Source organism: Verrucomicrobium spinosum DSM 4136 = JCM 18804, assembly GCF_000172155.1.
GTDB lineage: Bacteria > Verrucomicrobiota > Verrucomicrobiia > Verrucomicrobiales > Verrucomicrobiaceae > Verrucomicrobium > Verrucomicrobium spinosum.
In genome coordinates, this window is the sequence record NZ_ABIZ01000001.1 from 6,969,395 (window position 1) to 7,027,065 (window position 57,671).

Below are 57,671 nucleotides of genomic sequence, written 5' to 3' on the forward strand. Positions count from 1 at the left end.
GCGACATGCTCGCCTCATGCCCCATGGGATCGGTGGAGAGGAAGCGCCCGCTTGCAGGCTCATAGTACCGCGCCCCCATATGGTAGAAGCCCGTCACATCCTGCCTCTTCCCGCGCCAGCCAAACGCGCGCCACACGCTCAACCCATCTGGCAGGGATGGACTCCATGAACCCGAGAGCGGTCCGTACCCGCCAAAGCGCGCATCATTCCACTCGAACGCCAGAGTCCCACCAGCGGCCGCACTCAGCGTGGTCGCCCTGGCAAAGCCCACGATGTGGCCGTAGGCATCATCCACCGTCCCTACCGCCTGGGCATTGGCCTCATTGACCAGGGCCTCCAGGCCGCCCATGCCCACGAGCCCGCCGTAGCCGCCGCTCAGGTCCGGCCCATGCACCTTCCACCAGCGCTCCGTCACCGCCGCGCCCCCAGAGCCACGTGTTATCTCGATCCCCACTTCCAGGAACTCAACCAGCGGATCATACCAGGAGCGCTCGATCACCTGCTCCGCTGTCTGGTAGAGGTTGCCGCGCTTCGGCACGTACTTGGTCTGCAGCCTGCGTCCGAAGCCGTCATACACGGCCGTCCATTCGTAGCCAAAGCCACCGTACTCCTCCTGCACCACCTTCACCAGACGGCCAAACCCGTCCCAGGTCAGGCTCTGAGAACGGCCGTTCTGGGCAAATCCTCCCGCGATGTGTCGATGCGTCACATTGCCATCGTCATCAAAGAGGTTCTCCACGCCAAAATGCCGCACCCCCAGGTTAAACGTCGCATTCGCCTGGGCGCTAAACTGCCCGCTGGGGTGGTTCCCCTTGGCCAGCAGATTGTACCCGCCCGCCGGCATCCACAGCTGCCGGCTCCACGCTCCGCTGGTGAACCGGGTGGCCGCCGGATGCTGCACTTCGCTCAATTCACTCTTGGTGTTCACCACCAGTTCCACATTCTTCGCCCCCTTGGCCGTTCCCTGCGCGGTCAGCCCCAGGGTTTCGAAGCCGCTCACCTCACGCGTCACCCGCCCCAGGGCATTGATGCCCGCCCCGCCTTCCATGGCCGCATCATTGACCAGGAACAACTGGCTGCCCGTGCTGCCAGACGGAGCCGGCGTCTCACGCCCGGTGTAGATCCCCAGACCACCCGGCTGGCCGTAGTCATGCTCGTGCAGTTGCGTCCTCGCACTCTGGCCGTCACCAGGCACCCAGCTCTCGCTGATCAACTGGCGCCTCTGGGCACTGTATTGGTAGTTTCTCGCATCCTGCCAGGTGGCCGTGCCCGTGCCGTCGTTCGCTGTCAGACGCGTGGCGGCGTAGCTGGCCTGGCGGCTGTCAGAGGTCCACGAGATGGCCTCTGCCACCACGTCCACGCTGCGCCCCGTCAGTCGCGTCTGCGCCGCCAGCACCCGGCCGCGGTTGTCCCGACCGCCGCTGCCCGGCACTGTGTAGGTGCGGAAGGGGTTGCTGCGAGTCTTGAGCAGACCGCTGTCGCCATAGGTGTAGTTGAAGGTGCCTCCCCCCAGGCTCACCTGCGCCAGCAGGCCATCCGCACGGTAGCCAAAGCCCCAGCTGCCCCCGGCACCACTCCCCAGAGGCGAGACATCCCCTCCCCGTGCCAGACCGTTGCGACGTCCAGAGCCGTCATAAGTGTTGGCGAGGTGGGAGATCACCACTCCATCCAGCTTGGTCTTCTCGTACTCCAGGTGCCCCTGCCCGTCATAGGCGCGCAGGATCTCCGTGACCCCGGCCGCTGTTGTTTCCTTGACATGGGTCACCTGCCCCCGCACATCATAGGCCAGCATCTCCCGCTTCACATAGGCCGGGCTCCCCACCGTGCCCACCGTCGTGGCCAGGATCCTCTGCCAGTCATCATACGTGCTGGTGTGTACCAGGCCACGAGGATCGGTGAACAGCTGGAGCATCCCCTTCTCCTTGCCCGCCGTGTAGAACTGGTAGGTGTGGTAGCGTCGGCTCTGCACGCCCCCGCTGCCCTCCAGGTAGCTTTCCGTGGGGCGCCCTGCCGCATCCAGCGTCGCCACTTCCTTCAGCCCTTGAGGCATGAGCCGCTCCACCTTCTGCCCGCCCCCGCCCAGGTTCGTGTAAATATACTGCGTGGCAGCCCCGTCCGGCAGCAGCGTCAGAGCCACCCGGTTCATCCCGTCGTAGCTGGTCTTCGTGGTCTGGCCGGACTCGTCCGTGACCGCGGCGGCATTCCCCGCTGCATCATACTCCGTGCGGGCGTAGGTTCCGTCCGCATGCTTGACGAGGACCGTCCTTCCCGCCGTGTCTGTCCAGGTTGACTGGGTCAGCTGCTCCCCTCCTGAGCCCGTGGTGGCGGTCACCTGGTGGGAGTCCAGGCTGTAGGTCGAGGCAGACTGGGTGATGATCGCATTTGCCGCATTCCTCACGGTCACGCTCACCTTCCTCCCCAGAGCATCGCAGACCGTTTCCGTGCTCTCTCCCAGGCTGCTCACCGCCTTGTTCTTCAGACCGGCGGCATCATAGGACACGGTGGTGGATTGAGCGGCACTCGTGGCTCCAGAGGCTGGCAGCACGGTCGTCATGGCGCGATCCAGATTGTCGAACGTGCTCGTGGTCACATGTCCCACGAAGTTCGTCGAGCTTACTACATTTCCCCTGCGATCCGCCGTGGTCACCTCACTGCCCTGCGTTTGTCCGCTGGCATTTTTGAGCGTCTTCGTCGTGGTGCGGGTCGTGTCGTTGTAGGCATACTCGTGGTACTGGTGCTCACTCACGGGTTCCCGCTTGATCCTCCCGTCCAGGTAGTAGCGCCACTCCAGCACCGTCCCGTCCGGATTGATCTGCCGCCTCGGCTTCGCATCAGAAGTGAAAAATTTCTGCGTGACCCCTCCGCGGGAATCCGTCTGCGTCACCTTCAGCAAGGCATCATCATAGGCCGTCGTCTCCCTGGCCAGCAAGGTGCCGCCATTCTGCCAGTCACCCTGGTAAGCCTCCGTGAGCGTCTTGCGACCAATGCCGTCGTAGCCTGCCTTCCCCGTATGACCGCGGGGGTCCATGATCTTGATGAGATCGCCGAAGAGGTTGTAGAAGTACTTCGTGGTGGCGTACTGCTCCACACCTGGCACAGCCTCCACGCCCGTGCCGTCCGCCTTGGCCCGTGAGCGCCAGGCCACATGCTCCACCTTGCGCCCCGCGCCATCGTACCGGGTGTAGGTGTAGTCCTCCGGGTTGGTTCTTGAACCGTCCGTCCACTCCACCTCACCCGTCAGGTTGTAGTAGGTGTAGTTCCAGCCCAGCTGCGTGCCGGACTCGTTCAAATTCTCGATCCACAGGCGGCGGCCCATGTCATCATAGGCATAGCGGTTCACCTTCCTGGCCACCACACCCTCCATCACCCGCTCCTCCACCAGCTCGCCCCGGAGATTGTGGGAGTACTCGATGACCACATCAGGGTAGTTTGTCTGATCCACCTGGCCGCTGTAGCCCGTTCTCCTGGTGATGAACCCGCGCGCATCCTGCTGATAGACCGTCACCGCCTCCTCTGCCGTGCCCTCCGCCATCTTCGTGGTGGACACCATGCCCTTGCAGAACGGCACCTGGGCTTGATTGGAGGGGTTGCTGAAGGCATCCTGATAGCTCGTGGTGGATGCGTTCAACACCGTGCCAGAGGCATCCTGGTTCTCCACCCGGGTCACTGCATAGGGCCGCGCCGCATCCTGGTAGTAGTAGCGGGTGCGCCTGCCCGTGGCCAGCCCCGTGGTGGGATGCGGATGGGTGATCAGCTCCGGCAGGTGCAGGCTGTTATAGGTGGCAGTCGTCACTGCCACATCCGTAAAGACGCCATCACCGTCCAGGTCCCCTTTCACGCGGATCTCCGTCGCATCCCCGCCGCTGTTGTAGCTGAACTCCGTGCGCACCCCACCACGGTGTTGCAGCGATTTCAAGCCCCCCGCAAACGCCCCCGGCACCCCGTTGGTCACATCCAGCGCCGTGTACCACTCCTGCTCCATCTTCGGATTGGTGCCCGCGCCCGTCGCGGCATTCGTCACCGTGCTCACCGGGTCAAAGACCTTGGTCAGCCGGTTGTTGGTGTAATAGTAGATCGTCTTGCGGTTGTACGCGTCCAGGATCTCCGTCCGGCCGGTGGTCATCCCGTTCGCATCCTCGCTGTTGAAGTAACTGTAGGTGGCATTGCGCACCGGCTCATAGGACTCGGCCGCAGGCAGGGCCTCGTTGTTTCCTCCGCTGTGCTTGCCCACCGTGGCCCTCTGCTGCACCACACGCCGCAGGTGTGAGGTCTTGCCGATCTTGTCGCTTCCGGCACCGATGACGTTCCCCTCCAGGTCCAGGTCACCCTGCACATAGAGCTGGTAGTCGCTCTCCACCGTCCGCCCCCCGGGGCGGATCTCCTTCTTGATCAGGTGGGTGGATGACCACGCCGTGTTGCTGGTGCTCCCCACCTTGCCCTGCTCATGGAGGTAGTCGTATCGAACCCACGAGTTGTCCGGCAGCGTCACCTCCACCAGGTCGCCGGAGCCGTCATACCGGTAGGAGATGCGCCGCCCGTCTCCCGTATAGATCTCCACGATGTGACCATACACATCGTACTTGAACCCGTAGTAGTTGCCATTGCTCGCCTGCACCCGCGCCAGCTCGCCGTAGGACGAATTCGACGTCGCCACATACCACGGATCCCCCGAAACCCCGTCGCCAAAAAACTTGAAATCGAGGTAGTTCCCCGCCGAGTCCGTCCACCGCTTCAGATACGGCCGTTCGCGGCTGATGGCAGGGCTGGCACCAAAGACGGGATAGCTCCGTTTCTCATAGACCCGCGTGCTCCCATCTGCCCCGTACAACGTGTACGTGACCACACCACCCGGGCTGGTGCGCAGGATCCGGTTCCGGAAGAGATTGCGTACAGATCCCAGCTCCAGCCCGTCACCGTTGGTGAGATGGGGGTTGTCCTGGGCGCGCACCGTCCATTCCTCCTGCGCCAGGTTCGCCGTGTTTCTGGCATACACGATCACCGAGCCATCCAGCTCGGCCACCTGCAGCTTGTCCGTACCATCCACCGGCACCATGTAGGGGAAGTAGGACATCTTCCATCCGTAGCCAAAGTGACCGTACGCGCGGGACTGGCTGCTGTAGTTGCGCCGGATCTGGAGCGGGATCGGGCCCGGCAGCGTCAGATCCAGCTCATCCGCATACAGCTCCCCGGTGATGGAGTTTACCGGATCCCCCACAAAGCCCCCGTACCCAGACGAGCCGTAGTAGTCACCAAAGGTGAGCGTGCTGCTCGTGTTGCCCAGCAGCATGCCGGTGCTCACGTTGCTCAGAAACTGGCTGCCGAGCGAGCCCGATGGCGTGCTGTACACATCGTAATACCACGAACTGCTGCTGGAGAGGAAACCACCCGCCGAGCCCAGCAGGCTGGCCACACTGGATGTGGAGCTCATCGACCAGCTGTCTGAGAGAAACCCATAGCTCGGCGTGTAGGCAGGCTGTGGGGAAAAACTCAACGTGCCGCTGCTGGAGATGCTGATCGTGGAGCTGCCGAAACTCAGGCTGGACGATGAGTACGTGTTGGAGCCGCCGAACAGCCAGTTCGAAGCACCACCATTGATGCGCCCAATCAAGGCCCCCGCCTGGCTCTTGCCAATGATGAGTGCCCCCATGCCCTTCCACTGCCCGGCCGCTCCCGCCACCGGTCCGGGCGTGATGAAGACACGCGCCAGGTTCTTGTCCCAACCTGAAAAGGCCGCCTCCACGCTGGTCCACAGGCTGGGTGCCCAGTTCTGCAACGTCTTTGTCTGCGACTCGAAGGAGTAGGTCTTCGTCTTCTCCGTCACATAGTTGTCTGCTGTGAGCTCAACCACGTTGGTGTTCGCGTTCCCATCCTGCTGCACCCGGTGAATCAGATCCACCGTGGAGACAGCATCACTGTCCTCCACCTTGATGTATTCTTTGATCGTGTGGTGCTCCAGGGCAGAGATCTCTGCGATGAACAGGTTCGTCATGAAGTCCGCCCCCGTGATCATTCCTTGTCCGCCCGCATCTGGTCGCAGGTCCCCGTAGCCGGCCCATGCCGTGCGGCTGAAGTTCATATCCACCACCGGGTACACCAGATTGGGCCGCTTGGCCGCCTGGTTGGGCACTGTCACCATGATCGGGTCCCGTGTACCATTCAGCTCCGCCCCCAGCTGGGCAAACCCATGGGCGCGCATGGACACCGCATGCACCTTGAACGTGTCCTTCAGCGTTTCAAACGAGCGTGACACCCGTTGGTAGTAGGACATGCCCATCAAGTAGGCCATCGTGCCCTGGATCAGGTCATAGTCCGGATTGATGCTGGAGTTCGCAGCCCGTTCCTGCTCATGCTTCCAGAACGGCTCCAGATGCACCTTCAGCATCCGGTCCGTCACCCTGCCCGTGTTCAGGCAGAAGGCATTCAGATCGCCCAGATTGAAATAAGAGGTCGTCGCGCTGCCAGCTTGCGCTGCCTGGTTGGGGCCGAAATCCAGGTTCGTGATGCCCGCGAAGTGGCTCCACCCGCCCAGCAGATTCTGATCCGCCACACCCACCGGACCCCCATAGTTGCGCTGGCGGTGGTAGGTGACCTTGAAGCTGAACTGGTCATCCACCGTGCTGACATGCTGCGTCGTCACCTGTTTCTTGCGCAGGTGCGCATCTGCCCCGTAGGTGTAGTTGCCCGTGCCGGAGTCCGGATTCTCCAGGTCGAAGGGCTGCATGGTGAAGGTCATGTCGTAGTGCCCGGCCTCGGCCCGGGGAGCAATGCTCACCACCGCCCGGCGGTTGTGCATGTCCATGATCCGGACCCCATTGATGACCGCCTTGTTCGTGGGGAACTGCACGCTGGCGATCTCAATATCCACCGTGTCAAACCTCGAACCGTCCGCACTCACGCGGTCGCTCTGCGTGTACGTCCCCGTCGTCGTGTTGAACTGCGTCGGCTGGGGGAACTCCTTCCACTGCACACGGTTGAACTTCCGGTTGCGGAAGCGCACGCCCAGGCTGTCCTTCGCCAGCCCCGGCCAGTTCTGTTGCAGGGACTTGTCCAGATCCTTCAGAAAGATGTTCCCCGGCGTGCGGTCCTCTGCATCCAGCGTCCAGAGCGCATCACCGGCCCCCGCCTTCAGGTACTTGCGCACCCATTCACGGATGCTCTTCGTCCCGCTGGGCAGATACCCTTCCACAGCCAGGCCTTCCACCACCTCCGTGTCCTTCAGCCAGGGGAAGAGGTGCACCCACTTGTTCACCCCGTCCACATTCACATAGGCCGCCACCCACGGGTAGTTCACCCCGATGAGCTGCGGCACCGGCTGCGTCCCATCCGGCGTCTGCATGCCTTTGAGCCGCATGCGCAGCAGGTTGCTCAGGCGCTGGTCCAGCATCTTCACCGCATTGGGCGAGGAGCGCACATAAGACGCGTGCACCCCCGCCTTGCGCAGCAGATACACCAGCAGCGCACACTGCTCATCCGGCGAGCCCTGCCCCTCCTGGAAGGTGGCCAGCGCACTGCGGTTGATCCCCCCCGCATTCACCGCCGCCTCATCGATGTCCCCGTTCTCATTGTAGCCCAGCGCATCCGTCAGGCCGATCTCATTGTGCACATAGTTCACCAGCGCCATGGGGTTGTTTCCCATCTCCGTGACGAAGCGGTCCAGGATGGTGTGCCCCTGCAGCTCCGGCGCCTGGCTGAGCTGCGTGTACGTGCTGCCCGCGGGCGCGGCGAACTGGTGCTCGAACCGCGGCGTCAGCGCCTGGATCTCCTCCGCCGTCTTCCCGTGGTACGTGGGCGGCGCAGGCTCCCCCTGGAAGTGGGGCGTCTTCACCAGCGTGGTGCCCCAGGGCGGGGCGGACTCGAAGTTCAAGGCATAACCCACCACGAACGTCCCGCTCGTGCCCGGCTGGGCCGGATCACTCACCGCCAGCCAGTGGGCGTTGCTGCCCACCATCGTGTTCCCCACCGCCGCCACAGAGAAGTAGTACTCCTCCGCACCCGGCAGCGCCCGGTGCGTGATGATGAACGGCGCGGAGTAGCCCGCGCCAAACATGCCGTCCGGCCCCGCCTCCAGCGCCAGCTGCACCGTTGTTTCCAGAACCTGCACCCCGCCCACCGTGGTCACAAAGGTCTTCTGAAATCCGTTGTCACCAAACTGCTTCCACTCCGCCGCCGAGTTCGTGGCCGAGGCCCCCTTCCAGTGCGGGATGTCCAGCGCCTGCACCTGCACCGGCACCACGTTCCCCTGCTGGGCAAAGTCCGACCTCCGGTACACGCGGATGCTCATCTCATCCGGCACATCTGTCGCCGCAGACTGCCCCCCCGTGTGCAGGGCAAAGCGGCTGCTCTGGCCAATGTACAGCGGCGTCCCGCCCGACTCACTGCCGAAGCCCGCGATCGGGTTCTGCACCTCCAGCGGGTAGGTCACCGTGCCGCTGTTGTTCTGGATGAGGAAGCTGGACTGCCCCGCGATCTTGAAGAACCACGGGTAGGCACCGTAGTCCAGCCCGGAGGCCCACGGCGCAATGCCCGTGGGGGAGAGCTGCACCCCCTTCTGGAAATCCAGCGGAATCACAAACGCCTGGTACGTGGGGTCATCCCCCGCCCCGTAGGAAAACCTGCCCGTGCGCGGCTGGGGGCCGGACGGGGCCTGGGCGGAGGCCGGAGTCAACCATGAGCTCACAGCCATCACGGCCGTGGCCAGGCACAAAAAGACCCGGGGAGTGCTCTTCGTCATCATTGCAGCAGAGGGGTGAAGAAAGGTTCTATGAAACCTGAGTGAAAGGGTGTGTCAGCCTCGTCTTACCGGGCCGGGACGGGGTTGGCGGTTTCCGCGGCCTTGCGCACGCGCAGCATCTCCGCCATGGCCTGGTGCCGGGCCTCCAGCCGCATCGGCGCCGTCTGGGGCCCCTCCGCAGGCTGCGGCTGCCTCTGCAGCTTCTGGTCCGTGGCAGACTCCACCGTCAGCAGGCTGCCGTTTTCCCCCGGCGCCTTGGAGAGCGTCAGCCCGCCCTCCCCCGACACCGTAAGTGGCTGCGCTGGAGCCGGCATCGCTGCCGCAGCCGCAGCAGGATTGGCCGCAGGCTCCGGTGCCACCGCCAGCGGGCGCAGATCCTTCGTCTCCGGCAGGGCAGGGTGCTCGATGATCTCGATCCCGTCGGCGGACACCTTCTTCTTCACCGGCGCAGGCGCAGACACCTCGCTCGTGGCCGGCGGCGGCGCCCCCTCCCTGGAGCAGGAGCCCAGCCCCCAGACCGCGGCGCAGAGGAGGCTGAGGGTGAGGAGCGCGCCGGGAGTTCTAGTTGTGCACAACAGTTTCATAAAGGAGGTCCGGTTGGGAGAGTTTCAGGAAAGAATAGAAGCAAAGGTTCGCCACGGAAGGCGGCGGTCAGAGCGTCACCCCGCTGCCGGGAGAGGTGATCTGCACATTCATCTGGCCCACGCTGGGATCATGCGGGTTGCCGTCCAGCTTGTTGGCGATCGAGTCCCCGTCGATGTCGCCGTTCGGATCCAGGTCCCAGGATCCGGGGTTGATCGCGTAGCTCTGGCCGGAGAGCGCCCGTTGGTACTCCTCCAGTGCTGTGTAGCCGTCGCCATCCAGGTCAGAGAGTGAATCCAGCCCGTCCGCAGGGTTCAGCCCATGGGCCAGCTCCCACGTGTCATCGATGCCGTCCTGGTCCGCGTCATTGGAGGCCGTGGCCCCCGTCACATCCACCACCAGGCCCCGCGCCACGGATCCGCCCCGGTCATCGCTCACCGCCAGCGCCAGCACATAGAGCCCGTTGGTCACGCCAGAGAGCGTGTTCTTCGCCTTCAGCACCCCGTCGCCACCGATCTCAAAATGCGTGGCCAGAGGGTTGCTCGTGCCCGGGATGGAGAACGTCAGCGGATCATAGTCCTCATCCAGCCCCACCATGTCCCCCACACGGCGGGACACCGGCACCCCGCCGATCACCTGGCCCGGCCGCGCCGTGATGCCCAGGTAGGAGTAGTAGTGCCCCGGCAGGTTCGTGGTATTACGCAGCCCCGTGCGGACCGCCAGCTCATAGCCCTGCGCCTCCTCCACATACTCGCCAAAGCGGGCCCCCGCCGCGAGCGCACCGTCCGTGATGGTGTCGATCGCAAAGATGTAGTCCTGATCCAGCTCCCCGTTCCACTGCAGCAGCATCACATTGCCCCGGTCCCACGCGCTCATGTTGTCCCCCGCCGTCCAGGACGAGGCCGGCCGCCCCACCGCGATGCGCATCGCGCTGTCGATCGAGACCGAGTAGCCAAAGAGCGAGCTGCCCAGTCCCGCGATCTTCGCCTGCACCGCGGGATAGAGGGCAAACAAGTTCTGGAAGCCCAGGATCTGCCCCGGCTCATTCCACCGGCTCAGATAGACCGCCCCCGTATCCCCCAGCGCATAGAGCGTGCTGCCCACCTGGAAAAGCCCGTCCTCATACGGCGCGCCCACCACATAGTTCCGCCCGCGGAGGGAGACAGAGAAGCCATACTTGCCCCCGGTCTGCGCCCCCAGGCTGTACTCCGTGCGGTGCAGCGCCCACGCACTGCCGTTCCAGTTGTACAGGTGCGCCGCGCCCGCATCCGTGATCGAGCCGCCGCCGTTGGGCTTGTCCTTCCCCGGGGAGCCCACGATCAGGCGCGTGCCATCCACCGACAACGACGCGCCAAACTGGTCCCCCGCCGCCCCGCCACCCGGGGGCGCGATCACGCTGGAGCTGATGCTCAGCCCGTTGAAATCCAGCACATACACCAGCCCCGTGGCCCCGCTGCCCCCGTTCACCGCCCCCGGCGCCCCGATGAAGGCCTTGTTTCCTGAAGCCACAATGCTCGTGCCGAACCCGGACGTCGTGCCCGCCCCGCCCGGAGGCGACAGCGCCCCCTGGTACACCCAGCTGCTCCCGTTGTAGAGATACACCTCCACCTGGTTCAGCGGAGCCGCCCCCGTGGGCGAGGCCGGCGTGGTGCGCCAGAGAAAGACCGTGCCCACAGAGGTGGCGACGAATTCCCCGTCCTGGAACGCCTCCGTGAACTGCCCCGTGCCGATCGTGGTGAAGACCGCATAACTCGGCGCACTCGTGCTGTAGAGCGCCAGCTCATCCGGCACCACGCCCAGCGCATCCGGCGCATGGTTGGCCGTCGGGTAGTTCGAGGTCACACCCGTGGCCGTGGCCGAGTAGGCGGAGCTGCCGGACTCGTTGACCGCCTTGACCCGGTAGTAGTACGTGGTCGCCCCCTTCAGACCCACGCGGTCCTCATAGCTCGTCGTATTGGCCGGCAGCAGCGGGCTCGCCACCACCACGGCAAAGCCGGAGGTCGTGGACCGCTCCACGATGTAGCTCACCTCATTGTTCGCATTGTCCGTCCAGTTCACCAGCATGGCCCGTGCGGCCAGCGCCGTGGCCGTCACCCCCGTCGGCGTCGCCGGCAGCAGCCCCTGCGTGGTCGCCCCCACAAAGGCCGTCTGCGTCTCCCCCCGCACATTCACCGCCGCCACCTTGTACTGGTACGTGGTGGCGGGCACCAGGCCCGTGTCCACATACTGCAGGGCCGCAGGCGCCAGATCGATCTGGAAGCGCTGGTTCGCCCCGGTCGCGTCATACCCTCGCACCCGCACCGCCGTGCGCGTCGCATCCACCGGCAGGGCCCAGCCCAGGCTCGCCTGGTACGGCAGCGTCGCCGCCACCACCAGGGAGGTGGGGGCAGCGGGCACCTTCGGCAGCGTCAGCTCGCTGGAGTAGTCAGAGTACTCCGTGTCCACCCCGTCCGTGTTCACAGCCCGAACCCGGAACACATAATCACTGGCCCCCACCAGGCTCCCCACCGTGGCCGTGGTGGCATTGCCCCCCGTGGTGGCCCCGGTCAGGAAGGCGGGCGCCCCCACCACCTTCCCCTCCACCACATAGCCCGTCTCATTGCCCGCCTGGTCCACCCAGGAGAGCGTCGCCTCCACCGGGCTGGCCGAGACCAGCGTCAACTGCGCAGGCGCAGCCGGCTTGGCAGGCTTCGTACTCGCAGAGACCGCCGCGCTCCGGCCCGTGCCATACAGGCTCACCGTCGCCACGCGGAAAAGGTGCGCCGTCTTCTCCGGCAGGCCAGACACCAGGCAGCTCGTCGCATTCGCCGGCACACTCCCCGCCGCCACCCAGGTGGTGCCGCCGTCCAGAGACTTCTCCATGCGGAAGCTCGTCTCAAAGGGGCACGCGCTCAGCCACGTGAGCTTCACCGCATTCGCATGGCGCTCCGTCACCGTCACACCCGTCGCCACCAGCCCCTGCGCCGTGGCAAAGGCCTGCCCGTCCGTGATGGAGTCATCATCGCTGTCCGTATCCACCGGCGAGCTCCCGTAGAGGTACTCACCCGCCTCCGTCAGCCCGTCCCCGTCCACATCATCCGCCTGGTCATGTGCCAGCGTGCCGTGGTGCGCATGCTCCCACCAGTCCGGCAGGTCATCACCATCGTGATCATACGGCGCCCGGATCACCACCGGGGCTGAGGGCAGGGAGAGCGCCCCCAGCTCATCCTCACCCACCGCCGTTATTTCAAAGTCCCCGTAGGTCCACGGCGTGAACTCCACCGTGTACGGCGCCGTGTCATCCGTCCCCAGCAGCACCCCCTGGTGGTAGAAGTGCACCTTCGCCGCAGGCGCGCTCCCCGTCACCTCCGCCGTGAGGGTCTGCGCCGTGCCCAGCGGCACGATCGTCTCCGTGGGTGGCGACACGATGGCCGCCGTAGGCTCCACGAACTCATAGCCCAGCGCAGGCGAGTTGACAGGCAGGGAGACCGGCACGCCGGTGCCGAACTCACGCAACTGCCCCTGCTCCCCCGCCCCCCAGGACAGCAGGGTGCCATCGATCTTCAGCGCCAGCGTGTGCCCCCGGCCCGCCGCCACCGCCAGCGCATGCGTCACCCCCGGCACCTGCACCGCCGTCAGCCGGTCCGTCACCGTCCCGTCTCCCAGCTGCCCGCTCGCATTCTTGCCCGCCGCCCAGACCGTGCCGTCACTGCGCACCGCCACCGTGTGCTCCTCCCCCACCGCGATCGCCACCACATTCGTCAGCCCGCTCATCTGCACCGCCGTCAGCCGCGTCGTCGTCGTCCCGTCCCCCAGCTGCCCGCTCGCATTCCCGCCAAAGGCCCACACCGTGCCATCACCCTTCAGCACCACCGTATGCCGCCCCCCGGCCGCCACCGCCACCGCCCCCGTCAGGCCCGTCGCCTGCACCGGCGCATATCTTGACGTGGTCGTACCGTCGCCCAGTTGTCCATACGTGTTCCCGCCAAAGGTCCACACCGTGCCATCAGACTTCAGCAGCGCAGAGTGGCCCCGGCCCGCCGCCACCGCCGTGATATCCACCGTCCCGCTCACCTGCGCCGGCGTCGCCCGGGATGACACAAACGTCCCGTCCCCCAGCGTGCCATTGGTGTTGCTGCCAAAGCCCCACACCGTGCCATCCGTCTTCAGCACCAGGGAAAAGTCATACCCCACCGCCACCGCCTTCGCATCGCTCAGCGCCGTCACCTGCACTGGCGTCAGCTGCGAGGCCCCCGCCGTCACGCCCAGCTGCCCCAGGGAGTTCAGCCCGTAAGACCACACCGTGCCGTCCGTCTTCGCCACCACCGTGTGGTTGTACCCCACCCCCACATCCCGCACCCCGCTCAGCCCCGTGGGCTGCACCGGCACAGAGGACGGCAGCACCCCGCCGTTCCCCAGTTGACCGGCATGGTTATACCCAAAACCCAGCACCGCCCCGTTGCCCCGCACCACCCCGGTGTTGTCACCCCCCGCCTTCAGCGTCGCCACCGTCGTCACCCCGCTCACCGGCATCGGCAGCTTCCGGGGTGAGGGCGAGGCCCCGCCCAGCCGCCCCCCCGCAGAGTAGCCCACCCCCCACAGCGTGCCATCAGCCTTCATCAGCACCGAGTGCTCCGCCCCCGCCGCGATCGCCGCCACATCCGTGATCGCCATCTCCACCGGCACCGTACCCGCCGTGAGGCTGCCATCCCCCAGCTGCCCGTAGGTGTTGGCTCCAAAAGCCCACACCGTGCCATCGGCCTTCAGCGCCAGAGAGTGCGCCCCTCCGGCCGCAATCGCCACCACCCCCGTCAGACCCGACACCTGCACCGGCGCATTGCGGGAAGTCGTCGTCCCATCCCCCAGCTGCCCCGCCTCATTCGCACCAAACGCCCACACCGTGCCATCGCTCTTCAGCGCCAGAGAGTGCCGCCCCGCCGCCGCGATCGCCACCACATCCGTCAGCGCAGACACCTGCACCGCCGTCAGACGCATCGTGTTCGTACCATCCCCCAGCTGCCCTTCAAAGTTTGCGCCAAAGGCCCACACCGTGCCATCAGACTTCAGCGCCAGGGAATGCAAGCTGCCCGCCGCCAGATCCACCACATCCGTCAGCCCCGTGGCCTGCACCGGAGACACCCGCCCCGTCGTCGTGCCATCGCCCAGATTCCCCACCCCGTTCTCACCGAAACCCCACACCGTCCCGTCCGTCTTCAGCACCAGCGTGTGCAAGTCCCCCGCCGCAACATCCGCCGTCACCCCAGAGAGCGCCCCCACCTGGGTGGGACTCCACACGCTCACCGACGCGTAGCCCAGCCCCAGCTGGCCAAAGGTATTGAGCCCATACATCCACAGCGTGCCATCACTCCGCACCGCCGCCGTATGCGCCGCCCCCGCCGTCACACAGACCACATCCGTCAGAGACCCCGCCTGCACTGGCAGCGCCGAGCTCCCCGTCAGGGACACGCCCAGCTGCCCCAGCTCCGCCGCGCCCACCCCCCAGACCGTGCCATCCTCCCTGGCCACCACCGTGTGGGCGTGGCCCGCCGCCAGGTTCTTTCCAGTAACCGCCTGCGCCATCCCACCGCCACTCCAGGCCAGGCCCGCCAGCGCCACCAGTGCCGTCGTCAGCGTCGTCCACCCCGTTGACCGCAGGCGCAGCATCCCCCACCCCCGGCCCACGCCCCGCCTCCCGCCGGCCCCCTGCGGCCCGTCCACCCCGGCAGATCCCACGGCATGCACATCCTCCCCGTCAGGCAGACGGCAGGCATGCAGAGCCACCCCACTCGGGCAGCCACCTCTGGGCGTGAAGCATTTCGTTGTAAACTTCATGGTGATTGGCGTGAAAAATCCGCAGACATCCCGGCGCACCTCCGCAGCACAAGGCTCCATGAGGACCCGCCGTCCATCCTTTCAAGTGTGACTCTGGTGATCTCCTGCTCTCGATTCCTTCAATTCCTCCGACTCCGTCATCCTGGCCCCGCAGTCCAGCCGGCCTCCAGCCCCGCCGCCCTACATGCGACTCATTAGCCCTGCAAGCGCAAAAAGTTTATCCATAACCCTTATCTCACATCCAGGCAATCCTGGCGGCAACCCCGGGTCAGACAGGTGCTTTCAGAGAACCCCGCGGTCCCCCTGCCGCGCAGGCTGCCCCACCGGGCACGCCCCGTCCGCACATGCACTTCCCTAGAACCTCAATGCTCGTCTTCATGATCATTCTCCACGGGCACAGCCGCCGTTCACACCGGCACCGCGCAACTTCTTCCAGGATCCGGCAGGTTGCAAAGTTTCCTCGTCCGGATGGGTTAACAGCACAAATCCTTGTCCGCGTCCCACCATCTTGCAATGCATTATTCCATCTTCTCTATAATTTTTTGTCGCACAGATTTCCCCGCTCATTTGGCCGAGCTTCCCATGGATATTTTTCATCCATTCAAACATGAGCATCAGCCCTCTCATCATTGGGAGCCCCGTCCTCAGGAAACCAGGCGAACGTCATTCCATTTTTGCCACATTCATTCATCCTTGCATCTGGAACATGACAACCCCCTGCACCAACCGCCCCCACCCATCCCCCCTGCCTTTCATCCTTAACTTGCAAAATGGAGAACCTCCGCCGCCAAATGTAACCACCACGACACAAACGCGCCCCTCCAGGATTGTTTCCTATATAAGACAGGGTGCCACCGATCACTCCGCGTCCGGGCCCCAGAGCAATTCCATGCCAGCGCCAACCTCCCCAACTGGCCACCCAGCCCCATCCGCAGCCAAAAAAAATCGCGAATTAATCACCCCTCCCGGCGGCTCAGTCCGCCGCAGGAACGGCCCAACCACCACCACAGCACCACCCGTTGTGATTTGAAATGACCGTCGCTGCCATCAGCGCAACCGCTCCCTGGCACCCCGGCATCCTGCGGCAGGCTCAAACCCGCCACACCACACACGCCACCCCCATCCCCCTCAGGTCTTGCGTCTTCCGCATAGCGACTGATGCCTCCGGTTGCTGGAACACCAAACAAATACCCAGACACCTCCCCCAGCGCCCTCCCTCACTCCCTCACTCCACCACTCCACCACTCCACCACTCCACCACTCCACCACTCCACCACTCCACCACTCCACCACTCCACCACTCCACCACTCCCCCCCCCAGATGCCCCCCCCTCACGCCCGGCGGATCTCATCGATCACCGGCCTCGCCACCACGCCGAAGTACTGGCTTGTCGGGTGAAATTCATTGTGCCACCCGTTCGCAGGCACCAGGCCCTTCAGATCCACAAAGCGCACCCGCTCCCCGTGCTTGGCCGCCAGGCCCTTCAGGATGTTCGCCAGATAGGCCAGCATCTCCTGCACAATGTCGTATTGCAGTTTCGCATCATGGATGCCGAGCTGGGACAGAGGCTTGCCCAGCCACTTCCCCTTGCCCGGCTGCGGCACCGCATCGCTGTACCCATGGCAGATGATCTTCGGCTTGGGCGGCAGCGCCAGCACCCGCTTGAAGATCATGTCATACTGCGCCTCGATCCCCTTCATAAAGGCGTAGTAAGCCGCGTTGAAATAATCCTTCGCCGGACGCCCGGCCTGAAAAGGCAGCACAAAGTCCAGCAACCCCCGCCGCGGGCTCTCATCATCCACCAGATCATTCCCGCCCGCGCTGATCAGGAACACCGCGGCCCCCTCCCGCTCAATCGGCGCGTAGAACTCCCCCTCGACCGCCATGTTCTTCAGCACATCCCCGCCCGCGCTGAAGCACAGCACCGCCATGTCCGGCTCCGCCGCCACATAGTCGATGATGTCTTCCAGCACAAACGGGTACTGAAACCACGAGTCCCCCTCCGCCACAATGCGGATCGCCCCCGGGTTCTTCTTGATCTTCCGCCCATAGGCCAGTTGCCGGCGGAAACGGGACAGGCTGTTGGCCGTATTCAGCCCCAGCGCCGACTCCAGCCCCGGCTCTTCCACCACCAGCGCCGGGTTCACCCGCACCCCAGGCGTCATCCCCTGCGTCAGAGACTCATCCTCCACGAAGTACTTCTTCAGCTCCTCGTCCGTCACCGCTTCATCGGCAATCAAGTCCACCAGTTCCTGGGTGTTGATCGTACTCATGGCTCATCAACAGGCATCCGCATTCGTCGTGTGGCCCCGAACTGGCTGGCGCGGAATCCAGGCCCCTTCGGTGTGGTCGAACCCCTTCCGTCGTCTTGACGTCGGAGATTCCCGCCCACTCGGTTTTGCTTTCACTTAAGCGACGGCGCAACTCTAATCGCCTGCCCGGAATTTGCGCAAGCACTTTTCCCATGCGATTCCGTCAGGCCATCACCGCCATGGGACCACCGCGATGAGACAAGCTCCCCCAACGGCCCATCCGCCACCCAGGTGACAGGCACGTCACCTCAAGAGGGCCGAAGACCCGGCGTGATCCCCAGCCTTGGGCAACGCCCAAGGCCGAACCAACCTTAAGGGCTCAATGTTAGCCAAAAGAAAAAACTCAGATTCACACGTGTATCAAAGATAATACCATCACACCCACCAGACAGAAAGCCTGCCCCTACATCGCATAAATGGGAACGTTTTTGTTTTCATCAGTCATCACGATGCTTCGCGGCGCAAAAACCGTCTCAGACTATCCAAACGGTCAGTGCCAACGAGCTTCTCACTCTGTGAGCGACCCCTCAGTATTGAAAGCATTGTCATTACTTCATCCAACTAATAAGCATCCACTAATACCGCGGCTTTGTAGCATTACCGCGACATAAAAACTCGTTGACCTCACCCCCTGCTTCGGGGAGCATTTCACCATGCTTTCTAAAAAGCGGGTTAAGGCAAACCTCCCCAAAAAACTCCTTAGCGTCGCATGTGCCACCTGTTTTGCCCTTGGCGGAACGGTCGCCTTTGCTGACTACGCGTCGTGGCAATCCTCCAGCTTCCCAGGGCAGGCAGGCAACTACGCCGTGATCCACCAGGAAGCAGATCCCGATGCGGATGCTGTAGGCAACTTGTACGAATATGTCTTTGCCACAGACCCCAATGTCTCGGACGCAGCCAGCAGCACCATCACCTACTCCACCGTCTCTGACCATCCGGCCATCACCTTCCGGCGGCTCAAGGGGATGACGGACTACGCCGTGGTCCTCCAAACCTCGCCAGACGCCGTCACCTGGACCACGATCCCACCTCAGGTGGAGGCCACCGTGGACAATGGCACCTACGAGACCCTCACGTGGAGTGACCCCAACATTCTCATGTCCGTGGTCGGCACGCACCACCTGCGCATCGCCGTACTGCCCACAGCAGGAGTGACACTGCAACTCTTTAAACCGCAAAGTTTTCTGGTAAAGTTGACGTCGGGTACATCGGCGGTGTTACAGTGGGAAGACATGAGTCCATCAGAATCCGGTTACGTCGTGGAGCGTCGAACAGGGGAGTCGGGAAGTTGGACACCGCAGGTTACCACACTTGCCAACGCTACTTCTTGGACAGACGGCTCGGTGCCCGCCAGTTCAAATGTCTACTATCGAATCAGGGCTACAAACGTATCAGGATACTACTCTGGGTACACAAACAGATGGGCTCTTACAAATCCCGGTGACAGCGACGGAGACGGAATTGGCGACGCTGCGGAACTCACTGCGGGACTGGACCCCTACAATCTCGCCGATGGGTCAGGCGACCTGGATGGCGATGGCGTCCCGAACCTGTGGGAACAAGCCCTTGGAACATCGATTACCAACGGGGCAGTCCGTCCGGCCGCAAACATCGTTGTGGACCCCACCTTTGCGACTGAAACCACCACCCAGAAAAAGACACTTGCCGCCGCCATAACCGCTGCACCTGGCAACTCTACCACCCCGCCTTTCAGCATCATCGAAGTGCGCGCTGGAGTCTACAAAGAGACGATTGAGCTTCCATCGACCAAGAGAATCCTGCTGCTTGCAGCGACCGGAAATGGCATTGCGCCCGAGATCCGCCCCATCATCGGAAGTGAAGCTGTGAAGATTGAAGGGGGAAGCGTAGTGGACGGGTTCAGAATCGCCAGCTCACCCGATTACAAGGTTCGTGGCGTTAACATATCTGTAAACGACAAGTTTCTTCCCAGAGTTGTAAACTGCATCATAGAAGATCATAAAGCCATCGGAAACGCCGCTGGATTGTTCATGGCCGCAGGGCGGGCAATTGTGGAAAACTGTACGTTCTTGAACAACACCGCAAGTGTGAGCGGCAATGCCATCGGTCAACAAACGGAGGCCGTCGTCGTGGTAAACAACTCAATCCTTTGGAATCCCAACGGCGCAGCACCTCAAGAAGCAAAGGGTGGCGACTACGTCTATGGTGCCGGAAACCTCATCTATGACGGGAGCATCCCTGGTTCTCTGCTGGTTGACCCGCTGTTGGATCAACGCGGGTGGCTCACCCCATCCTCACCTTCACGTAGCGCGGGCCTTCCCATCGCCGGCACCTTCCGCGACATCCATCGGGAGTCCAGAGTTGGCACTTCCGATATCGGCGCCGACCAGTTCATCGACACCGATTTGGACGACCTTCCCGACTGGTGGGAGTTAAAGTACTTCGGCAATTTGACAGCCCCTGCAGGAGGAAACAGCGATAGCGACGGTCTGACAAACCTTCAAGAGTACGCCAACAGCACCAACCCCACCGTGGCGGATACCGATGCAGATGGCGCAAACGACGGAGCCGAAGTCACCGCTGGGACAAATCCGCTGGACTCAGATTCCGATGACGATCTCATGCCGGACGGCTACGAGTTGACCAAAGGCTTGAACCCCCTCGATCCGAGAGATGATCTCGACGACAAGGATGGAGATAGGATCCCGAACTACTACGAGTACGTCAGAGGAACTGATCCCATTTTGGCCGCCAGCATTCCCGCCATGGACTACACCGTCAATCCCGCTGGCGGAGGCACTCATACCACCATCGCTGCAGCAGTAGCTGCCGCGAAATCCGCAGCGGGTGACTGCAAGATCATCCTACTGAAAAAGGCGATCTACTCCTACTCCGGCGGAGTGACCCTCGACGGGAAACGGCTTCTGATTCTGGGAGAGCAAGGCCCCTCCATTCCTGAAATCGTCAGCCAAAGCGCTGATCCCGGTTTTCGTCTGAATGCGAGTGGGATTGTCGTGAATGGGGTGCTTCTACGCAATCAGACTTTTTTAAACGCGGCTCCAGGCGTTTCTGTGGCTCCTCCTGCTGGCACCAGGGTGAAAATGGCAAACTGCATCCTCACAGGCAACTACTCCAACCACGGCGGCGGCGTCTATGTGAGCAGAGGCGACTTGACGATGGACCACTGCACCGTTTTTGGAAATGGTCCGAGGTTCACCGCACCAGTGTACCCAGTTGGTCTGGGTATTTACGTGGGAGTTGACAGCCGCCTAAGTCTCAGAAACTCCATCGTATGGAACCTGAGCAGCATTCCTGGTGCATCGCAAATCGGAACGGCCAGCAGCGGAGCCACCGTCACCACCAGCAACTCCATCATCCTGGGAGGGGAGTTCTCCAGCGCCAGTTCGGATCCGCTCCTCGATCGCTACGGCTGCCTCCGCTCTGGAAGCCCCGCGATCAACCCCGCCGGGGGTGGCATCCTGGATCCCGCAAAAGACATTCATGGAGAAACCCGCAGCACCCCGGCCGACTGGGGGGCTGATGAATACATCGATTCAGACGCCGACGGTCTGCCCGACTCCTGGGAGATGCGCTTCTTCGGCAACCTCGCCTCCAACGGCACCACCAACACCGACGCGGACGGCCTCACCGCCGCCCAGGAGTACACCTTTGGGAGCAATCCTGCCGTGGCGGACACCGATGGTGATGGCCTCAACGACGGCGGCGAGCTCATCGCGGGCACTGACCCGTGGGACACAGACTCCGATGACGACGGCATCACCGACGGCTACGAAGTCTCCAAGGCGCTGAACCCCCTTAACTATCAGGACGCCCTGGAAGACAAGGACGGAGACCGCATCCCCAACCTCTATGAGTTCATCCGCGCCACGGACGCCAACAGCGCCGCCAGCAAGCCCGCTGCGGACTATACCGTGAACCCCGCCGGAGGAGGCACCCACACCACCATCACCGCCGCCATCACGGCAGCCAAGTCGGGCGTGAATGACTGCCGCATCATCCTGGTGAAACCCGGCACCTACACAGAGGCCATGCTGGACCTGAGCGGCAAGCGCATCATGCTCATGGGTGAGCAGGGCGCATCTCCGCCCGTGATTTCCTCAGCCCTCGCCTCCTCCTGCATCACCGCCAAGATCAGCGGCGTGGTCATTGACGGCCTCGTCTTCACCCACAATGTCCTCTACTTCAATGGTTGGAGCGGCATCCATGTCGATGCCCCGGGCTATCACTCCCAAGTGAGGCTCGTCAACTGCGTCGTCCGGGACAACCCGTGCGCCAGCGGCGGCGTCATTCTGGCAGGTGGTGAGGTGCTGGTGGATCACTGCACCGTGGTGAACAACCGGGGCGATGAAACCACCGGCGAAGGCGGCACCGGCCGCGGCTTCTACGTCTCCGATGACAGCTACCTGCGCCTGCGCAATTCCATTGTCTGGAATCCCACATCCAGCCCCTCCGTTCCCCAGATCAACATCATATCCGGTGGTCAGTGCACGGTGACCAATAGCATCGTCCTCGGCGGTGAGCAGGGCGGGACCAATCTGGATCCCCAAGTGGATCGCTTTGGCAACCTCAGACCCACCAGCCCGGCCATCAACCCCGTCGGCGGCGTCACCCTGCCAGTTTCCCTGACAGACATTCACGGTGAAACGAGAACCAATCCGCCCGACCTCGGTGCGGACGAGCACCGCGACTCTGATGCGGACGGCCTGCCAGATGCCTGGGAAACCCGCTTCTTCGGCAACCTCGCCTCCAACGGCACCACCAACACGGACGCAGACGGACTTACCGCAGCGCAAGAGTATGCCTTCGGCAGCAATCCCGCCGTCGCAGACTCCGATGCTGACGGTGCCAATGACGGCGCCGAGTTCACCGCCGGCACCGACCCCTGGGACACCGACACGGATGACGACACCATGTTAGATGGGTATGAAATCTCCAAGGTGCTTAACCCGCTCGACTATCAGGATTCCATGGAGGATCGCGACGGAGACCGCATCCCTAACCTGTATGAGTATTCGCGCGGTACGGATGCCAACAGCGTCGCCAGCAAGCCCACAGTGGACTACACCGTGAATCCTGCCGGCGGTGCGGGGATCTACACCACCATCGGTGCTGCCCTCACGGCCGCCAAGGCCGCCGCTGGTGATTGGAAGATCATCGCCATTAAACCAGGCACCTATACCGAGGGAGCTCTGACACTGACAACCAAGAAAATCCTTCTCTTGGGTGACCAGGGGCTCACTCTCCCCGTCGTCCAGTCCACGGCGGCCAATGATGTGATTGCCATGAACCTGCATGGTTCCGCCATCGACGGCCTGGTCATCAGCCACCTCTACCCCATGACGGGCAGCGGCATCCGGGTGTCCATTCCCACCCCGAACTACCGGACGCTCGTCCGTATCGCCAACTGCTTCATCAGAGGCAACAAGACCCAGTATGGGGCCGGCATCTACCTCAACAACGCAGAGATGGTGGTCGATCACTGCACCATTGTGGACAACACTGAGACGATGGCCGACTCCCTCACCGCGTCAGGCCTGGGACTCTATCTGAATTCCGGATCCATTTCCAGAATCAGAAACTCGATCATCTGGAATCCTCCCTATGACGTCACCAGCAAGCAGATCTACAAGGGCTCCACAGCGACCCTCACCCTCACCAATACCATCGTCAGGGGTGGTGAACAAGGCGGCATCAACCTGGATCCGAAGTTGACTCCTGAAGGCTGGCTTCGCTCCAACAGCCCCGCGATCAACCAACCCGGCGTCACCGCACTGTCCACCTCATCCACTGACATCCAGGGGGAAACTCGAACGTCCATCCCAGACCTGGGTGCTGATGAGTTCGTGGATACCGATACCGATGGCATGGCCGACTGGTGGGAAATCTTCTACTTCACCAACCTGGCGCAAACCGCCACGGGCGATGTGGATCTGCCAGCTCCCGATGGCCTCAAGAACCTCGACGAGTACCTGTGTGGTCTGAACCCGAAGGTGGCTGACACCGATGGCGACGGCCTGTCAGATCTCGCTGAGGCCATCGCCCTGGCCGGGGTACTCTATGACTCCCCCAGTGAGACAGCCGACGATGACGGAGATGGTCTCACCAATGCGCAGGAAGCCCTGCTGGGCACGCAAAACAACGTGACCGACAGCAACGGGGATGGACTGCTCGACGGCTTGTCGTGGAGCTCAGGCATCAATCCTGCCAGCCTCGACTCCGATGGCGACGGCGTCTCCAACCTGGATGAACTGGCCAAAGGCACCAGCCCCCTCTCCGCCGATAGCGACGGCGACGGCGTGGCTGACAACCTGGATGCCTTCCCGCTCGATCCTTCATCCAGCACGCTGCCCACGGTGCCAGGGGACGTAACCTCACCGGTCATCACGCTGATCAAGCCGCCAGGCGCAGTGCTCGTCCCTTGAGTCACTAGTCACTCCGGGCTTCGCCAGAAGCCCCCTTTCATTTTGCAATTCTCTCTCTATCTCGCGACCTCCATGCTTACCCCCAAGTCCATTTTCTTTCGCACCACGTCAGCCATCCTTCTGACGCTTCAGCCCATGATGCTACTCCCGCAAGACGTGGTGCAAAACTGTTGCGGTGGCTCCGATTCGCCTCCACCACCTGAGGTCAAACGATACACAGACCTCCCGGACACCTTCAAGGAAGACTGGGTGCCACCAGCCCCCGTCCTCAGCGCCAGGGACATCACCCTCAACAAAGCCGCCCCGGCCTCCGCCCCCGTTCTCGATCTCCCCCAAGGCAAGGTTCTATCCCAAACAGACATCGCCCAGGCCAAGGTCTTCTCCACCCCCCTGCGCTCCACCCAGCGCAAGCAGGCCGGCGAACTCGAACGCAAGCTCTTCTCCAGCCTCCTCCAGAGCCATGTCGCGGGCAAAAGCTTCCAGGATTTCCAGGCCGCAGGCCGCATCAAGGCTTTCCTCGCCGCCCATCCTGACAGCGGCTATGCCACCTCCCTCCTTCTCGAAGCCGCAGAGATCGAATGGCGTCACGGCTTCTTCATCGACGGCCTCGCCACCCTCCAGCAGGCCTGGGACCAAGGCAAGCAGTTCACCGACATCGACGACCGCCGCCTCGCCGAGATGGCCCTCGGCCGCCTCCTGCAACGCCGCTCCCTCATGGGCCAGAAGGACGAGCTGCGCCCCTTGATTGAAGAGGCCAAGGCCCTACCCCTCGGCGGTTATGCCGCCGATGCCCTCATCCGCGCCCGTGAAGTGCTGTGGTTCCTTGATCACAAAGCTGAGCGCAACGTCTTCTGCGGCTTCACCGCCGCCAATGCCATCTGCGTCCCCCTGGGTGAGCGCCCCATCTTCCCGGATGTGCATGATGACAACGAGAAGGCCATCTTCATCAAAGACGGCCTCTCCGCCTTCGAGCTCAAAGCCCACAGCCATGAGGTGGGCGGCACGCTCAAGGTCATCAAGCGCACCAGCGGTCGCACCATCATCGCCCCCTCCGTCATCCACTTCAAGTTCAACCACTACTCCGCCCTCACCGAGACGCTCGAGGGCAAGTACCGTCTCACCGATGAGCACCTCTTCTATGACAGCTGGGTGCCGCCCCAGGCCCTGGAGCAGCAGATGAGCGGCTATTTCCTGGTGCCCGCCGCCACCGCCCTGCCCGCCGGGTATGTGGATGTGGCCGATGACGAGGCCAAGACCGTCTTCGGCCGCCACTGCGTCCACGCCACCGACCCCGAGGGGCCCATGCCCAAGTGCAAGACCTGCCCCCCGCAGGCCCCCGTCCCCATGGCCACCTACAGCTTCAATGCCATGAACCCGGGCCTGTTCGTCACCGACACCCCCGTGGTCCACACGCCCCCCTATGGCCCCGCCGTCAACTTCACGGTCACCTATGACCAGCGCAGCACCGTCATCGGCGACCTTCAGGTCACCGGCAACCTCGGCCCTCGCTGGACCCACTCCTACCAGGAGGGTGTGACCCTCTCCGGCACCGGCACCCCCAACACCCAGGTCAAGTGGGTCCAGGGTGACGGCAGTTATTTCCAGTACACCTACAACACCTCCACCTCCTCCTACGCCCAGAAGTACAAGGAGCGCCCCCAGCTCTCCTACCTCACCGCCGGCCTCGGTGGACCGGGCTACCAGCTCACCTTCTCCGACGGCTCCAAAAAGCTCTTCAAACAGGCCGATGCCGTCACCCCCACCAAGTACCTCCTCACTCAGATCATCGACAAGGTCGGCAACACCCTCACCCTCCAGTATGACGGCTCCCTGCGCCTGACCACTCTTCTTGATGCACTCGGCCAGGCCACCACGATCAGCTACACGCCGGATGTGGGCGACAACGTCAGCGGTGACACCACGAAGATCCGCAAGGTCACCGATCCGTTCTCCCGCTTCGCCAAGTTCAAGTACACCGCCACCGGCCAGCTCGAAAGGATCATCGATCCCATCGGCATCACCTCCCAGTTCAGCTATGGCACCGGGGACTTCATCAACCGTGTCACCACCCCCTACGGTCCCACGGAGTTCAGCCACGGGGAGATGCCCGGCATCAACAGCGAGACCGGCCGTTGGATTGAATCCAAGGACGCTGCCGGGGATCGCGAACGAGTGGAGCGCAATGACCTCGCCCTGCCAGACAACTACGTGGCCAGCCCGCAGGCCCCCAGTAGTGTCAATGTCAACGGGACCAACGTCCCCTTCCTGCCCAAGAACGACAACCTCTTTTACCGCAACACCTTCCACTGGAACCGCCAGCAGATGAAGAACTGGCCGGGAGACTACAGCAAGTGCCTCATCTACAACTGGCTGACCAGCACCAGTGACACCATCACCGGCGTGATCGGCAGCATCAAGCAACCGCTGGAGGGACGCATCTGGTTCAACTATCCCAACCAGACCTCCTCGCACGCCGTGGGCGACGTGAGCGCTCCATCTAAAACGGTCCGCGCGGTGGAGAGCACCACCGGTACGACATTGTGGAGCATGAACCAAGCCAGCTACAATGACCTGGGCTTAGTCACCGGAACTGTTGATCCCATGGGCCGTGAGCTGAAGTACGAATACTACCCCAACAAACAAGACCTTCAGTATGTGAAGGTGAAGAATGGTGCCACTTGGGAGACTCTATTGACAATCTCCCAGTACAAGTTGGTAAGCGGACAGTCCGTTCATCTTCCTGAGATCCTGACCGACTCGTCCGGACTTCAGAGCCAGTGCGCCTACAATGACAAAGGACAGATCACTCAGGTCACTGTTTCAAAGGGTGCCAATTCCGAGACAACAAAGTACATCTATGACGCCAACCTGGATGGAAGCGCTGATGCCTATGGCTATTTGATCCGGGTGGAGCACACTTCCCCTTCCAATCCGCTGGCGTTTGTCACGCTACAGAATTGGACGTACGACGCAGCAAAAAGAGCCCGCACACTCACCAACTCGCAAGGCTACGCTCTGACTTACGACTATGACAATCTTGATCGCGTCACATTTGTCACCCACCCTGACTCCACCACCGAGCAAGTCGTCTACACAGATGGGGCGAAACAGACCTTGAGCGTATGGGCCAGCAAAGATCGCGCCGGACGATGGACGCGCATGCGGTACGACCAGCATCGACAATTGCTCATGGAATTAGATCCATTGTTGCGACTGACGCAGTACGAGTGGTGCAAATGCGGCAATCTGAGCAAGCTTGTCGACGCCATGGGCAAGATCACAACATGGAAGCGCGATGGTCAGGGCCGGGTGACTGAGAAGCTACTATCAGACGGGAATAAGTACCTTTATACCTACGAGCCATTGAGTGGTCGCCCCTCTACAACAGCCTATCCGATGGATGTACTGAACGCAGCAACCACTTTCAATCTGCGCTATCATCTGGACGGCAGCATTCAGAAAAAAGACTACACCAGTCCTTCAATGTTCGATGTGATGTTCGGGGCCAAGGATTATCTGGGCCGCGGCACTTCCATGACCGACCAGTTTGGACCAACCAACTATGCTTATGTGCCACTTGCTGGGTCATTGAATGGCAGCGGCCAACTGGCGACCATAAATGGTCCATGGGCAGACGATACGTCGCGCTACAGCTATGAATGGAAGGGCCGTCGCAGCAAGACGGAAATTCTGGCGGACGATGGCGTGACTGTAACTCGTTCCGAGGAGGCGTGGCTTGATAGCCTGGGCCGGGTTGCCCAACTGACAAACAGTCTGGGCACCTTCGCGAACACCTACACTAACGGTAACCTGACCACCCTGCCCGATCAAGCGGATCTACCAGGCGGATTCAACACGATCTACAGCCTGTATGCCGCTAACGCTGGAGCCAACGCGCTCGGCCTGCAAACTATTCATCATCGACAGGGATCCAACACGGTGCAAAAGCACGACTATACATATGACCTTATGGGCAATTTGGCGACTTGGAATCGCACGAATGCGGCTGCCAACGTTTCCTCCTGGACACTGAGACATGATCAAGCCGACCAACTCAACGAACTAGAGGAAAATCTCGATGGTGTGCCTCAAAAGAAAGAGGCTTGGCACTACGATCCTTCAGGCAACATTACCTCTGTAGTTTCCCTTCCCCCTAGCGCGGTAGGAACCATCCAGACGAGGTCAATTGCTGGTCGCAATCAAATCACGAATGTGGGCGGACCAGGCTCGGCGACAGTTGAGGGCACCACAAACGAGCCTGGAACAATCAAAGTTAACGGAAGTCCGTCAGCGGTTGCAAAACTGGGACCGTCAGGACCATGGAGATTTAGGAAGGAGGTCAATCTAAGCGCAGGAAGCAATTCAATTTCCGTTGAGGCCACAGATGCAAACAATAACGTCAAGACAAACAATTATACTGTTACCGTGTCGGCTGGGCCAGATCAACAGTGTGCTTACGATGCTAACGGGAATATGATAGAGCAGCTTGATGGAGGAGGAACGGTGACCCAAAAATTTGAGTGGGATGCCGAGAATCAGCTTTTAGCCATGCAAAGCGCCTCATCGCCTGCCGCCGGAGTCAAGCGTACGGAATTCAGTTATGATGGCTTTGGGCGTCGGGTTCGTCAGGTAGAAAAGCTACACAACGGTGCCAGTTGGGCAGTGCTGAGTCAGTGGAATTACATTTGGAATGGTCTCGAACTAGCTCAGAAGCGCGATTCAACAAGTGCCACAGTCCTAGTCACCTACTTCACCTCCGGCGAGAAGGCGGGAGCGGACGCTTTAGTATACTTGAGTGACCACCTGGGAAGCGTGAGAAGGTGGTACAGGGTGAGTGACGGGGTTGTAGGTGGGGCGGATTTCAGTGCCTATGGGGAACGCACTCTGTCCTTCAGCGGTCCTGGAGAGGCGGAGCGCGGTTACACTGGTCACTTAACACATAGCTCCAGCGGCCTTCTGATAGCTCCTTATCGCGCATATGACCCCAAATACGCAAGATGGTTAAGCGAAGATCCAATTGGAGAGACCGGCGGCATCAACCTGTATCAATACGTCAGCAATAGCCCAGCCCGATACGTTGACGATTCGGGTTTGTTAGTGGCGGCACCTGTAGTGGCTGCCGAGGGGGTTATAATTATAGGTATTGGTGTCCTAATTCTGATACCCTTGCTCCGAGAATTACAGAAACATGCCCCGTCATTTCCATCTCCGCGATTTTATCCCTCGGAGTCCGAGCAGAAGGAGGAAGAACCGTGCCCTCCCGCTGAGCGAAACCCCGCTGAAGACAGGCTGCTGGATGATAAAGAAGCAAAGAGAGAAGCAAAGAGACACGGATTCAAAGGCCCCCATGAACTTAAGGATTCAGTTGGCGGTGTGCCCAATGGTCATTTTGATATTTACAAAGGCAGAGATGGCAATCTCTATGTAAAACCGAAAGGTGGAATCGGGCCGGGAGAAAGGGTGTATCCAAACTGATACTTTCCATTCCACCTTCACCCACGGTCTGGGGCAGCCATGTGCAAGTTGACAGCGTTACAGAGCACGCCTAACAAACTGGACAGCCAGTGCAAACACATTTCAACTTCAGGCGCCCCTTGCCAAAGCAGGGGGCGTTGCTGGAAATTCTCAAGAAAATGAGTGTTTTTCAAGCCAAACTCACAATCGTAAGTGCCACGCTCACGCCCGCTCAAATCACCAAAGAATTGGCGCAGGCGGCCACCTTCTCCAAAGCAATTGGCGACCCAAAACCAGGCAACAATTCTGTCCATGAAAAGTCACTTTGGATTTTGCACTTTGGGGAGGAGAGGGAAGAGGCGCTTCAGTTACTTCAAGAGAGATTCCTTCACTTTGTTGGTTTAAACAAAGGTGTACTTTCCCAGTTGGCGACAACACCCGACACGGCAATCTACCTCACTATCATCGCCGCCTACAGTGGTTTCCACATGGGACTTGTTCTGACTACAGAGGAAATTGCCCTTCTAGCAGAAGCGAGGGTGGCCCTGGACTTCAATGTCTCAGTTGAAGACGATTGACCTGAGCACTCCGCCCCTCCTTCATCACCCCCGACGTACATGTTTACGCATCCAAATTCACCGGAACCTCATCAAGGGCGGTAAAGGCAGCCTTCTATAGGGGACCGAAGTGGATTCGTATTTTGTATTGGTGTTCTTGGGGCGCTGTTTGCAGCAGCATGCTGATTCCCCTCATTTCCTCGATTTGGTCCAAGTTAAGGGAGTAGGCTCAGGCAGAGTTCAATCATTGTACTGTTGACGACGATGCAGTTGCTTTTGTTTATCTTGTTCGGCTGCAGCAACTTTGCCGCCGGGGTGTTTTGGTTGCTCATGCGGCTGAGCCTCATTCGCAAGCATCCATCGATGGGGTGCATTCCAAGGACCTGGAGCGAGACCTTTCAAACCGTGTCTGAGGCCACACCCTCACACAGGCGCGGCTTCTACCTCTTCCTCATGTTGTCCCTGTCGATCTGGGCAGTCTTCATGCTCTTTCTCACATGAGATCCGGATTCCACTTCCACTACAAAGGCAACTTCTCAGGAGCCCTGGGTTAACCTCCTTTCACGCTGTTCTCACCTCCCCAAACGCACTCGCCAGATGCAGCAACACATCGCTGGCCACCAGGGTCTCCTCTGACGCCGCACCCGTCGCAATCGCCACCTCGGCCGCGCGGCCTGACAGCCAAGACCCCAGACAAGCGGCGTCATACACCGTTATCCCCTGCCCGATCAACGCGGCGCTGAGACCGGTGAGGACATCGCCCATGCCGCCGCTGGCCATGCCGGGTGTGCCGGTGGCGTTGTAGGCGGTGGGATGACCTTGGGTGGCGATGACGGTGCGAGAGCCTTTGAGCAGGAGGGTGGTTGCAGGAAACTTTTCCACAAACTCCCGGGCGGTCTGGGCGCGGCTCTGCGGTGACCAGCCGGGAAGGGCTTCGACGAGGCGGGCCATCTCGCCGGGATGAGGAGTCAACAGACTGGGCGCGCGACGTTCATGCAGCACGGCCAGTCCGGTGCGCGCCAGCATGTTGAGCGCATCCGCATCCAGCACCACGGGACACGGGGCCAGACGGATGACGTCCAGCACCTCGGCCTCATTGGCATGCCCCAGGCCCGGGCCAATGCCCAGGCAGTCGTGCCTCTGCTCCAGCACCTCGTGGTAGTCCACCACGCACTTGACCATCACTTCTGCCGGGGCTTTGACCGCGATCAGGGGATACACGTCCTCCTTTACATAGAGCGTCACCAGTCCCGCCCCGCCGCGCAGGGCCCCTTCCGCCGCGAGGATGGCTGCGCCGAGATAGCCACGCGAACCCGCGATCAAGCCCACGCGACCCGCCTGCCCTTTGTGGAAGTCAAACGACCGCCGTGGCAAGCGCGGCAGCAACGTGGCTGCCGTGAGCACCTCTTGGCTGAGATCGCCCTTGGCATCTTCCAACTCACGCAGCGGCACCACGGCCAGTCTTCCCACATGCCCAACGGCGGCATCGGCCAGCAAAGGTGTCTTCACGTGAGCGATGGTCACCGTCAGATCTGCCTGCACCGTTGGCTCCTCCGGCACGCCCGTCTCCGGATTGAGCCCGGAGGGCAGATCCAGCGCCACGGTGAAGGCGTGGCGGCGCTGGCGCAGCTCGTTCATGGCGCGCACCGCACCGGCCAGCGGCTCGCGCAGAGGCCCGCGTGCGGCCCCGATGCCCACCAGGCCATCGATCAGCACCACGCGCCCTTGCAGCCGGGCGATCGCCTCCACCGACTGACACACCGGCACCACCTCCTCCAGCTCCGCCCAATGCTGGGCCGGGAGCGGCTTGAAGTCCTCCACAGGGTACGCGCACCACGCCATCACCTGCCAGCCCGCTTGCAAGAGATGCTTGGCCGCCACCAAGGCGTCGCCCGCGTTGTTCCCCTTCCCCAGGAACAGCACCGCCATGCCGCCGTTAGGGTGGAACTGCTGGATCACCTCCGCGATGCCGAGGCCCGCCTCATCCATGAGGTCTGAAGCCTGCACACCCCGGGCAAAGGCGGCGGACTCAGCCTCCTGCATCTGCTGACAAGTGAGAATCATGGGGAAAGGGGAGTTGAGATGTGCCGCAAGCGGCACGTTGAGACGCGTTGCTGGTTGAGACGCTTCGCTGGTTTAGGCTGAAGCACTGCACCGATCAGTTATATACCAAAAGGGCTCCTTCTGCGACCCCTTCGGGGTCGGTCCGACTTTCCTGTCCACCGGAGGTGTCAGTCGCTCCGCTCCCTCAACCTCCGGCTACCTTCTGTGATGCCTTCGGCATACCCCGCTACGCGGGAGACACAAGACTTGAAGACGCAAGACGCAAGACGCAAGACGCAAGACGCAAGACCTGAGTTCAGGGGAAGGAGATTGCGGGCAGAGAGTGCCAACCCGCTGCACGCCGCTCAGGGTTGGAGTAACACCTTGACGCACTGAGCCGTCATGGGACTTGCGAGGAGTGATTCCGCTTAAAAGCGGTACTCCAACCCTGCTGCGGAGCGGGGGTGCAGGATTGGCTGAGCCAGTCGGGGAGCACCATGGCGGCCTAATGGGAGCGGCGTCGCAAGCAAGGCAACCTTCCCTGTCGCCCGCGGGGTTGGAGTTCCGCGTTTACGCGGTCAGGGTGTCATGTCCCAAGGCGCTGCTCCGTCAGGTGCCTGGGCATCCCACTCCCAGCCCCCTCAGGCTGAAGCCCGTACTCCGTACAACTTCAGCCCCAACACCTTGACGCACTGCCCACTGACGTACTGACGCACTGGACTCCAAAGCCCCTGACGCATCCCATCAAACCACGCTCCGACCGCGCTCCCATTTCCTAAAACCCAGCGCTACTTCGCTTGTTTAAACGCCATGATGCCCTTTACCACGCCCACGGCGATGCGCTCGCGGTACAGACCGGTCATCATCCCGGCGCGTTCGGCCGAGTTGCTCACGAAGCCGCACTCCACAAGCACAGCGGGATTCTTCGTGGTGGCCCGGATGACGTGGAAGTTCGCATGCTTGACCCCGCGATTCTGCAGGCGGGTCTCCTGGATGAGATAAGCCTGGATGTACCCGGCCAGCATGTAGCTGCGGTCGTGGCAGTAGAAGGTCTCCAGGCCGTGGCCCGAGCCAGACTTGTTGTAGTTGTAATGGATGCTGACGAAGATGGCGTTGCCATCCCGGTTCCCGATCGCAGAACGCCCCCCCAAGGGAATGAAGACATCCGTGCTCCGGGTCATGACCACCTTGTAGCCCTGCTTGCGCAGGAGTTGCTCTACCCGGCGTGCCGTATCCAGCGCCAGGTGCTTTTCAAAAACGTATCCGATGGAGGCTCCGCGGTCATGCCCGCCGTGCCCGGGATCAATGATCACCGTGTCGAACGCCTGGGCGGCGTTGCCCGTCACGAGAAAAAACATGGCGCACAGGCCCGCGAACCATCCCCGGGTCCCCGACACTTTGGTCCGTGGGAGGGTCTTCAAAGTGCTGAACGTAGGGAAGCGAAACATGCGGCTTGAACTCGACTGGTGAGGGATTTCACACAGGGGGTGGGCGGCCCCCTCCTTAGATCGTAACCTCCGCCCTAGCAACATCAAAAAAAAGCCGCAGACCCGAAGGTCTGCGGCCAGAGGAAGGGTCGAAGATCAGCAGAAGCCTGGCTTATTCCGGACCCACGGTGTTATAGGCACCTTCAGCGCCGTCGGCACCAGCAAAACGAGCGAACAGATTGTCAGCGCCGCCCTTGAGCTTGGAGGCAGCGTTCTTGTCTTCCAGCTGCTGGAGGGCCACGCTGGAATCGTTCTGGCCGATGATCACCTTGCCACCGGACCAGGAACGGCCAGGAGCGTTGGTGCCAGCCAGCTGGGGATTCCAGCTAGGGTCCCAAGCAGCGCTCACCGGGTTTTCATACACCAGCGGAAGGCTGCCGGAAGCGGAGTCTGAAGCGCCCGTGGTGAAAGCCCAGTGGTTTTCATTTGTCTGCACGGCCTGATCGCCGTTGGTACCCACTTTACCGTCCGGGTTGCCATAGCGGCTCACCGGGCAGCCAAAGATCATCTCGTTATCGAGGATCTGCTCCTCGAACAACACGCGAAACACGCCGTTGGCCGTGCTAGTATCTCCCGTGCCACCAGTCCCACCCGTCCCACCGCTTCCCGAACTGACTGCAATATCAGGGTAGTTGCCGCTGTGATCGGAGGAGTAGATGCGCAGCGCCGTGATGATCTGGCGGGCGTTGCTGATCCCCTTCGTGATGTTACCACGTTCCTGGATTCGGCCGAAGGTCGGCACCGCCAGGCTCGCCAGAATGGCGATGATGGTGATCACGACCAGCAACTCGATCAGGGTGAAGCCTTTTTTCAGGCCTTTTCTCATCTGTGTTTTCATTTTTATTCGTTATGTATGTTATCCGTTATGTACTGCAGGAGACTCCCTTGGTTATTTATTAGAGGGAATTTCCAAAGCAATTAGACCAAAATTGATGTGAGCTGCCTAGATATTTGTTTATGGCCATTTGACCCCGGGATTCCGAACCTAACCCACTCCAAACCAAATGCTTAGGTGGGGTCGGGGGTAGATGGGAGCGGCTGTCCAGTGCGTCAGTGCGTCAGTGCGTCAGTGGGCAGTGGGCAGTGCGTCAAGGTGTTGGGGGCGAGGTTGTACGGAGTACAGGCTTCAGCCTGCGGGGCGGGAGTTGGCGCTTTCGGTGGGAGATCCCAAGAGGCTCACCAGCGGGAAACACGCCTCCCATGCCGAGTGCCACTCGGCGGCACAGCAGATTACCAATCTGCGCTACAGTTCCGCCCGGCCTCAACCAGCGGCAGCGTCTCAACCAGCGGCAGCGTCTCAACCAGCGGCAGCGTCTCAACCAGCGGCAGCGTCTCAACCAGCGGCAGCGCCTCAACCAGGCGAAGCCGTCTCAACCAGCCGCCGCCCCGGGGCGGCGTCTCAACCAGCGCAGCGTCTCAGCAGGCCGCTTGCGGCCCCCTCAACTCCCCCCCTCAACTCCCCCCCTCACCTCTGTCCCTCGGCCGACAGCCGCGCGGCTTCCTTCTTCAACAGACGGCCCACGCGGTGCTTCGCCAGATAGACCTGGGCGGCATTTACCCCCAGCTCTTCCTTCACGCGCTCTGGCGTCCAGCCGTTGATCACGTAGCAGGAGAAGATTTGGAACTGCCGGGGCGACACCATGGTGCGCACGCGGCGCAGGGCGATCTCCATGATCTGGCTCTTCCATTCCTTGTCCCACAGCTTCTCCAGCGTCACCCCCTGCGGGTCTGCGCAGCGGTCGATCGGCGACGTGCGGCGCTCCTCATCCTCGTCAAAGTGGATGTTCGCCTCCCGGTCCTGCTGCTTCTTCCGCCGGCGGAACTGGTCCAGGATGCGCCAGCGCGCCTGGTTCAGCAGGAAGCTCTTAAAGGACCCCTGGCTCGTGTCGAACTTCTTCTTCTGCAGGTTCTTCGCCACGCCGATAAAGGTCTCCTGCACCACATCACTCGCCTCGTCATCGCTCAGGCCAGACTTGCGCGCCACGTGGAAGACAAAGCCCGAGTACGTCCGGTAGAATTCATCCCAGCTCGACCAGTCAGACCAGTTGTCGAGCTTCTCGATCAGGGTCTTTCTTGTCTGGGGAGAATTGCTGATCTTCTCCTCTTTATCTACAGGCTCGGCCATGGGTTCCCCAGCTTAGGCATTCCGCCGGAGACTGGCAAAGCATCTTTGCCGAAAACCCTCGCCCCTGAAAGAGGACGGACCGGGACGGCGTTAGTTTTGATCCCCAAAAATCCCGGCAAGCCGCCATCTAGCGCGGCTTGTTTGCTTCTGTGACATGGCTCCCCTTTCGCGACTTTCCATCCCTACCTCCAGCGTCTGCCTGGCCGCCCTGGCCCTGACGTGCTGTACCCCGGGCCAGATGCGGAAATCCGCCGACCGGGAGGTGTTTGGCATCCTCAGGCACAAGTCCGCAGGCGTGCCCAATGCCGGCACCGGCCTGCTGGACATCTCCCCGCCTCCGCCCGTCTCCCTGGAGGAGCTGCGGAAGAACACCGGCACCGCCGAGTTTCTGGGAGACCGCGCCCAGGTGGAGAAGAACGGCCGGATCATCCCCCTGCATGAGGCCCTCAGCCTGGCGGTGAAACACAACCGCGACTACCAGGCCCGGAAGGAGCTCTTGTATCTACAAGCGCTTGACCTCACGCTGGTGCGGAACGAGTTCACCCCCCTCTTCACCGCCGTAGGCAGCGCCGACGTCACCCGCACCCAGAAGCCCGTCACCCAGACCGTCAAGGTGCCAAATCCCGCCTACGCCAAGGCCCAGGCCGCCGCGGCCAAAGCTGCCGCAGCCGCCGCCTCATCTGGCACCACCGGCACTGGCACCGGCACCACGACGACCGCCACCACCACCGCCCCGGCCGTCCCCCAGTTCATTGAGAAGCAGATCACCACGCTCGTCACCGACAACACCCTCACCGCCCAGGGGAACCTCGGCGTCAGCATCCTCACCCGCACCGGCGCCCGCATCGCGGCCGATTTCACCACGGATTTCCTGAAGTTCCTCTCGGGGAACATGACCAGCGCCGGGGATTCCTCCCTGGCCGTCACCCTCAGCCAGCCCCTCCTGCGCGGCGCCGGCTACCGCGCCACCATGGAGACCCTCACCCAGGCCGAGCGCGACCTCCTCTACGCCATCCGCGACTTCACCCAGTACCGGAAGACCTTCGCCGTCGATATCTCCTCCCGCTACTACCGCACCCTGGAGGCCCGCGATGCCGCGCGGAACGCCTACCTCGCGTACAAGGCCTTCGAGACCATCCTCACCAGCGAGCGCGCCCTCGCCAAGGAAGACCGCCGCACCTCCTCCCAGCTCGGCCTCATTGAGCAGGCCTCCCTCCGGTACAAGCGCATCTGGATCTCCTCCGTCCGCACGTATGAGAGCCTGCTGGACGACCTCAAGATCGCCCTCGCCATCCCCGTGAGCACCCCCATCATCCTGGAGGACCAGGAGCTCACCAAGCTCACCGTGGAGGAGCCCGAGCTCTCCCTGGACGACAGCCTCGAGACCGCCCTCATCACCCGGCTGGACCTCTACAACTCCCGGAACTCCCTGGAGGACAGCGAGCGCAAGATCAAGGTCGCCGGCCAGGACCTCCTGCCCCAGCTCGACTTCAACGGCCGCTACCAGGTGGACGGCGACCCCGGCAGCCGCAAGATCAACCTCAACTTCGACCGCCACCAGCTCAGCGGCGGGCTCGATCTCGACCTCCGCCTGGACAAGAAAGCCGACCGCAACGCCTACCGCTCCGCCCTCGTGGCCCAGCAGCGCGCCGCCCGCCAGCTCGACCTCGCGGAGGAAAACGTCCGCCTCGCCCTGCGCACCGACTGGCGCGACCTCGATACCGCCCGGAAGCAATACGAGATCGCCGCCACCGGCGTCGCCCTCAGCCAGCGCCGGCTTGAGGAGGAGGAGCTCCTCCGCACCCTCGGCCGCGGCACCGCCCGTGACCTCATCGACGCCCAGCAAGACCTCATCGAGGCCAAAGACGACCTCACCTCCGCCCTCATCGCCCACACTCTCGCCCGGCTCCGCCTGTGGAAAGACATGGGAGTTCTCTACATCAAGAAAGACGGTTCATGGATTCGCGTACTAAAAAACGAAGCGGAGGTGGCTGGTGATGATTAAACTGATTCGCAGCAAAACCGGTATCATAGGCATGGCCACCCTGGCCGTCGCCCTCTGTGTGTGGTTCATCGTCGGCCGTGGCGGCACCACCGGCGCAGACATCCCGCTCATCCCGGTGCAAAAAGGCACCATCCAGATCAACGTCCTCCAGGGCGGGGAGATCCGCGCCCTCCAGAACATCGAGGTCAAGTCCGAGATCGAGCTCCCCACCAAGATCCTCAGCCTCATCCCCGAAGGCTACCGCATCAACGAGAAGGACGTGAAGGACGGCAAGGTCCTCATCGAGCTCGACAGCGCCGACCTCCGGGACAAGATCACCAACCACGAGATCGAGTTCCAGACCACCGTCTCCACCTTCATTGAGGCGGATGAGCAGCGCGCCATCCAGACCAGCGACAACCAGAGCCTCGCCCGCGATGCGGAGCAGGCCATGCGTTTCGCCCTCATGGACTTCGAGCGCTACATGGGCAAGGGCAACGCCCAGACCGTGCTCAAGGCCCGCAAGCTCCCCCACGACCTTGAGGCGCTCGAGTTCTACATCGGCAAGCTCAATGCGGAAAAACCCCGCACCCTCAACCTCGAACTGGATGCCGAAAAGGCCGACAAAGCCAGCGAAGACCCCCTTGCCGAAAAGGAAGGCAAGGTGGACCCGCTCAAGGCCTCCCAGGAGGTCGCCGATGCCACCACGCCCGCCCCTCCGGCCCCCGCCTCCTCAGATGACGAGGCCGTGAAGCCCCTCGACTTCCTCTCCTTCCTCAACCAGACCGAGATGGGCGACGGCGAGGCCGAGCAGAAGCTCCGCCAGCTCAGCAACGAGCTCCTCCTCCACAAGAGCGAGCTCGCCCTGGCCAAGCAGAACGTCGAGGCCAGCGAGCGACTCGCCGCCAAGGAGTTCATCACCAAGACCACCCTGGAGAACGACCAGGTGAACTTCGAGAAGACCAAGCTCGCCGTGCAGACCGCCGAGACCCAGCTCGACCTCTTCAAGAAGTACGAATTCCCCAAGCAGGCCGAGGTCGCCCTCTCCGCCTACCAGGAGGCGCTCAAGAAACTCCAGCGCACCCTGCGCGCCAACCGCTCCCGCATGGCCCAGGTGGAGACGAAGTACCGCACCGCCAAGCGCCGCTATGAAGTGGAGCTCTCCCGCAAGGAGGAGCTCGACCGCCAGCTCAAGGCCTGCGTCATCAAGGCCCCCGTCCCCGGCCTCGTCGCCTACGGCTCGCATTCAGGAAACAACGGCATCCGCAGCAACGACGTCATTGAGGAGGGCGCCGCCGTCCGCTTCCGCCAGACCCTCCTCACCATCCCCAACATGTCCCGCATGGGCGTGGCGGTGAACATCCACGAGTCCCAGCTCAAGAAGGTCCGCATCGGCCAGCACTGCCGGGTCACCGTGGATGCCGAGCAGGGCCGCACCCTGGAGGGCGTCGTGGCCGAGCTCGCCGTCCTCCCGGACTCCGGCAGCTCCCGTTACACCCCGAACCTCAAGGTCTATCCCGCCGTCGTCCACATCGACGGCACCCATGACTGGCTCAAGCCCGGCATGAACGCCAAGGTGGAGATCATCGTGAACCAGCTCGACGACATCCTCTACGTCCCCGTGCAGAGCATCGAGGTGGAGAACGACCACTTCTTCACCTACGTGAACACCGGCGGCACCCTGCAGCGTCGCGAGGTGGAGACCGGCTCCTTCAATGACCAGTTCATCGAGATCAAAGGCGGGCTCAACCTCGGCGAGCAGGTCGCCCTCGCCATCCCCAAGCGCCAGGTCCTGGAGAGCAACCCCGGCACCCTCCCCTCCTCCCCGGCCACCAAGAAGCCCAAGGAAAAGACCCCCGCCCCAGAGAAAAAAGGGCTGGCTTTGAAATAACTCCCATCTCCCGCCGCGACCCGGCCCCGCCCGGCCGCCGCCCACCACCCGCCTCCCCCACCCAGGCTCCGGGAGGCGGCCTCCCCCTCCGCATCATGACGCAGCCCATCATCGAACTCCGCGACATCCGCAAATCCTACCAGATGGGGGATACGGTCTCGCAGGTGCTCCAGGGCGTCAGCCTCACCATCTACCCCGGGGAGTACGTCTGCATCATGGGCCCCTCCGGCTGCGGGAAGTCCACCCTCCTCAACGTCCTCGGCTGCCTCGACCAGCCCTCCAGCGGCCATTATTTCCTCGGCGGGGAGGACGTCGCCCGGCTCAATGATGACGACCTCTCCAAGGCCCGCTGCCGGAACCTCGGCTTCATCTTCCAGAGCTACAACCTCATCCAGCAGCTCACCGTGCTGGAGAACATCGAGGTCCCCCTCTACTACAAGGGCGTGCCCGAGCAGGAGAGCCGGGAGATCGCCATCCGCCTCGCCTCCCAGGTCGGCCTCAGCCATCGTCTGCATCACCGCCCCACTGAGCTCAGCGGCGGCCAGCAGCAGCGCGTCGCCATCGCCCGCTCCCTGGCCAATGACCCTCTCGTCATCCTCGCGGATGAAGCCACCGGCAACCTCGACTCCAAGTCCGGCCAGGAGATCCTCGGCATCTTTGACGACCTCAACAAGGCCGGCAAGACCATGGTCTTCGTCACCCATGACGAGCGCATGGTCGGCCGCTGCACCCGCGTCATCCGCCTGAAGGATGGCGAGGTGGACCGCGACGAGCGCGGCGCCGCCGCTGATCGCTACACCGGCATCACCGGCACCTCCGTCCGCCCCCACGCCACAGACTCCAGCGCGCCAGACCACACCGCAGAGGGGGCCGCCGCCACCCTCGTGCACCAGCCCGTACTTTCCTAAGACCAAGTTTAAGGCCACGCCCAAGCTCCAGACGCCCCTTCCCGGCCCGCACAGATGTTCTCCCTCGCCGCCCATCCCATCCTCAGGCTCGCCATGTCCCCCCAGCACATGTGGCGGTCCATCGTGCTGGGGTCAAAGAGCATCTGGCTCCACAAGCTGCGCTCCATGCTCACCGCCCTCGGCGTCGTCTTCGGCGTCGCCTCCGTGGTCGCCATGCTCGCCATTGGGGAAGGCGCCAGCCACGAGGCCCAGGAGCAGATCCGCAAGCTCGGCTCTCAAAACATCATCCTGGAGAGCGTCAAACCCTCCGACAACCAGGGCCCCGCCCAGCAGACCCGCAGCATGGTCATCGAGTACGGCCTCACCACCCGGGATATCGACCAGATCCGCCAGACCATCCCCGGCGTCTCCGTCGTCGTCCCCAGCCGCATCATCAGCGAGTACCTCTGGAACGAGTCGCTCAATGTCGATGCCAGCATCGTCGGCGCCCTTCCCATCTACCCGCAGATGCGCAACCGCCGCATGCTCGCCGGCCGCTTCTTCTCAGAGCTGGAGCAGAAAGAGCGCCTCCCAGTCTGCGTCATCAACCAGACCACCGCCGCCCGGTTGTTTCCTCTCGCCTCCCCCGTCGGCAAGTCCATCCGCGTCCGCGGCTTCTACTACCGCGTGCTCGGCATCATCGAGGATGAAAGCCAGCGCTCCACCGGGGAGAACTCCGGCAGCAACAACAAATCCTCCAACAGCAACAGCCTCGCCCAGCTCATCATCCCCTTCTACACACTGATGGACCAGTACGGCGACACCTTCTTCCGCTTCCGCAGCGGCAGCTTCGAGGCCGAGAAGGTCGAGTTCCACGACGCCATCGTCCGCGTGAATGACGTGAACGCCGTCGTCACCCGTGCCGACGCCATCCGCCACCTCCTCGCCCGGAACCACCCCAACGAGGACTACCGCGTCACCGTCCCCATCGAGCTCCTCCGCCAGGCCGAGCGCACCAAGCGCATCTTCAGCATCGTGCTCGGCAGCATCGCCGCCATCTCCCTCCTCGTCGGCGGCATCGGCATCATGAACATCATGCTCGCCAGCGTCACCGAGCGCACCCGCGAGATCGGCATCCGCCGCGCCCTCGGCGCCCGGCAGACAGACATCGTCCTCCAGTTCCTCATCGAGACCGTCCTCCTCGCCGGCGCCGGCGGCGTCATCGGCGTCATCCTCGGCCTCGGCATTCCCATCGCCATCAGCCACTTCGCCGGCGTCACCACCGTCATCAAGGCGTGGGCCCCCACCCTCGCGTTTTCCATCTCCGTCATCACCGGCATCGCCTTCGGCATCTACCCCGCCATGCGCGCCGCGAAGATGAACCCCGTGGAAGCCCTGCGGCATGAGTAGGCGGAGTTGAGGGACGAAGAGAGAGGCAGGTTTAACCACAGAGGCGCAGAGAGCACAGAGGAATACATTTTTGGACAGAATTAACAGAATTTACGGAATTAGGGTTTAGGTGACAACCTACAGAGCCACATCCGCAGGCCGGGTTGGAGTACCGACTTCAGTCCGCTGTATTTCCTCACTCCCTACCCACCCATTCGACTCCTTCTCTACCAACCACAGAGGACACAGAGTTCCACAGAGGGCTGAATCTGAGGACCATCGGCCCGGAAGCATACCAGCCTGTGGCAGCCCCCAGGTTCTTGGTACAAACAGCTTCTGAGGGCTGAAAGCCCGGAGCCATTCAGGGGCTTCGTCGCCTGACCCGTCCCGCATGTGGGACGGAACCCCAACCACGGCGCGGATACTGCAGGAAATATTGACACCCATCCCGCTGCTCAAGATTTCACATCATCAGGGGCAAGTCGCACCCAACCTATGCGAAGGCGTTCGAGGCGGCGTTGGAGTTCCGTCCCGCATGCGGGACCAATGCCATCAGGGAAAAGTGGAGAGGTCGAGCATCTCCCTTTTGTGAAAGCATTGAGGGCCGAAGGTCCGGCATCATTGCAGCCTTGGGCAACGCCCAAGGTAGGCGCTCGTTTTAGATCTTGAGGGCTGTAGGCCCGACGTCATTCAGGGATGCTCGTCATAGGCAGACTTGATGACACCGGGCCTACAGCCCTCAAGGGTAGTTTGGCCATCTATCCCTGGGGCGTTGCCCCAGGCTGGTATGAACCCGGACCTTCGGCCCTTCTGAAAGGGGCTCACCCGTTACAGTCGTGGCGGTTGCACCATCGCGGCTCCGAGGCGCGCCAAGGCAAAACAGCAAGACGATGCGTTTTCCCTGATGGCATTGGTCCCGCATGCGGGACGGAACTCCAACCACGCCGCGGTTATTAAAGAGCGCATTCACATCCATCTCGCGGTTCAAGCTTTCCCATCATCAGGGGCAAGGCGTCCCCAAAATACGCAACACCCTCCGAAGCAGCATTGGAGTCATTCCCCATCCCAATTCTGTGAATTTTGTTAATTCTGTCTAAATCCAACCTCAACTCGTCACCATCCCGAGCGCTCCATCAGTGAACATAAGCGCCCCCCTCCACCACTCCACCACTCCATCACTCCATCACTCCATCACTCCATCACTCCACCACTCCACCACTCCACCACTCCACCACTCCACCACTCCACCACTCCACCACTCCACCACTCCACCACTCCACCACTCCACCACTCCACCACTCCACCACTCCACCACTCCACCACTCCACCACTCCACTCCCCCCTCAATACACCTTCGTCCGCGCATTCACCGGATTCACCAGCACCGTCCGAAAGTCCGCCGGCAGCGCATTCCCCGCCATGTCCTTGTCGAACATCAGCGTGATGGGATGCTTCAGCTTCACATCCAGCGTGGTCGTGCCGTTCGGGCGGATCTGGTAGGAGTAGTACGTGTAGGTCTCCGTCACGCCGCCCAGCTGCCCGGCCTGCGGCGTCTTCGCCGTCTGGCTCATCAGGGAGGTGTAGGCCGTCTCCGTGGAGAAGGCCACCCCGGAGGGCATGCGCTTGGGTTCGATGAGAAAACGATACTTCGGCGCACCCGCGTCCGTGAAACCGTCCAGCACCCCGAACTGGTAGGCCCGGATCGCGTCCGCCGCAGAGGGGTCATCGGCGGGCACGAACTTGAAGAAAAGGATCTCCACCGGACGGTTCTCCTTGCGGGCCAGCAGCGCCGCATAGTCCAGATCCGCCGCGAGCTGCCGTGCGGCCGCCCCCAGCGTCTGGGTCTGCAGAGATCCCTGAAACGCCGCACCGCTCATGGCCAGCAGCAGCCCCATCACGGTCATGACGACCAGCAGTTCGATCAACGTGAACCCACGCCGCTTCCTGGAGACAGGAGCGGGAGCAGAAGCAGAAGAAGGAAGTGATTTCATAGATTGCGTTCTTCGACGACCCACTTGGAGCCCCGGATGGCGACGTTGGTGGTGAACACCCGGTGTTTGAGTTTCAGCACATTGAGCGCCTCCTCCACCGCCTCCAGGTCAGCGGCATACTGGCTCTGGGTGGTGAATTTGTTGGCAAAGGCCGCATTCACCGCATCAGCCAGCGGCTTCTCCCCCATGCGAATTTCCAGCTCCGCGTAGGAGCGCTCTTCCGCCGCCACCAGGGTCACCTGCACCACCGGAGGCAGCTGGTGCGCCGTGTTCCGCGACTTCTCCGTGGCCGCCCCCCATTGGGACTCGCGGCTGTCGTAGTAGTAGTCCGCCGCCGGCTTCGTGTTGGTCAGCGTGTTCTCCTTGTTGCTGCCAGTGCCACTCTCTCCCGTGGAGCCCGTCGTCGTCACAGCCACGTAGCGCGGCACCAGGATCAGCGCCAGGATGTTCTCGGCCAGCACCGTGGAGTTCTTCAAGGTATTGGTTTCGTCCGTGAAGGGGCCGCGGAACCATTTGTACGCATTGTCCCGCGTGCTGCCCGCCCCGTTGATGTCCAGGCTCGTGGAATACAGGATGTTCTTCTCCGGCGGCAGCCGCAGCTCCATGAGGCGGAAGCGGCTCCGCTCCGGGTTCAGCACCTTGTCCTTGGCCAGAAATTCCGGACGGATGTCCAGTTTGTCCTCATCCTGATAGTCCACATAGTAGCCCATGCAGGTGATCAGATTGTAGGGATCCCCCAGCCCCGTGGTGGAGGTGCCCAGCTTCGTCTGCCCGTCGGAGGACTGGAAGAACATCGCATGCCCCGGTGAGTTCTGCTCAGCGGCACGCAGGATCGTGGCGGGGCCGGCCACGAAGTGCCCGTCAGACTGCCGCGTGTAGTTCACCTTGCCGCCCACGCTGTAGTCACCATACGCCCAGTACGAGTTGATCACCGCGCCGGAGAGGGACCGCGAAATCGCCTCCATGGCCGCGCGTGCTTCCTTGAACTCCTCCGCCCGCGCCTGCTGGCGCGTCACGGTCTGCTGCGTGCGGTTGATCATCTCCATGATGATCACCATCAGCAGGGCCAGAACGGCCATGCTGACAAGCATCTCCACCAGGGTAAACCCCGGGCGGGAACGGCTGCGAGTGCGTGGGGACATGTTTTTTTTGGGGGGGCGGGTCTAGTAGCGGATGGCCGTCTCGCTGTTGGTCTGTTCCATCAGGGCCACGGTGCTGCCGTAGGCCCGGTGTTGCGTGGTGTTCACAAACGCCTGCTCAATGTTCTGGCGGTCCGTCACCTTGATCTGCAGGCGGCGGAGGTACTTGTTCCCCGTGCTGGCCTCCCCCTGCAGGGCCACAAACTTCGTATCCACCGTGGCCCGGGCTGTGTAGTGCCGCCAGGGATCGCTCGCCGGCACCTCCACACCCCGCTCGTCAAAGTAGTAGTCCTTGTCCGCCAGCTTCTGCCCGCTCGTGCGGCTGCCCCAGTCGCCCATCTGGTAGTCCGCCGTCACCGCCTGGATGATCTTGGCCTCCGCCACCTTGCTGGAGGACTGGCGCATGGAGTCCAGCCCGCCGGGAATGAGGCCAATCAGAGCCAGCATGCCCACCGACGTGATGCCCACGGCAAGCGTCACTTCAGCCAGGGAGAAACCTTTGCGCCGGGCCGTTTGGTTCAGGAAAGAAAGGGTGGTTCTCATCATCATCATCGGGCGAACTGTTTGTTTTGGACCACGCGGAAGCGGAAGAAAGCATCCCAGGAGTTGAGGAACTTGTCCCCCCCCACGCCCACGGCACCGAGCTCCTTCTCATTGGGATCGAGGTAACGCTCCAGCATCGCGGAGCCACGATACTCCGCCGTGACGGCGTCCTTGCCCTCCTCCCAGCCGGCCGCATCTGAGCTGCGGGCCTTCTTGAGGGTCTGCACCCGGTAGTGCACCGTGTAGGTGTTGGACTGGGTGGCCAGGCGCGGGTAGAGCTGGCCGTAGGGTTCTTCACGCAGATTGTCCCCCGTCAGGTCCATCGCATCCGCCGTGTTGGCGCTGCCATTCCACCACTCGTTCATCGCCTCATAGGTGGTGGGTGGCATGGCGGCACTGCCGTACTCCCCACCCGGGATCCGCTGTGGTACGAGGAAAATTTCGCAGATCTCCGACGGCGCACGGTAGATGTCCCAGTTCGTGAAGCGCTTCTTGATGCCGGAGAGCGTCGCAGCCGCATTCACCGTGTAGCGGAACTCCAGGTTGTTTCCTGGGCTCTCACCCGACACGGGAGACTTGTAGCGGCTCACCTCAGACACCGGGATCGCCGTCACCAGCGTGCTCTTCAGCGCCGCATGCATGCCCGTGCTGCGCTCCACATAGGTGAAGGGCATCATCTGGTAGTTCATGTTGATCTTGCCCGCCGTGGAGAAGCTGTCGCTGATCGCGTAGGGCTCGATCACCGGCATGTAGAACAGATCCAGCAGCAGGTGGTCCCGCGGCGTGGCAAAGCCCATGTGATCCGCCGCGCCCGGCTCCAGTCCCGCCGCCGTCGTGCGCGCGGCCGGGTTTGGGCAGAAGAGCAGCGTCTGCCAGGGGTGCGGATGCGCCCAGGCTGATCCGGAATTGTCCGCAGGGCGCGCGATGGTGCCGTGAAGCCCCGTCGGCAGTGACCCAAAGGCCACCGCAGAGGAAATCATGCGATTCGGAGAGAACGTCGTGCCGTCTTCAGAGGCAAACTCACCCCCACGGCTGAAGTACCCGCCCAGCGGCAGCGCCCCCGTCCCTTCATCAGGCTTGTTCACATACGGACCGTCCTCGATGCCGCCGATGCCCGTGTCCCAGTCCCCCGGGCGGCCATCTTTGTTAAAGGCCCCGTCCAGCCCGCGCGTCACCGCCGGGATCGCGTGGTCCGGGTAGTTCACCCCTTTGAGCAGATTGCCGGCCGTGTCCCGGGTGGATTTCCCACCGATCTGGGGCTCGGTCATCCACGCCCCGTCACGCAGCCCGTGGTTCTGCAGCACGTTCTTGTCACCGTATCCCGGAGCCGGTGCGAAGTACTCCTCGGGCACCAGTTGCAGAGCTGTGTGGAAGCGCAGGTCCCCTTTGGCAGGACCATTGGGATTGACCTCCACCGAGCGGCTTACCTCCCCTGAAAGGATGATGGCGTCGCGCAGGGCGGTCGGGCTTGTCAGCTTGAACCGGTCTCCCAGTGTCATGATCGAGTTTGTCGGCATCTTGAGACGACAGGGGGGGAACCGCACATGAATGCGTTGCACGGGCAGGTGCTTATCATCCCCCGTCCAGCCCAGGAACATCGCGATCACCACCTCACCACCGGAGAACTCAAACTCATTCTCACCGGAGGTGATCGTAACATTCTCACCGTAGAAAGGGTAGTACACCGCCTGCTCATAGTTCTTGCCCAGTCCCCAGTTGCCGGCAGTTTTGTTGCCCGTCTTGCCGGAGGCCACCGGAGGCGTGTTGTCCTGCGTGTACATGGCAGACTTGAACTGTGAAACCATCCCCGCAAACGCCGTGGTGTTGCCCCCTTCCAGCAGATCCGTGGGGAAGTTCACCATACTCACCGGCCAGGTGGTGCGAATGTCCCTGAAGGTGGCCAGCGGGCTCATCGCGGTGCCATCCGTACCCGCACTCACTGGCACCGGCAGATTCAGCGGGAACGTGCCGCCCTTCGTCTCCGTGCCGTTGCCCTCCACTTTGTAGTTCGTAACTTTGAAGTCGTTGCCAGACGGGTTCGCAAAGAGCACCCGGTAGCGGTAGTTCGCGGTAAAAGCCGGCGGCCCCACGCTGGGCACAAAGGGCTCCACCAGGAAGAAGGCCCGGTAGGCATTGGTCGCAGACTTCTGGAACACGATGGTCGCCTCCGTGATGGTGGGGAAGCGGCCAAAACCCTTCGTGTTCTTCACCACCAGATTGCTTACAGACTGGTTGAAGTCCGAGTACAAATTCTTCTGCTCCGCCAGGGTATACACCGGCTCATCATTCTTGGTGGGATAGGTCTTGAACGTGCTCAGCGGCGCGGCGGAGGACTCCGCACGGCGGCTCGGATTCGCCACCGGGTCCTGGTGCGGCGGCAGGTACTTGTAGTGCTGCGTCTTGTCCGGGCTCGACGTGTTCTCCGTGTTCAACCCCCAGCGCAGGAGATCCACAATCTCCGTCAGAATCTGGTCGCGCTTCCCAGTCCCGTACTTGTCCTGGTCACCCCAGTTCACCCCCTTGGCGCCCCCACCGAATCCAGGAAACAACTGCTTCTGCCCGCCTGCCGACTGGCCCAGGGCGTGAACCACGTAGTTGGAGATCACCGCCTCATTGCGGCTCCCGGTGGCAAAGTCCTGCCAGGTCGTGTGCCCGGAACCCACAACGCCGTCAATGATCTTGGCGTTCTCCTTGCGTTGAATAAACCAGCCCTCCGTGCGGGCGCCACCGCCCTCCACCCCGCCGCTCCCCAGCATCACCATGAGACGGTCCATCTCATTGCGCTCCTTGGTGTTCTGTGACACCGGCCACAGGTTCACCTTGGGCTTGTTGAAGAGCGTCAGCTCCGGTGTGCGGCTGTTCGTCGTGAGAAAGAACTTCCCGATCGCCAGATCGCGGCCGTCCAGCTCCCCTTGCGCATTGAGCACCCGGTTGCGGTCATACACCAGCTCATCCAGCGTGGCATAGAGACGGTCCTTCTTGTTCTCCAGGATCGCCGTCGTCGCCTTCTGCGTGCCCGCGTACGTGCCGCCCCAGGCGTAGCGCGGGCTGATCCGGTGCAGCTTCTCCATCCGCTGGGCCAGAGTTTCAGGAGTCAAACTCGGCGAGATGATGAAGCTCGGGCCAAAGGCCTGGAACACCGTGCTCAGGCACGTCTGTGCGGGATGCCCCGGGTACCGGGTGAACTCGTTGCGCGCCGGCATGTACTTGGCATAGTTCACATCCCGGGGCGAGGTGGTGTGGGGCGTCAGCCAGGGCACCCCTTCCAGAGCAGTGTTGATGTTCACCTTGCTGGTTTCATCATCCGTCCAGAAGGCCACGCGGCCCACGATGGGATTCAGCGCGGTCGGCGCCGCAGTGCCAAACGTCACCTTGCCAGAGTTCACCCCCGTGGGAGGCGCGATCGAGCCATCTTGCAGAATGTACAGCCACTTCACCGGCAGGGGCAGGCGGGCATTCGCATCCGTCCGGCTCGTGGGCAGGATGGCCCCGGGCACCCCGTTGGCAGCATAGGAAAAGCCATCCACTGCCAGGGTCTGGCCACCCGTCTCCGGCTGCATCGCCCGCGGGTCCACGATGGGGAACTCCCACTCCGGCGTCGTGCTCGTCGCGCTCGTCACCGGCACCGGCTCGTTCAGGTCCACATACAGACCGGCCTTCGTGTTCCAGTCCACCAGATCGCTCACATCAGATTCCAGAGCCCCCTTCACTTCGACCGGCGTCAGGCCGCCCGTCTTGGGCGTCGCCCCGGCTTTGGCCACCACCATCGTATCATCAGAGTACAGCTTGTAGAGCGCCGTCGCCTTTGACCGGAAGCCTGAACCATCATCCTCCACGCCGTACACGCGGATCATCCCCGGCTGGGAAGCCCAGGTCCTCTGCCCGCCCAACTGCTCCGTCGCCTTCCGGAGCTGCCCCACCGCCAGGTTGATCGGCACCTCGGCCAGATTGCGCACCTGCGTGCTGTCCGCAAACGCCGCCGAGGACTGCTGCTCCGTCCGGGCGGTGGAGAGAAACACCAGCACCAGCAGGGAAACCATGACAAGGCTGCTGAGCACCAGGACCAGCGCCACGCCAGAGGTCTGCATTTTCGCCCGGGCGGTATTCAACAGGTGCGGAAATGATTTCATATCGGAGGGGAGAGGCAAAAGAGCGCCGAGGGTGGTTTCGAGGGGCTTTTCTCGCTCGGCAGGTATTTTCGTAATTACATTGTATGTATAATGAATTTACAGTGCAGTGTCCATCCTCTTTTCGTTATTGCCAGTTTGGCAACTGAAAATGTGGGGGAACTTCGGCTCAATCCACTTGCCTCAGAGAGTGCCAGCAGTGTTTCAACTTAGGTTCTTCAATGATGAGGTTGTCTTGACGAAGCAATGACAGCACAAAAGCTTGAAGAAATTTTTCTGAGCTCCTTGTGATGTTCTGGCGGGGTGAGAACAATCCTCCATTGGCAGTCCTTCTTTAAACACCCATGTCCAGCACCGAGGCCGACATCGAATCCCGCTTGATCCGGGCCGCGCAAGGCCGTGATCTGGCGGCGTTCGCGACGCTCGTGCAAAAGCATCACGCCGGCGTGCGGGCCTTCCTGGCCGTGCGCTCCAGCAGCTCTCATGATGCGGAAGACCTGGCCCAGGAAGTCTTTGTGACCGCTTTCCGCAAGCTGGACGAGTGCGACCCCAGCCGTCCCCTCGGCCCCTGGCTCCGCGGCATTGCCATGAACCTCCTGGCCAATCACCGGCGGAAATTCCGCGCCCTGCCCATCGGGCTCAACGACGAGCTCCAGGAGTTGCTGGACGCTGAACTCGCCCAGCGGTTTGAATCCGGTGGCGAAGGCACCGCCCTGGAGGCCCTCCGCGATTGTCTGGAGAGTCTTGAGGGGCCATCACGCCGGCTCTTGCAGGCCCGCTATACCGACTGCATGTCGCTGGAAGATCTGGCACATCAATTGCAACGGAAGGTGTCCGCCGTCTCCATGCAGCTCCACCGGCTGCGCGTCGTGCTTGGGGATTGCATAGAGGCGAAACTAAGGGAAAGTCCTAGGACAGGTGAAGTCTAGCTTGATTTGATGAACACGATGCAATGGCAGCAGCTGGCCGCCCGGGCCGCAGACGGAACGCTCTCGCAAGAGGAGGGTGCCCAGTTGCTTGTGCTGTGCCGGGAGAGCCATGAGGCGCGCGAGGCCCTCACCAGGGTGATGACCGTGGAGCGCCTCCTGCCGCTGGCTCTGGGCGATCCCCGCGGGATGCTGGCTGCGAAGGAGGTGGTGCTGCGCCTGGAAGACGGCACCGGTAGCACGGATCAATCCATCGAGATCGCCTGGCGCGCCGCCGAGCAGGCGCGGAGCTGGCTGTGGGGAAAACGCCTCCGCAAGTTCGGCGCGATCGCCGCCGCCGTCACCCTTCTGGGCAGTGCCCTGTGGATGGCGCTGGAGAGTAACCGGCCCGCCGTATCCTATTCCCGCACCGAGGCCATCACCTGGGCAGGCACGCCCCCCTCCAGCCAGTCGAACGGACTCGCCCGCGGCACCCGTCTGCAGGCCAGCGCCGGTCTTTTGGAGCTCGGATTCAGCAGCGGTGCCCGCATGATCCTGGAGGCCCCGTTTGATGTGGAGCTCCGCGACGGCCTCACCGCCTACCTGCACTCCGGCCGCGTCACCGTGCGCTGCCCCTCCTCCGCCCACGGGTTCACGGTATTAACCCCTTATGGCAAGGTCGTGGACCGCGGCACCGAGTTCTGCGTGGACTTGAACCGCAAGACAAAGAAGATGGAAGTGCATGTGCTGGAGGGCATGGTGGAGGCCACCGTGCCCAAGCAATCCCCCGTCTCCCTCTTCGCGGGGGACGCCCTGCGCATCTCCGGCCAGAAGACCAAACGCCTCCAGGCCAACGAAGGCGCCTTCATCACCGCCCTGCCCACCGCCTCAGAGGATCCCTCCCACTACGTGCACTGGAACTTCGATGAAGCCGGAGGCTGGGTGGCCGACAACCGCGGCAAGGCCCTGGGCCGCACCGAGGACACCAAGCTCTACATGCGCGGCCACCCCAACCCTGACACCCCCGGTGCCGGCACCCAGTGGCTCCGCGGCCCCTTCGGCCACGCCATGTCCTTCGACGGTCGCACCGGCTACGCGGAAACCCCCTTCCCCGGCATCGCTGGCAACGCCGCCCGCACCGTCGCCCTCTGGGTGCGCGTGCCCAAGAGTTTCGATATCAACCAGGGCCACGGCATCGTGAGCTGGGGCACCCTCCAGACCGGCGGTGCCTGGCAGCTCTCCGCCAACTGCATCGCCGAAGACGGCCCCATCGGCCGCCTCCGCGTTGGCACCTATCAGACCGGTGCCATGGTCGGCACCACCGACCTCCGCGATGGCAACTGGCACCACGTCGCCGTCGTCATGTACGGCAGTGCCCGCTCCACCGAGGCCGTCAAGAACATGCTCTTCTACGTGGACGGCCGCCCCGAGCCCATCGCCCAACGCTCCCTCCGCGAGGTGGACACCGACGTCGCCAACGCCCACCACGGCGTCTGGATCGGCCGCAACGTCGCCTACCCGTTGTTTCCAAAAACCGCCAACCCCGTCTCCAAATTCTTCCGCGGCGAGGTGGACGAAGTGTACATCTTCGACTCCGCCCTCTCCCACCAGAACATCGTGCGGCTGATGAAAGAGAACGAACCGCCGCCCTGAAGGAATTATAAATTATAAATTAAAAATTATAAATTATAAATTATAAATGAGCTTCGACTGAGCTGCTACCGCCAGAAGAGCGGAAGGGCGAGATGCTCCATTCCTAATTCATAATTCATAATTCTCAATCCTCAGTTCCCCGCAGGGGCCGTCGTCTGCGGATTGCCATCCACATACCCGCCGGCCTCCAGCAGGTTCACGATCACATCCAGCTGTGCCGCCGTATCCAGGCTGTCCCGGATCGCCGTTTGCGTCTGAGTTTCATCCAGGCGGGCAGTCAAGATGCTCACCCCGGCCACCCCCACGGAGGTCCCCGCCCCGCTGAAAGGCAGATCCTTTTCACTGTCCGCGCTCACCGCATAGCCCACCATCTTTTCCGCCACCTTGACCTTGCTCTTGGCATTGCGGCTTTCGACATTCAATTCCTTCTCCGTCTTCCCCAAGGCGTAAAACACCGTCGTGCTCACATCATTCGTCGCCGTGGCAGAGATCACCATGCGCTGGTTGTCGCCCTTGAGCGCCACGAACATCTCGCCGAAGCCCTCGTACGTGAAGTACTGCTTCGTGTTCCCCGTCACCAGCGTCAGGATCAGCGTGCCCTCGCCCCCCTGAATGGGAGCAATGTAGTACCCGTTCTGGTACGGGCGGTAGTTGATGCTGTCGCCCGTCTGCTCAAACGAGAGCCGGTACACCGCCACCTGCGCCCGGGCGGAGGTCACCACGCCAAGACAAAGGGCAAACGCCAGGAGAAGCGCAGGGAGGAAGGACGCCGTCTTTTTCATGTGAGTGTTGAGCTGGACTGAGCTGGGCTGGGAGGACAGAGGAAGTCTATGAAACGCCGCCGCGCGTGTCGAGTTGCGCATTCCGTGCGGAAAAAGTTTTGCCGGGGGTGAACAGGCAACGGCCCGGCATCAAACCAACGGCATGCCGCGGAAATCTCCTGGGCCGGCAACCGAAGCGGTCGCCCTACAACCCAGGGACGTTGAGCGCTGGCCGTGTTGAACCGCCCCCTCTGACGCCGCACACGGCCCTGCACCTTTCGGCAACCCAGCGCATGCCCCTCCGCTCCCACAACCGACGGGGACCGTCGGACTACACCCCACGCCCCGCCACAGGGTTGGAGTTCCGTCCCGCATGCGGGACCAATGCCATCAGGGAAAACGCATCGTCTTGCTGTTTTGCCTTGGCGCGCCTCGGAGCCGCGATGGTGCAACCGCCACGACTGTAACTGGTGAGCCCCTTTCAGAAGGGCCGAAGGTCCGGGTTCATACCAGCCTGGGGCAACGCCCCAGGGATAGATGGCCAAACTACCCTTGAGGGCTGTAGGCCCGGTGTCATCAAGTCTGCCTATGACGAGAATCCCTGAATGAGGTCGGGCCTACAGCCCTCAACCTCTAAAACGAGCGCCTACCTTGGGCGTTGCCCAAGGCTGCAATGATGCCGGACCTTCGGCCCTCAATACTTTCACAAAAGGGAGATGCCCGACCTCTCCACTTTTCCCTGATGGCATTGGCTTTTAAGCAGTCAGGACGCGGCCCCTGACAACTCCCCAAGCAATATCCGCATCCATCACTCCATCACTCCATCACTCCACCACTCCACCACTCCATCACTCCACCACTCCACCACTCCACCACTCCACCACTCCACCACTCCACCACTCCACCACTCCACCACTCCACCACTCCACCACTCCACCACTCCATCACTCCATCACTCCATCACTCCATCACTCCATCACTCCACCACTCCATCACTCCATCACTCCATCACTCCACCACTCCACCACTCCACCACTCCATCACTCCATCACTCCATCACTCCATCACTCCATCACTCCATCACTCCATCACTCCATCACTCCATCACTCCATCACTCCATCACTCCATCACTCCATCACTCCATCACTCCATCACTCCATCACTCCATCACTCCATCACTCCATCACTCCATCACTCCATCACTCCACCACTCCACCACTCCATCACTCCACACCCCCTAGTACCTCCTCAACACCGTCCGCACCGGCGGCTTGCTGTGGTCCGTCTCCGGGTAATCCAGCGTGTAATGCAGCCCGCGGCTCTCATGCCGGCGGATCGCGCTGTCCACGATCAACGACGCTGTCTCCACCAGGTTGCGCAGTTCCAGCACCTCCTGGGTGATGCGGAAGTGCCAGTAAAACTCCTGAACCTCCCGCTTCAGATTGCGCAACCTCGCGGCCGCCCGCTGCAGGCGCTTGGTGGTGCGCACGATGGAGACATAGTCCCACATCAGACGGCGGATCTCATCCCAGTTGTGGTAGATCACCACGATCTCATCGATGTCCTGCGCATCGCCTGACTGCCAGGGCGGAATCTGGTACTGCTGCTCCTGGGCCTTGCCCATGGGCATCTTGTGAATCAAAAACTCCACCGCCTTGTGGGCGATGACCACGCACTCCAGCAGGGAGTTGCTGGCCAGGCGGTTCGCCCCGTGCAGCCCCGTGCAGCCCACCTCACCCACGGCGCACAGACCGCGCAGGGTGGTCGCGCCGTTGATGTCCGTCTTCACGCCGCCGCACTGGTAGTGCGCCGCCGGGACCACAGGGATTGGCTCCTTGGTCATGTCGATCCCCACGCTCAGACAGGTCTGATAGATGTTGGGGAAGTGCGAGATGATGAAGTCCGCCGGCTTGGACGTGATGTCCAGGTACACACAGGGGCCGCCCGTGCGTTTGATCTCGTGGTCAATCGCCCGCGCCACGATGTCACGTGGGGCCAGGGAGCCGCGAGGGTCATACTTGTGCATGAACTCCTTCCCGTCCTTGCCCACCAGCACCGCACCTTCGCCGCGCAGGGCCTCGGTGATGAGGAACGAGCGCTTCTGCGGGTGATACAGGCACGTGGGGTGGAACTGGATGAACTCCATGTCCTCCACACTGGCCCCGGCCCGCCAGGCCATGGCCACGCCGTCCCCGGTCGCCACCTTGGGATTGGTCGTGTACTGGTACACCCGGCCACAGCCGCCCGTGGCCAGGATCACGCGGTCACTGCGGTACGTCTCCACCTCACCCGTCTCCTCGTTCAGAGCATACAGGCCCAGCACCCGGTCCTCTGAGACAAATCCCAGTTTCGCCGTGGTGATGAGATCGATCGCGTAGTGATGCTCCAGCAGGGTAATGTTTGGCTCCTGGCGCGCCGCCGCCACCAGCCGGTCAGAGATCTCCTTCCCCGTGGTGTCGTGGTGGTGCAGGATCCGGCGCTTGCTGTGGCCACCCTCCCGCGTGAGGTCAAATTCCAGATGCCCGTCCACCTCGCGCTGGTCGAACTCCACACCCAGCTCCACCAGCTCCGCGATCCGTGCCGGCCCTTCGTTCACGATCGTGCGCACCGCGTCCTCCTTGCACAGGCCGGCACCCGCGATCAGGGTGTCCTGCACATGACGCTCAAAGGAGTCTTCGTCACTCTGCACGCACGCGATGCCGCCCTGGGCCCACGCGGAGTTTGAGTCCTCTGCCGTGCGCTTGGTGAGGACCAGTACGCGCCCATGGCGCGCCGCTTTCAGTGCCACGGTCAGACCGCCGGCACCACTTCCAACGACAATGAAGTCGTATTCCTGCATGTGTCCTATTCGTTGCGAACGCTCGCAGATGCAAGCGGCACGCATGATCTCAAAGGGTCCCGTCCAGCTCCAGATTGTCAATGAGCCGCGTCCGGTCAAAGAACACCGCCGTGGCCAGCAGCGCATTCGCGTCCACCTCCGTCAACGGTGCCAGAGTGTCCCGGTCCACACAGGCGATGTAGTCGATCACACCCAGCGGCGCGTGCATCTGCAATTCTGCCTGATAGGCCTGGATCAGTACCGCCGCATCCCGCTCCCCCGCCAGCCAGCGCCGCCGCACCTGCAGCAGAGAGCGCCGGATCGCCGGGGCCTGCGCCCGCTGTTCCGGGGTGAGGTAACGGTTCCGGGAGCTCATGGCCAGCCCGTTCTCCTCCCGCACCGTCTCACTGCCCACGATCTGCACCGGCACATTCAGATCCCGCACCACGCGGCGGATGATCGCCAGTTGCTGGTAGTCCTTCTTGCCAAAGACCGCCGTGTGCGGCTGCACCAGGTTAAAGAGCTTCAGCACCACGGTGCCCACGCCATCGAAGTGCCCCGGGCGACTGGCCCCGCAGAGGCCCGTGCTCAGCCTCGTCTCCAGCACCATCACCGACCGGTCCGGCGGGTACATGTCCGCCGCGTCCGGGGCAAAGATCGCATCCACGCCGACGGAGGCGCACTTGGCCGCATCCGCCTCCAGTTCCCGCGGGTACTTGGCGAAGTCCTCCTTGGGACCAAACTGGAGCGGGTTCACAAAGATGCTGACGATCACCCTGCCACCCTCTCCGGCGATCTGGCGGGCATCCCGCATCAGTTGCAGGTGCCCCTCATGCAGGGCGCCCATGGTGGGGACAAAGACGACCGGCCCGCTCTGGGCAGACCGCCATGTGTTCAGTTCGGCAAGGGTGGGTAGAAGGGTCATGCTAGGACTTGAGATCGCGACTCTCGAATACGAGGACACCGAGCACGAACAACGTCAAGCCCACCCCGGCGAGGATGGAGTAGTTTCTCAGCAGCAGCGCCCACGGGATGCGCTCCGCGTACAGATGCACCCAGGACTCCATGTAGGAGGTCATGAGGAGGTGCTTGTAGCTTTCCATGAACTTCCCCCGCTTCACGATCATGTCGATCAGCAGGTACGACAGGGCCGTGATGGTCGCGGCAGAGGGCTTGATCCGCCAGCAGGAGAAGAAAAACGCCACACACGCCGCCAGGCTCATGCTCAGACTCAGCGCCACCGAGGCCAGGGCATACCGGTACAGACCGTCCGCCGCATTGTAGAACTCCAGCACCCCCTGATCCGGAGCAAAGACAAAGAGCCCCCCACCCCACCCCTGGAGCGCCACCCCCAGCCCCAGAGCCGACCACGCAATGAACTGGATGAGGATCCAGGAATAAACAATACAGCTCAGGAACTTCAGCACCAGCAGCCGGAGCCGGCTGATCGGCCGCGCCAGCAGCAGGCGCAGGTTGCCATCCTCACTCTCCTTCGCCACCACATCCCCCGCCACCAGGGTGATGTAGATCGCGCCCAGGATGAACACCGCCGAGGCCACAATCAGGAATGCCAGGGTGAGCGCAGAAAAGTAGGACTCAAACGCCTCCCCCTGCCGCGAGATGATGCGGCGGAAGAAGCTCGCGGAACCATCCCGCTTGAACACATAGAGCAGCACCGCCTCCAGCAGCAGGAACGCGCCAAAGCCGATGAAGGTGCGCTTCCGGGAGAGCATCTTGCGCAGCTCCGCGCCCCATTGGATGAGAAAAAGTGTCATGCCGCCGTGTTCGGGTTCGCCGAGAGTTCGAGGTACCAATCTTCCAGGGTCTTGCGGTGCGGCGTCCAGGCCTGCACCTTCACGCCGTCCAGCACCAGCTGCTCCAGCAGGGCCGGGCCACCCATCTGCCCCGGCAGCTCCACGAGGCCCTTTTCCTTCCACACCGCACCGCAGCGCTGCACGATGTACCTGGCCCGCTCCGTGTCCGGCGTGTCCAGCAGGTACTCCCGCGCCGTCTCCTCCCGCCGGCCCAGGGCCCCGTCGTACACCTTGTGCCCCGCC

Annotated in this window: 29 protein-coding genes (2 of these 29 running past the window's edge); 9 read left to right on the forward strand and 20 right to left on the reverse strand. The window is 62.4% G+C overall.

Annotated features, from left to right (window positions below):
• From VSP_RS37785 to VSP_RS37795, 5 genes are all read right to left on the reverse strand, one after another.
• Positions 1 to 8,734, reverse strand: partial view of an RHS repeat-associated core domain-containing protein gene (locus VSP_RS37785; RefSeq protein WP_009964985.1) — the 5' portion only. The gene continues 1,454 nt to the left of window position 1, outside the view; 8,734 of the gene's 10,188 nt are visible here — the first part of the coding sequence; the start codon lies at positions 8,732 to 8,734; the stop codon falls past the left edge of the window.
• 62 nt (positions 8,735 to 8,796) lie between these two features.
• The gene (locus VSP_RS28355; RefSeq protein ID WP_009964986.1) at positions 8,797 to 9,315 is read right to left on the reverse strand and encodes a hypothetical protein; all 519 of its coding nucleotides are present in this window, start codon (positions 9,313 to 9,315) and stop codon (positions 8,797 to 8,799) included.
• 67 nt (positions 9,316 to 9,382) lie between these two features.
• Positions 9,383 to 15,124: an RCC1 domain-containing protein gene (locus VSP_RS40600; protein ID WP_157211110.1), complete on the reverse strand. Its 5,742-nt coding sequence runs from the start codon at positions 15,122 to 15,124 to the stop codon at positions 9,383 to 9,385.
• 381 nt (positions 15,125 to 15,505) lie between these two features.
• Positions 15,506 to 15,721 (reverse strand): hypothetical protein, encoded by a 216-nt coding sequence (locus tag VSP_RS28365; protein WP_198141250.1) that lies wholly within the window; start codon positions 15,719 to 15,721, stop codon positions 15,506 to 15,508.
• A 735-nt stretch (positions 15,722 to 16,456) separates the two neighbouring features.
• Positions 16,457 to 17,398 carry an SGNH/GDSL hydrolase family protein gene (locus VSP_RS37795; RefSeq protein WP_009964991.1) on the reverse strand — a complete coding sequence of 314 codons (942 nt, stop codon included), beginning with the start codon at positions 17,396 to 17,398 and terminating at the stop codon, positions 16,457 to 16,459.
• 692 nt (positions 17,399 to 18,090) lie between these two features.
• Here VSP_RS37795 and VSP_RS28375 point away from each other — a divergent pair.
• The 3 genes from VSP_RS28375 (at position 18,091) to VSP_RS28385 (ending at position 29,891) form a co-directional block, all read left to right on the forward strand.
• Complete coding sequence (locus tag VSP_RS28375) at positions 18,091 to 23,859, forward strand: fibronectin type III domain-containing protein (RefSeq protein ID WP_009964992.1); 5,769 nt, start codon at positions 18,091 to 18,093, stop codon at positions 23,857 to 23,859.
• A gap of 72 nt (positions 23,860 to 23,931) precedes the next feature.
• The gene (locus tag VSP_RS43695) at positions 23,932 to 29,334 is read left to right on the forward strand and encodes an RHS repeat-associated core domain-containing protein (protein WP_029190830.1); all 5,403 of its coding nucleotides are present in this window, start codon (positions 23,932 to 23,934) and stop codon (positions 29,332 to 29,334) included.
• Between the two features lie 89 nt (positions 29,335 to 29,423).
• Entirely contained in the window at positions 29,424 to 29,891 is a 468-nt protein-coding gene (locus VSP_RS28385; protein WP_198141251.1) for a DUF4279 domain-containing protein, read from the forward strand.
• A gap of 540 nt (positions 29,892 to 30,431) precedes the next feature.
• Here VSP_RS28385 and VSP_RS28395 read toward each other — a convergent pair.
• The 4 genes from VSP_RS28395 to VSP_RS28410 all read right to left on the reverse strand — a co-directional run bounded on the left by VSP_RS28395 (position 30,432) and on the right by VSP_RS28410 (position 35,525).
• Entirely contained in the window at positions 30,432 to 31,934 is a 1,503-nt protein-coding gene (locus tag VSP_RS28395) for a bifunctional ADP-dependent NAD(P)H-hydrate dehydratase/NAD(P)H-hydrate epimerase (protein WP_009964997.1), read from the reverse strand.
• A gap of 767 nt (positions 31,935 to 32,701) precedes the next feature.
• Positions 32,702 to 33,271, reverse strand: a complete 570-nt coding sequence (locus VSP_RS37800; protein ID WP_044135063.1) for an N-acetylmuramoyl-L-alanine amidase family protein — start codon at positions 33,269 to 33,271, stop codon at positions 32,702 to 32,704.
• A gap of 241 nt (positions 33,272 to 33,512) precedes the next feature.
• Positions 33,513 to 34,226: a type II secretion system protein gene (locus VSP_RS43525; RefSeq protein WP_232289519.1), complete on the reverse strand. Its 714-nt coding sequence runs from the start codon at positions 34,224 to 34,226 to the stop codon at positions 33,513 to 33,515.
• Positions 34,227 to 34,865: 639 nt separating this feature from the next.
• Positions 34,866 to 35,525, reverse strand: a complete 660-nt coding sequence (locus VSP_RS28410; protein WP_009965002.1) for a sigma-70 family RNA polymerase sigma factor — start codon at positions 35,523 to 35,525, stop codon at positions 34,866 to 34,868.
• Between the two features lie 154 nt (positions 35,526 to 35,679).
• On the opposite strand from VSP_RS28410, the gene VSP_RS28415 reads away from it, so the two are divergent.
• From VSP_RS28415 to VSP_RS28430, 4 genes are all read left to right on the forward strand, one after another.
• Positions 35,680 to 37,530, forward strand: a complete 1,851-nt coding sequence (locus VSP_RS28415; RefSeq protein WP_009965003.1) for a TolC family protein — start codon at positions 35,680 to 35,682, stop codon at positions 37,528 to 37,530.
• A gap of 31 nt (positions 37,531 to 37,561) precedes the next feature.
• Positions 37,562 to 39,400 carry an HlyD family efflux transporter periplasmic adaptor subunit gene (locus VSP_RS28420; RefSeq protein ID WP_009965004.1) on the forward strand — a complete coding sequence of 613 codons (1,839 nt, stop codon included), beginning with the start codon at positions 37,562 to 37,564 and terminating at the stop codon, positions 39,398 to 39,400.
• A 95-nt stretch (positions 39,401 to 39,495) separates the two neighbouring features.
• Positions 39,496 to 40,308, forward strand: coding sequence for an ABC transporter ATP-binding protein (locus VSP_RS28425; RefSeq protein WP_009965005.1), 813 nt, complete (start codon positions 39,496 to 39,498; stop codon positions 40,306 to 40,308).
• 54 nt (positions 40,309 to 40,362) lie between these two features.
• Complete coding sequence (locus VSP_RS28430) at positions 40,363 to 41,697, forward strand: ABC transporter permease (protein ID WP_009965006.1); 1,335 nt, start codon at positions 40,363 to 40,365, stop codon at positions 41,695 to 41,697.
• 1,162 nt (positions 41,698 to 42,859) lie between these two features.
• Here VSP_RS28430 and VSP_RS42725 read toward each other — a convergent pair.
• From VSP_RS42725 to vccA, 5 genes are read right to left on the reverse strand one after another with little or no spacing between them, the layout of a single operon-like run.
• Complete coding sequence (locus VSP_RS42725; RefSeq protein WP_009965008.1) at positions 42,860 to 43,012, reverse strand: hypothetical protein; 153 nt, start codon at positions 43,010 to 43,012, stop codon at positions 42,860 to 42,862.
• A 7-nt stretch (positions 43,013 to 43,019) separates the two neighbouring features.
• Positions 43,020 to 43,667, reverse strand: coding sequence for a Verru_Chthon cassette protein D (gene vccD / locus VSP_RS28440; RefSeq protein ID WP_029190833.1), 648 nt, complete (start codon positions 43,665 to 43,667; stop codon positions 43,020 to 43,022).
• A complete protein-coding gene (gene vccC, locus VSP_RS28445; protein ID WP_009965010.1) occupies positions 43,664 to 44,809 on the reverse strand; it encodes a Verru_Chthon cassette protein C in 1,146 nt (381 codons plus the stop codon). The genes vccD and vccC overlap by 4 nt, the downstream gene beginning before the upstream one ends.
• A 21-nt stretch (positions 44,810 to 44,830) precedes the next feature.
• Positions 44,831 to 45,358 (reverse strand): Verru_Chthon cassette protein B, encoded by a 528-nt coding sequence (gene vccB, locus VSP_RS28450; RefSeq protein WP_009965011.1) that lies wholly within the window; start codon positions 45,356 to 45,358, stop codon positions 44,831 to 44,833.
• Positions 45,355 to 49,479: a Verru_Chthon cassette protein A gene (vccA, locus tag VSP_RS28455; RefSeq protein ID WP_009965012.1), complete on the reverse strand. Its 4,125-nt coding sequence runs from the start codon at positions 49,477 to 49,479 to the stop codon at positions 45,355 to 45,357. The genes vccB and vccA overlap by 4 nt, the downstream gene beginning before the upstream one ends.
• A gap of 341 nt (positions 49,480 to 49,820) precedes the next feature.
• Here vccA and VSP_RS37810 point away from each other — a divergent pair, with 341 nt between their 5' ends.
• Both VSP_RS37810 and VSP_RS28465 read left to right on the forward strand, forming a co-directional pair.
• Positions 49,821 to 50,405, forward strand: a complete 585-nt coding sequence (locus VSP_RS37810; RefSeq protein ID WP_009965013.1) for a sigma-70 family RNA polymerase sigma factor — start codon at positions 49,821 to 49,823, stop codon at positions 50,403 to 50,405.
• A gap of 9 nt (positions 50,406 to 50,414) precedes the next feature.
• Positions 50,415 to 52,034, forward strand: a complete 1,620-nt coding sequence (locus tag VSP_RS28465) for a LamG-like jellyroll fold domain-containing protein (protein ID WP_009965014.1) — start codon at positions 50,415 to 50,417, stop codon at positions 52,032 to 52,034.
• Positions 52,035 to 52,165: 131 nt separating this feature from the next.
• Here VSP_RS28465 and VSP_RS28470 read toward each other — a convergent pair whose 3' ends face one another.
• The 6 genes from VSP_RS28470 to VSP_RS43705 all read right to left on the reverse strand — a co-directional run.
• The gene (locus VSP_RS28470) at positions 52,166 to 52,816 is read right to left on the reverse strand and encodes a hypothetical protein (RefSeq protein ID WP_157211114.1); all 651 of its coding nucleotides are present in this window, start codon (positions 52,814 to 52,816) and stop codon (positions 52,166 to 52,168) included.
• Between the two features lie 795 nt (positions 52,817 to 53,611).
• Positions 53,612 to 53,740: a hypothetical protein gene (locus tag VSP_RS43700; protein WP_269724122.1), complete on the reverse strand. Its 129-nt coding sequence runs from the start codon at positions 53,738 to 53,740 to the stop codon at positions 53,612 to 53,614.
• Positions 53,741 to 54,033: 293 nt separating this feature from the next.
• On the reverse strand, positions 54,034 to 55,635 hold the full coding sequence (nadB, locus tag VSP_RS28480; RefSeq protein ID WP_009965016.1) for an L-aspartate oxidase: 1,602 nt from the start codon (positions 55,633 to 55,635) through the stop codon (positions 54,034 to 54,036).
• A gap of 49 nt (positions 55,636 to 55,684) precedes the next feature.
• Positions 55,685 to 56,539: a pantoate--beta-alanine ligase gene (gene panC / locus VSP_RS28485; protein ID WP_009965018.1), complete on the reverse strand. Its 855-nt coding sequence runs from the start codon at positions 56,537 to 56,539 to the stop codon at positions 55,685 to 55,687.
• A 1-nt stretch (position 56,540) separates the two neighbouring features.
• Positions 56,541 to 57,389 carry an ABC transporter permease gene (locus tag VSP_RS28490; protein WP_009965020.1) on the reverse strand — a complete coding sequence of 283 codons (849 nt, stop codon included), beginning with the start codon at positions 57,387 to 57,389 and terminating at the stop codon, positions 56,541 to 56,543.
• Positions 57,386 to 57,671: the end of an ABC transporter ATP-binding protein gene (locus VSP_RS43705; protein ID WP_009965021.1), read on the reverse strand. It continues 614 nt past the right edge of the window; only the last 286 of its 900 coding nucleotides appear in the window; its start codon lies beyond the right edge, outside the window; its stop codon occupies positions 57,386 to 57,388. Before VSP_RS43705 ends, VSP_RS28490 begins: the two co-directional genes overlap by 4 nt.

What these genes read in the sequence shown, in the direction of transcription:
- VSP_RS28415 (WP_009965003.1), top strand. Translation starts at nt 35,680, where the DNA reads ATGGCTCCCCTTTCGCGACTTTCCATCCCTACCTCCAGCGTCTGCCTG.
- VSP_RS28470 (WP_157211114.1), bottom strand. Translation starts at nt 52,816, where the DNA reads ATGAAAAAGACGGCGTCCTTCCTCCCTGCGCTTCTCCTGGCGTTTGCC.
- vccB (WP_009965011.1), bottom strand. Translation starts at nt 45,358, where the DNA reads ATGATGATGATGAGAACCACCCTTTCTTTCCTGAACCAAACGGCCCGG.
- VSP_RS37810 (WP_009965013.1), top strand. Translation starts at nt 49,821, where the DNA reads ATGTCCAGCACCGAGGCCGACATCGAATCCCGCTTGATCCGGGCCGCG.
- VSP_RS28365 (WP_198141250.1), bottom strand. Translation starts at nt 15,721, where the DNA reads ATGAAAAATATCCATGGGAAGCTCGGCCAAATGAGCGGGGAAATCTGT.
- nadB (WP_009965016.1), bottom strand. Translation starts at nt 55,635, where the DNA reads ATGCAGGAATACGACTTCATTGTCGTTGGAAGTGGTGCCGGCGGTCTG.
- VSP_RS28425 (WP_009965005.1), top strand. Translation starts at nt 39,496, where the DNA reads ATGACGCAGCCCATCATCGAACTCCGCGACATCCGCAAATCCTACCAG.
- VSP_RS37800 (WP_044135063.1), bottom strand. Translation starts at nt 33,271, where the DNA reads ATGTTTTTTCTCGTGACGGGCAACGCCGCCCAGGCGTTCGACACGGTG.
- VSP_RS28490 (WP_009965020.1), bottom strand. Translation starts at nt 57,389, where the DNA reads ATGACACTTTTTCTCATCCAATGGGGCGCGGAGCTGCGCAAGATGCTC.
- VSP_RS28465 (WP_009965014.1), top strand. Translation starts at nt 50,415, where the DNA reads ATGAACACGATGCAATGGCAGCAGCTGGCCGCCCGGGCCGCAGACGGA.
- VSP_RS28355 (WP_009964986.1), bottom strand. Translation starts at nt 9,315, where the DNA reads ATGAAACTGTTGTGCACAACTAGAACTCCCGGCGCGCTCCTCACCCTC.
- vccA (WP_009965012.1), bottom strand. Translation starts at nt 49,479, where the DNA reads ATGAAATCATTTCCGCACCTGTTGAATACCGCCCGGGCGAAAATGCAG.
- VSP_RS28420 (WP_009965004.1), top strand. Translation starts at nt 37,562, where the DNA reads ATGGCCACCCTGGCCGTCGCCCTCTGTGTGTGGTTCATCGTCGGCCGT.
- VSP_RS28395 (WP_009964997.1), bottom strand. Translation starts at nt 31,934, where the DNA reads ATGATTCTCACTTGTCAGCAGATGCAGGAGGCTGAGTCCGCCGCCTTT.
- vccD (WP_029190833.1), bottom strand. Translation starts at nt 43,667, where the DNA reads ATGAAATCACTTCCTTCTTCTGCTTCTGCTCCCGCTCCTGTCTCCAGG.
- VSP_RS37795 (WP_009964991.1), bottom strand. Translation starts at nt 17,398, where the DNA reads ATGAGTACGATCAACACCCAGGAACTGGTGGACTTGATTGCCGATGAA.
- VSP_RS43695 (WP_029190830.1), top strand. Translation starts at nt 23,932, where the DNA reads ATGCTTACCCCCAAGTCCATTTTCTTTCGCACCACGTCAGCCATCCTT.
- VSP_RS43700 (WP_269724122.1), bottom strand. Translation starts at nt 53,740, where the DNA reads ATGGAGTGGTGGAGTGGTGGAGTGGTGGAGTGGTGGAGTGGTGGAGTG.
- VSP_RS28410 (WP_009965002.1), bottom strand. Translation starts at nt 35,525, where the DNA reads ATGGCCGAGCCTGTAGATAAAGAGGAGAAGATCAGCAATTCTCCCCAG.
- VSP_RS28430 (WP_009965006.1), top strand. Translation starts at nt 40,363, where the DNA reads ATGTTCTCCCTCGCCGCCCATCCCATCCTCAGGCTCGCCATGTCCCCC.
- panC (WP_009965018.1), bottom strand. Translation starts at nt 56,539, where the DNA reads ATGACCCTTCTACCCACCCTTGCCGAACTGAACACATGGCGGTCTGCC.
- VSP_RS40600 (WP_157211110.1), bottom strand. Translation starts at nt 15,124, where the DNA reads ATGAAGTTTACAACGAAATGCTTCACGCCCAGAGGTGGCTGCCCGAGT.
- VSP_RS43525 (WP_232289519.1), bottom strand. Translation starts at nt 34,226, where the DNA reads ATGAGAAAAGGCCTGAAAAAAGGCTTCACCCTGATCGAGTTGCTGGTC.
- vccC (WP_009965010.1), bottom strand. Translation starts at nt 44,809, where the DNA reads ATGTCCCCACGCACTCGCAGCCGTTCCCGCCCGGGGTTTACCCTGGTG.
- VSP_RS28375 (WP_009964992.1), top strand. Translation starts at nt 18,091, where the DNA reads ATGCTTTCTAAAAAGCGGGTTAAGGCAAACCTCCCCAAAAAACTCCTT.